Here is a 40,802-nt window from a genome sequence, read left to right on the forward strand (position 1 = left end):
CCGAGGACAGCGACGTCGTCCGGGTCAGCGGCCTCGTCGAGAAGCCCGACCCGGCCGACGCCCCGTCCAACTACGCCGTCATCGGCCGCTACGTCCTCGACCCGCACGTCTTCGACATACTGCGCCGGACCGAGCCCGGCCGCGGCGGCGAGATCCAGCTCACCGACGCCCTCCAGCAGCTCGCCGAGGACGAGAAGATCGGCGGCCCCGTGCACGGCGTCGTCTTCAAGGGCCGCCGCTATGACACCGGCGACCGCGGCGACTACCTGCGTGCCATTGTCCGACTCGCATGCGAACGTGAAGACCTGGGCCCGGACTTCCGGACCTGGCTTCGCAGTTACGTAGCCGAGGAGATGTAGCACGTTGAGCAGCGCCGCGCCCCACGTCACCGGCCAGGACCACTTCGGCCCCGACCACCTGTGGTCGGTGGACGAGCACCTGGAGGACATCCTCGCCACCGTCCGGCCCCTGGAACCCATCGAGCTGCATCTGCTCGACGCCCAGGGCTGCGTCCTCGTCGAGGACATCACGGTGCCGGTGTCCCTGCCGCCCTTCGACAACAGCTCGATGGACGGCTACGCGGTACGGGTCGCGGACGTCGCGGGCGCGAGCGAGGAGTTCCCGGCGGCCCTGGAGGTCGTCGGGGACGTCGCCGCGGGCCAGGCCGAACTGCTCCGCGTGGGCCCCGGCCAGGCCGCCCGCATCATGACCGGCGCCCCGCTGCCGCCCGGCGCCGAGACGGTCGTGCCCGTCGAGTGGACCGACGGCGGTCTCGGCGAGGGCCCGGTGCGCGGCATGCGCGCCCGCAGCCTCGGCCCCGAGGGCGCCACCGGGCACGTGCACGTGTACCGTCCGGCCGAGGCACGCGCGCACGTGCGCGCCAAGGGCAGCGACGTGAAGGCCGGCGACCGCGCCCTGGAGGCCGGCACCGTCCTCGGCCCGCCCCAGATCTCCCTGCTCGCCGCGATCGGCCGCGGCACCGTCCGGGTACGACCGCGCCCGCGCGTGGTGGTGCTCTCCACCGGCAGCGAACTCGTCCAGCCGGACACGGAACTGGGCACCGGTCAGATCTACGACTCCAACAGCTTCGCTCTCACCGCCGCCGCCCGCGACGCCGGCGCCATCGCCTACCGGGTGGGAGCCGTCGCCGACGACGCCGAGACCCTGCGCTCCACCATCGAGGACCAGCTGGTCCGCGCCGACCTGGTGGTGACCACCGGAGGTGTGAGTGTCGGCGCGTACGACGTGGTCAAGGAGGCCCTGTCCCACGTCGGCGACGAGGACGAGCCCGGCAGCGGCGTCGAGTTCCGCAAGCTCGCCATGCAGCCCGGCAAGCCCCAGGGCTTCGGCTCCATCGGCCCCGACCACACCCCGCTGCTGGCCCTGCCCGGCAACCCGGTGTCGTCGTACGTCTCCTTCGAACTGTTCGTCCGCCCCGCTATCCGCACCCTCATGGGGCTGAAGGACGTCCACCGTCCGACGACCCGGGCGACCCTGTCCGCCGGCAAGGCACTGACCTCCCCGAAGGGCCGCCGCCAGTTCCTGCGCGGCACGTACGCCGACGGCAAGGTCACGCCGGTCGGCGGCGCCGGGTCCCACCTGGTCGCGGCCCTCGCCCACGCGGACGCCCTGATCGCCGTCCCCGAGGACACCGTCTCGGTCGAACCCGGCACCGAGGTCGAGGTGGTCCTGCTCGGCCGATAGCCGCTGGTTGGGGGTACCGTGTCGCGCACAACAGGCCCGTGCGCCGCACCGCGACGGGCCCGGACCGGGAGCGCCACACAGCATGAGCACGCAGGACCCACCCCCGCAGGCCGGCCTCGGGCCGGACCGGCTGACGCACATCGACGAGGCGGGCGCCGCCCGCATGGTCGACGTGTCGGAGAAGGACGTGACCGCGCGCACCGCCCGCGCCAGCGGACGCGTCCTCGTCTCGCCCCGCGTGATCGAGCTGCTGCGCGGCGAGGGTGTCCCGAAGGGCGACGCCCTCGCGACCGCGCGGATCGCCGGGATCATGGGCGCCAAACGCACCCCCGACCTGATCCCGCTGTGTCACCCGTTGTCGGTGTCCGGTGTGAAACTGGACCTGTCGGTCGCGGACGACGCCGTGGAGATCCTCGCCACCGTGAAGACGACGGACCGCACGGGTGTCGAGATGGAGGCCCTCACCGCGGTCTCCGTCGCCGCGCTCACCGTGATCGACATGGTCAAGGCGGTCGACAAGGGAGCGGTCATCACGGACGTACGGGTGGAGGAGAAGACGGGCGGCAAGTCGGGCGACTGGAGCCGGTCATGACGTATCGCGCTCTCGTCGTCACGGCCTCGAACCGGGCCGCCGCCGGGATCTACGAGGACAAGGGCGGCCCGATGGTCGCCGACGGCCTGAAGGGCTTCGGCTTCGAGGTCGACGGCCCGCAGGTCGTCCCCGACGGCGACCCGGTGGAGGCCGCCCTGCGCGCCGGTGTCGACGCCGGCTACGACGTCATCGTCACCACCGGCGGCACGGGCATCTCGCCCACCGACCGCACGCCCGAGGCGACCCGCCGCGTGATCGACCACGAGGTGCCGGGCATCGCCGAGGCCATCCGGGCGTACGGCCGCCAGAAGGTGCCGACCGCGGCGCTCTCCCGGGGCCTGGCCGGAGTGGCCGGCGGCACGCTGATCGTCAATCTGCCCGGCTCCAGCGGCGGCGTGAAGGACGGCCTCGCCGTCCTGGAGCCGCTGCTCGTCCACGCCGTCGAGCAGCTCCGGGGCGGCGACCACCCCAGACCCGGCAGTGGGGGTGCGAGCTGAACAGCCCATCCTGGCCCGTGGAGCTGGTGGACGGCGACATCGTCCTCAGGCCGATAAAGCTGCGCGACCAGCGGGCATGGCGCGAGGTCAACCAGCGCAACCGCGACTGGCTGCGCCCCTGGGAGGCGACGATCCCGCCGCCCGCGCCGGGCGGGCCGATGGCGCACCGCCCCACCTTCCGCCAGATGGTCCGCCATCTGAGGTCGGAGGCGAACGCGGGCCGGATGCTGCCCTTCGTCATCGAGTACCAGGGGCGGCTCGTCGGGCAGTTGACCGTCGCCGGGATCACCTGGGGCTCGATGTGCTCGGGGCACGTCGGTTACTGGGTGGACGAGTCGGTGGCCGGCCGCGGGGTGATGCCGACGTCGGTGGCGCTCGTCGTTGACCACTGTTTCCGCAGCGTCGGACTGCACCGCATCGAAGTCTGCATTCGCCCGGAGAACGGGCCCAGCCGCCGGGTCGTGGAAAAACTCGGATTCCGCGAGGAGGGGCTGCGGCCGCGCTATCTCCACATCGACGGAGCATGGCGCGACCATCTCGTCTTCGCCCTCACGGTGGAGGAGGTGCCGGACGGCTTGCTGAAGCGCTGGCACCGGGCACGGTCGCAGAGCAACCCGGGAATGCGGCACCACCCCGGAAATTGAATAAGTGTTCGAAATTGATCGGTCGGTGACCGTCTCAGGGCAATGAATTCCCGGCCTGAGCGGTCTGCTGATCGCATCGGTCACAAAAAAAGTTCGAAATATCAGCCAGATCGTGCGACACACCGGCTCAATTGGCAGATGGCCTCACACAAACCCCTCTACGGTGTGAGACGTGAGCAGCAGCGGCCTCATCTACGCAGTCATTGTCGGGGCCTGGGCCGCCTACTTGGTGCCGATGTGGCTCCGTAGGCAGGACGAGCTGAACGAGGCCCGTCCGACGGAACGCTTCAGCACCGCCATCCGGCTGCTGTCCGGACGGGCGGGAATGGAGCGCCGGTACGCCAAGGACCTGCGGGCGCGCTCCACCGACGAGGGGGAGCAGGGCGCCGACGATCCGGACGCCGTCACCGACTCGGTGGACGTCCGGGCCTTCGCCGTGTCCAAGACGCGTCCGCAGACCCAGGCACCCGTCCCGTCGCCCGCCCCCGAGCAGCCGGCCCGCCCGGCGGCCCCCGAACCCCAGGCCCGGCAGTCGCCCGCACCGAACGCGGCACGCTCCGGGCGCCCCCGGGAGCGGGTGCCCGCCGCCCGGCGCAGCGCCTCGGCGCAGGCGAACCAGGCAGCCGCGGCACGAGCCCGGCGCTCGAAGGTCCTCGCGCGCCGCCGGCGCACCACCACCATGCTGTTCCTCGCCTTCACCCTCGGCGCGATCGTCGCCGCGGTCGGAGGACTCGCGTTCCTGTGGGCCCCCGGCGTGCCCGCGGTCATGCTCAGCGTCTACATCGCCTATCTGCGCTCCCAGGAACGCCGCCGCTTCGCCTACCAGATGGACCGCCGGATGGCCGAGGCCGCGGCCCAGCGCCTGCGGGAGCGGCAGCGTCAGCCCCGCCGGCGCGCCTTGGCCGACGAGGAGAGCGACGAACCGGAGGGGGGACCCGAGTCGGTGACCGACCCCGGCCTCTCGGCCCTCGCGGCGGACCGGCGCGCCCTCGTCGAGCAGACCGATCACGCGGAGTGGGTCGACCAGCAGCGCGAGCGCCGGCGGCGGCCCGGACAGGGCGGCGACAGCTGGGAGCCGGTGCCGGTCCCGCTGCCGACCTATGTGACGGCCCCGGTCGCCCCGCGGGCCACCAGCGAGGTGGACCTCGGCGCCCCCGACACGTGGAGTTCGGCCCGGTCGAGCACGGTGACCCCGGACGCGGACAACGACTCCGGCGCCGCCGACCACCCGGGCGAGCCGCACCCGCCCGCCCAGGACGCCGGCGACGGCGACGGACGCACCGACGCACTCCCCCACGCTCGAACGCGCTCGCGCGGGGAGACCCCCAGGGCGGCCTCCGCCAGGCGGGCCCGGGAGCGCGGCCGCACCCCGCTGTTCGACCAGTACGAGGACGGGGAGCGGCCCCGGGCCGCGAACGAGTAGCGCCGCGAAGCCGCAGGTGACCGCCCCTCGGGAACGGATTTCCAAGCAGGCCGATCGGGGTGCTAAAGTTTCACTCGTTGCAAGGGCCTGTGGCGCAGTCCGGTAGCGCACCTCGTTCGCATCGAGGGGGCCAGGGGTTCAAATCCCCTCAGGTCCACGCAGCTCAGAGCCCCGGTCGGGAAACCGACCGGGGCTCTGACGTGTGTTCAGTGCCACATCGTTGCCCAAGCTTGGCCCGGCCGTGGAGCTCCTTCGCGATCTCACCGCGGACACTGGGGCATCCAGCCCGCGCTCACCGCGGAGGTGCCGTGGCACACCTCGTTCCCGACGCAGTCGCCGCCGTCCTCGCGGGAGGGACGGACCTGTTCCTCGTCCGGGCGGCGTGGCTGCACTGGACCGGCTCCGACCGGGCGCCCGACATCTCGTACGGGTACTCGCTGAACCCGTCGGTCGTACGCGGGCACGAGCGCGGCATCGTCGCCCTCGCCGCCTGGGCGGTCTGTCTCACGGTCGGTGTCGCCGCCGGCACCGCTGCCGAGGGCGCAGCAGGGCTCGCACTGGTGCATGTCGCTGCGATCTTCACCCTAGGCTCACTCCCCTGGATGGCGCTGCATCTGACGATCGCCTGGTTCAACTGGCCGAAGGCGCTGGTGCCGCCGCACCGGCGGGGCGAGACCGGCTCGGTGACCGAATGGTGGCGGCAGCGCGCGACGCGTGACAAGGGCGCCGACGGGGGCGGCCTCTGAGCTCCCGTCAGCCGACGAGCCGCAGCCGCTTCGCGAAGCAGCGGCTCGCCTCGTGGTGGCGGTAATAGCCGAACTTGGAGCACGGCTCGTAGCCGCTGGACGTGTACAGGGCAATGGCCTCGGGCTGCTTGGTGCCGGTCTCCAGGACCATGCGGATGCGGCCGACCGCGCGGGCGTCCTCCTCCAGGGCGGCCAGGATGCGCCGGGCCAGGCCCCGGCCGCGCATGCCGTCGACCACGTACATGCGCTTGAGCTCGGCGTCGCCGTCGAGGTTGCCCTCGCCGTTGGTGTCCTGGGTGCGCCAGCCGCCCGAGGCGACGGGGGTGCCGTGCTCGTCGTACGCGATCAGGTAGACGCCGTTCGGCGGGTCGAAGTCCGCGGCGGCCATGGGTGTGGCATCGCCGTCGTCGCCGTAGCGGACGGCGTACTCGGCCTGGACCTGATCGTTCAGCTTCATGGCGTCGGGATGGTCGAAGGAGACCCGGCGTATGTGCATGGCCGCTACCGTATTCGATCCGGAACTGGACCTCGTCCAGCATGCCGGTATCGTGCCGGGGTGCTCACTGTGACCTCTGTGAATGTGAACGGGCTGCGTGCCGCCGCGAAGAAGGGCTTCGTGGAGTGGCTCGCCGGCACCGAAGCCGATGTGCTGTGCCTGCAGGAGGTGCGCGCCGAGCCGGAGCAGCTGCCCGGGCACGTCCGCGCGCCGGAGGGGTGGCATGTCGTGCACGCGCCGGCTGCCGCCAAGGGGCGGGCCGGGGTGTCCCTGTACAGCCGCCGCGAGCCCGACCGGGTCCAGGTCGGGTTCGGCTCGGAAGAGTTCGACGGCAGCGGGCGGTACGTGGAGATCGACCTGCCGGGGGTCACCGTCGCGTCCCTCTACCTGCCCTCCGGCGAGGTCGGCACCGAGCGGCAGGACGAGAAGGAACGCTTCATGGGCGAGTTCCTCGCCTACCTGAAGGGGCTGCGGGAGCGTGCCGCCGCCGACGGGCGCGAGGTGCTCGTCTGCGGCGACTGGAACATCGCTCATCAGCAGGCCGACCTGAAGAACTGGCGCGGCAACCAGAAGAGCTCCGGGTTCCTGCCGGAGGAGCGGGAGTGGCTGGGACGGGTCTTCGACGCGGCCGACGGCGGGTACGTCGACGTCGTACGCGCCCTGCACCCGGACGTCGATGGGCCGTACTCGTGGTGGTCGTACCGGGGGCGGGCCTTCGACAACGACACCGGATGGAGGATCGACTACCACGTGGCCACCACGGGGCTGGCCGAGCGGGCGGTCAAGGGGTTCGTGGAGCGGGCGGCCACGCACGCCGAGCGGTGGTCCGACCACGCGCCGGTGACCGTGGTCTACGACCGCTAGGGCTTTCGCATCCTCCGGTCCAGCGCCAGTGAAAGTTCCGCCTCCACCACGCTGCGGGCCAGGGGGCGCAGGCGGGGGAGGTCCTGGGCGGAGGTGTGGCGGAGGACCAGGTCGGTGAAGAGGTCGGCCAGGGCGTCGGCGTGGGTGCGGACCTGCTGGGCCGCGCGCAGGACCTCCGCGAGGGGGATGCCCTCGTGGACCAGGGCCGATGAGACGTCCAGCAGGCGGCGGCTGATGTGGACGATCTCCTCGCCGTCGGTGCCGAGGTAGCCGAGTTCCATCGCGGCGGCGAGGTTTTCCGGAGTGGCCTCGCCGGCGAAGTGGTCGGCCAGTTCCTCGGGGGTGAGGTGGACGGGCTCCTCCTCGGTGGGGCCGCCGACGCCGAGCAGGTCGCCGACGTCGCGGCCGTGGTCGAAGGCCTCCGCCAATTCCGCGATGCCGCTGAGGGTGTGGCCGCGCTCCAGCAAAGCCGTGATCGTGCGCAGCCGGGCCAGGTGCTGGTCGTCGTACCAGGCGATGCGGCCCTCGCGGCGGGGTGGCGGGATCAGTTTGCGTTCGCGGTAGAAGCGCAGGGTGCGCACCGTGATCCCGGCGAGGCGGGCCAGCTCTTCCATGCGGTATTCACGCTTCTCGGCCACCTGGGCACCTTAAGGCGTACTGCGGGTAACTTCCTTGCCCCGCCCCCTACCCATCAGTACGCCGCTGCCCTACGCTCCCACTGCGCCAGTGTTCACTGGCGTGGTTCTCGTGGTGTGTGGAGGTGTCGGCATGGGCGAGCGCGAGCATGTGCGGGTCGCGGTGGTCGGGTCCGGGTTCGGCGGGCTGGGGGCCGCCGTGCGGCTGCGCCGCGAGGGTGTCACCGACTTCGTCGTCCTGGAGCGGGCGAGCAGTGTCGGCGGCACCTGGCGGGACAACAGCTACCCGGGATGCCGGTGTGACGTGCCCTCGCACCTCTACTCGTTCTCCTTCGCACCCAATCCCGACTGGCCGCGCACCTTCTCGGGGCAGGAGCACATCCGCGCCTACCTGGAGCACGTGACGGACGTGTTCCGGCTGCGGCCGCACATCCGCTTCGACTCGGAGGTGAAGCGGATGACCTGGAGCGGCGAGCGGCTGTGCTGGGACATCGAGACCAGCAGCGGGAACCTCTCGGCGGACCTGGTCGTGTCGGCGACGGGGCCGCTGTCCGACCCGAAGGTGCCGGACATCCCCGGGCTGGAGTCCTTCCCGGGCCAGGTGTTCCACTCGGCCCGCTGGGACCACGACTACGACTTGCGCGGCAAGCGCGTCGCGATGGTGGGGACCGGTGCCTCGGCCGCCCAGATCGTGCCGTCGATCCAGCCCGATGTCTCGCGGCTCACCCTGTTCCAGCGCACGGCGCCCTGGGTGATGCCCCGCATGGACCGGACGATCAGCGACGCCGAGCGGTGGGTGCACCGGCGGTTGCCCTTCACCTCGCAGGTGCGGCGCGGACTGCTGTGGGGGATTCGCGAGTTGCAGGTCCAGGCGTTCACCAAGCATCCGAAGCAGCTCGGGCTCGTCGAGGACCTGGCCCGGCGGAACATGGCCCGGTCCATCAAGGATCCGGCCCTGCGGGCGAAGCTCACGCCGGACTACCGCATCGGCTGCAAGCGGATCCTGCTGTCCAGCGACTACTACCCGGCGCTCGCGCAGCCGAATGTGGACGTGATCGCGAGCGGGCTGAGCGAGGTCCGCGGCTCGACCCTCGTCGCCGCCGACGGCAGCGAGGCCGAGGTGGACGCGATCGTCTTCGGCACCGGCTTCCACGTCACCGACATGCCGATCGCCGACCGGGTCGTGGGCGCCGACGGGCGGACCCTCGCCGAGACCTGGAAGGGCGGCATGGAGGCCCTGCGCGGCGCCTCGGCGGCCGGTTTCCCCAACTGGATGACGGTCATCGGGCCCAACACGGGCCTCGGGAACAACTCGATGATCCTCATGATCGAGTCCCAGCTGAACTACCTCGCCGACTACGTCCGCCAGCTCGACGTGCTGGGCGGCCGGGTCGCCCTCGACGCCCGCCCGGACGCCGTGCGCACCTGGAACGACCGGGTGCAGGAGCGCATGAAGCGCACCGTGTGGAACACCGGCGGCTGCACCAGCTGGTACCTCGACGCGAGCGGCCGCAACACCACCATCTGGCCCGGCACCACCGGGGAGTTCCGGCGGGCGACGCGGCGGGTGGACCTCGCGGAGTACGAGGTGCTGCGGGCACCCGTGACCGGCAGGCCCGCCGCGCGGACGGCCGAGGTGGACGCGTGAGCCGCCTCCTGCACGTCGACTCCGGCCCCTACGCCCCGCCCGCCCCGGCGCGCGAGCTGACCGCCGTCTCCGCCGACGGGGCCCGGCTGCACGTCGAGATCCACGGGCCCGAGGGTGCCCCCGCCGTCGTCCTCGCCCACGGCTGGACCTGCTCCACAGCCTTCTGGGCGGCGCAGCTGCGTGATCTGGCCGCCGACCACCGGGTCATCGCCTACGACCAGCGCGGCCACGGCCGCAGCCCCGCGAGCCCCGCGTGCAGTTCCGACGCGCTCGCCGACGACCTGGAAGCGGTCCTCGAGGCCACCCTCGCGCCCGGCGAACAGGCCGTGATCGCGGGGCACTCCATGGGCGGGATGACCGTGATGGCGGCCTCCGGGAGAGCAGCCTTCCGGGCGCACGCGGCCGCTGTCCTGCTGTGCAGTACGGGCAGTTCGCAGCTGGTCGCGGCCTCCACCGTCGTCCCCCTGCGACCGGGGCGGGTGCGGACGTGGCTGACCCGGCGGATCCTCGGCTCCCGTGCCCCGCTCGGGCCGGTCACGCCGTTGGCCCGCCGGATCCTCAAGTACGGGACGATGGGCCCCGGTTCGGCCCCGCACATGATCGAGGCGTGTGCCCGGATCGTGCACGCCTGCCCCCGCACGGTCCGCCACTCCTGGTCGCAGGTGCTGGATCTGCTCGACCTCGACCACGGTGTGCGCGAGCTGGACGTGCCCACGGCCGTGCTCGTCGGTACGGCGGACCGGCTGACGCCGCCGGTGCAGGCCCGGGCCCTGGCCGCCGCGCTGCCGCACTGCACCGGGACCGTCGAACTGCCCGGCATCGGCCACATGACGCCCATCGAGGCGCCCGATCTGGTCAGCGGCACCATCCGGGAACTCGTCCGCGCACACGTCGAGGTCCACGCACACATCCAGGTCGTAACCGAGGAGAGCGCATGAGCAGGGTGAGCCTTGAGGGCAAGGTCGCCGTGGTGACCGGGGCGGCGCGCGGCGTCGGGGAGTTGCTGGCCCGCAAACTGTCGGCGCGTGGTGTGAAGGTGGCGCTGGTCGGCCTGGAGCCGGACGAGCTCAAGCAGGTCTCCGGCCGGCTGCACGGCGACAGTGACCACTGGCACGCCGACGTCACCGACCACGAGGCGATGGCCCGCGTGGCGAGCGAGGTCGAGGAGCGCTTCGGCCGGGTCGACATCGTCGTCGCCAACGCCGGTGTCGCCACCGGCGGGCCGTTCGCGGACTCCGACCCGGAGTCCTGGCGGCGGGTGATCGAGGTGAACCTGATCGGTTCGGCGGTGACCGCCCGGGCCTTCCTGCCGCTGCTGACGCGGAGCCGGGGCTATCTGCTGCAGATCGCCTCCCTCGCGGCGATCACCCCGGCGCCGATGATGACCGCGTACTGCGCGTCCAAGTCGGGCGTGGAGGCGTACGCGCACAGCCTGCGGGCCGAGGTCGGGCACCGGGGCGTGAAGGTGGGTGTCGGCTATCTGTCGTGGACCGACACCGACATGGTGCGCGGGGCCGATCAGGACGACGTCATGCGGGAGTTGAGGCAGCGGCTGCCGTGGCCGTCCAACAAGACCTACCCGCTGGGGCCGGCCGTGGACCGGCTCGTGGAGGGGATCGAGCGCAGGTCGAGCCATGTGTACGGGCAGTGGTGGCTGCGGGGGATGCAGGGCGTGCGCGGCTACCTGCCCGCGGTCATCGGGACGGTGGGCCAGCGCGAGATGCGACGGTTCGCGGACCGGCTGACGGGCATGCGCACGGGCCTTGTCGGGGCCGGTGGAGCGGCCGATGAACAGCAGCGGACTACGCTCCGTAAGTGATCGACATGCGCAGGGTCACGACCCGTGTGAATCTGATCGAGCCAGATCCCCTCACCCCCAACGGGAGTGAACCCACATGGGTATGAAGGACCAGTTCCAGGAGAAGTCCGAGCAGTGGCAGAACCAGGCTCGCCAGAAGGCGGACCAGGCTCGCGAGCAGGTGCAGGGCCGCGGTCGCCGGCGCGACGAGGACATGGACCCCTCGCGGCCGCAGCGCGACCGTGAGCGCTCGGAGCCGCAGCGCGACCGTGAGCGTGAGCGTGACCAGGAGGACCGCTTCGACCAGGACTACGACGCCTGACGTTGCGTGCCGCAGGAAAGGGGCGCCCCTGAGCGGGGTGTCCCTTTCCCCTTGCGGCGCCCGGGCGTTCACGCCCTGGGCGGTAGCTTCGGACGGGAGCGGTCCGGTACGTCACTGTAGGTCGGCGGTGTCGCCGGCGGGTCGGTCTCCAGCAGTCCGAGCGCCAGCTCCACCGCGTCGGCCAGCTGGGCGTGCCGTCCCTCGGCCCAGTCCAGCGGGGTGCGCAGGACGTCGATGTCTGGGGCGACGCCCTTGTTCTCGATCGACCAGCCGTACGCGTCGAACCAGGCCGCGTTCATCGGCACCGTGATCACCGTGCCGTCACCCAGTTCGTGACGGCCGGTCATGCCGACCACACCGCCCCAGGTGCGCTGTCCCACGACCGGGCCGAGCTTCAGCAGCTTGAACGCGGCGGTGATCATGTCGCCGTCGGAGGAGGTCGCCTCGTCCGCCAGGGCCACCACCGGGCCCCGCGGCGCGTTCGAGGTGTACGACACCGGCTGGGCGTCGCGGGTCAGGTCCCAGCCCACGATGGTCCGGCTCAGCGTCTCGATGACGAGTTCGCTGATGTGACCGCCCGCGTTGCCGCGCACGTCCACGATCAGCGCGGGGCGGGACACCTCCATGCGCAGGTCGCGGTTGAACTGCGCCCAGCCCGAACCGCCCATGTCCGGGATGTGCAGATAGCCGCAGCGTCCGCCGCTCAACTCGCGCACCACCGCCCGGCGTTTGGCCACCCAGTCCTGGTAGCGCAGCGGGCGCTCGTCGACCAGCGGGACGACGGCGACCCTGCGGGGCGGGGCCCCACTGTGCACCGGGACTGCCACCGAGTCCGCCGCCGGGCCGTCGGCCGGGACTGCCGCCGGGCTCTGTGCCGAGTCCGCCGCCGGGCCGTCGGCCGGGACTGCCGCCGAGTCTTGCGCCGAGCCCCCCGCCGAGTTCTCCGCCGGGTCGAAGGTCAGCTCCACCGTCGTACCGCCCGCGCCGGCCAGCAGGGGATACGGGCCCGTGTCCGGGTCCACCGGGCGGCCGTCCACGTGGGTGAGGACCGCGCCCTCCCGGATGCCCGTGCCGGCCAGCGGGGAGCGGGCCTTGGAGTCGGAGGAGTCGCCGAGCAGGATCCGCTTGACCGTCCAGCCGCCGTCCCTGCGTACGAAGTTGGCGCCCAGCAGGCCCTGCCGGCGCTGGTAGTGGGGCGGGCCCTCGTTGCGCCGGGCGGCGGTGACATAGGCGTGGGACGTACCCAGTTCGCCGAGGGCCTCGCGCAGCAGGTCGGCGAACTCGTCGGGGGAGGCGACCCGTTCGACCAGCGGACGGTACTGGTCCAGCACCCCGTCCCAGTCGATGCCGCACATGCCCGGTTCCCAGAAGTACGCCCGGATCAGCCGGCCGGCCTCCTCGTAGGCCTGCCGCCACTCCGCCGCCGGGTCGACGGTGTGCAGGATGCGCCGCGCGTCGATCCACACCGTCGAGTCGGAGTCGCCCGGTTCGTTGGCCGGGACCGCGCGCAGCTCGCCCTCGTCGACGATCACCAGCCGGCCGCCGTCGCCGCTGACCGCGAACCAGTCGAGGTGCTGGGCGAGTTCTGACTTCCTGGCCTTGGTGATGCCGAAGTGCTCCAGGGTCGGGCGGCCGCTGGTGTCGTCCGGGTTGGCGAACGTCTCGCCGAGGGCGCCGGAGATCGGCCAGCGCAGCCACACCAGCCCGCCGCCCGCGACCGGGCGCAGCGCCGAGTACTTGGAGGCGGCCACCGGGAACGGCGTGACGCGGCTCTCCAGCCCCTCGGCCTCGACGGTCACGGCGGCTCCGTGGTCGCCGTCGCCGTCGTCCTCGACCGGATCCAGGCCACCGGCGGCCGGGCGGCCCTCGGGGTTCACCGCGAACGGGGAGGGCGTCGCCGAGGACAGCGGCACGAGGTACGGGCGGCAGCCCAGCGGGAAGGACAGGTCGCCGGTGTGCACGTCGTAGACGGGATCGAAGCCGCGCCAGGACAGGAAGGCGAGGTAACGGCCGTCGCTGGTGAAGACCGGGTTCTCGTCCTCGAAGCGGCCGCCCGTGACGTCGACGATCAGCCGCTCCCCGTCCGCCGGCCCGGTGAGCCGGGCCATCTTGATCTGCCGCAGGGACCGCCCGATGCCCGGGTGCGACCAGGTGAGCCACGCTCCGTCCGGGGAGAACGCGAGGTCGCGCACGGGCCCGTTGACCGACCGGATCAGCTCGGTGACCTCGCCGCCGGAGTCCTCCGTGACGTCCACGAGGAGGAGCCGGCCGTCGTGCGAGGCGACCGCCAGCCGCTCGCCCTCCGGGTCCGACACCAGCTCGTGCACGCGGCCCAGCCGGCCCGGGGCCAGCCGCCGGGGCGCCCGGTCGCCGCTGACCCGGGGCAGGGAGGCGATCTCGATCGCGTCCTCGCCCTCGGCGTCCGTCACGTACGCCACCCGCCCGCTGCCGCCGAGCATCTCCGGCAGCCGCACCCGGACGCCGGGCGTGTCGGTGAGGGTGCGGGCGGGGCCGTCCCGGTGGGTCAGCCAATACAGGCTGCCGCGCACGACGACGGCACTGGCCCGCCCGGTCTCGTCGACGGAGAGCCCGTCGAGATGCCGGGACGCCGGCACCTGGTAGGGGCGCCGCCCGGCCCGCGGCCCGCTCAGCCGTACGTCCAGCCGGCGCGGCTCGGAGTCCGGGGACAGGTCGTCGACCAGCCACAGGTCGCCCCCGCACTGGTACACCACCCGGGTGCCGTCGCTGGCGGCGTGCCGGGCGTAGAAGGCGTCGTGGTCGGTGTGCCGGCGCAGCCCGGAGCCGTCGTAGGCGCAGGAGTAGAGGTTGGCGACGCCCTCGTGGTCGGAGAGGAACGCGATGCGGCCGCCGACGAACATGGGGGAGTGCAGGTGGCCCCCGATGCCTTCGAGCAGCCGTTCGCCGTGCAGCCAGAGCCGGCCCGTCGCCCCGCCGCGGTAGCGCTTCCAGGAGGCCGGTTCGTGTGGCGGGGTGCCGGTTAGGAGGAGGGACTTGCGCTCCCCGTCCACGTCGGCGACCTGGATGTCGGAGACCGGCCCCCAGGGCAGTTTGCGGCCCGGGTCGCCGCCCGGGGTGACTTTGTAGGCCCAGGTGAAGTAGGAGAAGGGCTCGCCGTGCGAGGCCACGGCCAGGATCTCGCCGTCCGGGGTCCAGCCGCAGACCCGGGTGTCGGCGCTGCCCCAGTGGCTCACCTGGCGGCCCGGCCCGCCGTCCACCGGGACGACGTGGACCTCGGGCACCAGGCTGCGCCAGCTCGTGTACGCGAGATGGCGGCCGTCGGGCGAGAAACGCGGATGACCCGCCTTGGTGCGGTCGACGGTGAGCCGCCAGGCCCGGCCGGGGGTGTCGAGCGGGGCGAGCCAGAGGTCGTCCTCGGCCACGAAGCACAGCAGGTCGTCATGGAGGTGCGGCAGACGCAGATAGGTCACGTCCTCATGCTTTGCCCGGGGGCATACCCGGGCAACTCAGGGCAGAAGCGGGGTGGTGACCCTTGCATGTACGAAACCGTTTCGTTTCTATAAGAAGTGCGCTACATTCGGGACGTACGAAACCGTGTCGTTCGGAGCAGGAGGGCAAGAGGGATGGCCGAGGTCGCCGCCGCGCGTCGCAGCCGGATCACCCCCGAGCGTGAGGCCGAGCTCTACACGGCCGTGCTCGACCTGCTCCGCGAGGTCGGCTACGACGCCCTCACCATGGACGCAGTGGCCGCGCGCACCCGGTCCAGCAAGGCCACCCTCTACCGCCAGTGGGGCGGCAAGGCCCAGCTGGTCGTCAAGGCGCTCCGCCACAACAAGCCGGTGAAGAACCTCGACGAGGTCGACACCGGTTCACTGCGCGGCGACTTCCACGCGATCATGGCGCGCGCGGACGACGCCGAGATGGAGCAGAACGGCGCACTGATGCGCGGCCTGGCCACGGCGATGCACGCCAATCCCGATCTCCACAGCGAGTTCCGGAGCCAGATCATCGAGCCGGAGATCGCGGACTCGCGCCGCGTGCTCCAGCGGGCCGTCGACCGGGGCGAGGTCCGCGCGGACTGCCCCGCGCTGGAGTTCGTGGTGCACATGATGCTCGGCGCCTTCGTCACCTGCGCGATCGTCGACGACCGGCCCCCGACGGCGGCCTTCCTCACCTCGTACATCGACGCCGTGGTCCTCCCCGCCCTCGGCGTACCCGCCGAGTAGTCCCCCTCGGCCGGCAGCGAGCCGCGCCCCCGCGCTCCGGACCACTCGCGTGCGCCCTACACCGACTATTACGGTGCTCCCCATGACGACGACAGCCGCCACGGACGCCGGGAGCTCCGGAGCTCATCCCCGTTTCGCCGAAGCCCTGCGGGAGCTCGGGCTCGGGGACCTCGTGAGCCAGGTCCGCCGCTTCCCCGACGCCACCCGTACCGCCGCCGAGGCCGCCGCCGCGGTCGGGTGCGAGCTGAGCCAGATCTGCAAGTCGCTGATCTTCGCGGCATGGGGGTCCCCCCTGCTCGAGCGAAGCCGAGAGCTTGGGGGAGGTGTGCCCGTGCTCGTGCTCATGGACGGGGCCTCCCGGGTCGACCTCGAACTCGTCCGCAAGGAGCTCGGCGCCGCCAAGGTCACCCGGGCCAAGGTGGACGTCGTACGGGAGACCACCGGGTACGCCATCGGTGGCGTACCGCCCTTCGGGCACCGGACCAGGACCCGGGTGCTCGCCGACCGGTCCCTGCTGGAGCACGACGTCGTCTGGGCCGCGGCCGGGACGCCGTACACCGTGTTCCCGATGGCTCCCGAGGACCTCGTGACGTACGCCGACGGCACCCTGGTGGACGTGCGCGAGCCCTCCTCGTGACCCCTCTGGTCACCGCCGCCGTCCTGCTCGCCGCGGTCACCCATGCCAGCTGGAACGCCATCGCCCACAAGATCACCGACAAGCTCGTCGGCTTCGCGCTGATCTCGGGCGGCGGGATGGTCATCGGGCTGGCCCTGGCACCCTTCGTGGCGTTCCCGGCGGCCGGGGCCTGGCCGTATCTGCTCGGCTCCGCCGCCGTTCACATCGCCTACTACGCCCTGCTGATGACGTCCTTCCGGCTGGGGGACTTCGGGCAGGCCTATCCCATCGCCCGGGGCACCGCGCCCCTCGTCGTGACCCTGCTCGCCGCCCTCTTCGCGCACGAGGTGCCCGACGGGTGGGCCGCCGCCGGGATCGCCCTGTCCTGCGCGGGGCTGACCGGCGTCGCCCTGTGGGGACTGCGCGGGCGGCGGCCCGACTGGGCGGCGATCGGGGCGGCCCTGGCGACCGGGCTGACCATAGCCGTGTACACCGTCGTCGACGGGCTGGGCGTGCGGGCCTCCGGGTCCTCCCTCGGCTACATCGCCTGGCTGATGGCGGTCCAGGGGGTGGTCATCCCGGCGTACGCCGCGTGGCGCTGGCGTGGGGAGACCGTCGCCCTGCTGCGGCCCTTCGCCGGGGTCGGGCTGATCGGTGCCGCGCTGTCCGTCGCCGCGTACGCCCTAGTCCTGTGGGCCCAGACCAGGGCCGAACTCGCACCCATCGCGGCCCTGCGCGAGTCGTCCATCATCGTGGGCGCGGCGATCGGGGCCGTGTTCTTCAAGGAGCGGTTCGGGGTGCCGAGAATCGCGGCGGCCGGGCTGCTGGTCGTCGGGATCGGGCTGATGCTGCACGCCGGATGAGAGCCTGTCGGGCGGGGGGCATGCCGGACAGGGGTCTGTCAGGCGGGTGCGTGCGGCCGGTGCGAGGAGCACCCTGGAACTAAGCGTTCCGGAGGTGATCGTCATGATGCACACCACCGTGGGGTGGCACGTCGAGATGGAGTTCACGGAGGACGACCAGCACACGCGGGCGGCCGCGATGGTCCGTCTGCCCGACGGCACCGAGGTACGGGCGCACGGCCACGCGAGCCGGCACCGGACCGACGCCAATCAGCCGAGGGTCGGGGAGGAGATCGCCGGAGCGAGGGCACTCAACGAACTCGCCATGCAGTTGCTGACCAAAGCGCACGAGGAGATCGACCAGGCCTCCGGGCGGACCTCGCACCCCATCCACGTCTGAAGGGTGCGCTCGGACGCTCTCGCGTCGGGCTGAGTACCAAGGTGTGCCCGGGCGGGCTCGTGGCTGCGGGGGGCGTGGTCCGGCAGGAGCAGCCCTTCACTCTCCTGGAGCGCCCCGCTGAGCGGTGAGCGCGACCCGGGCCAGGAGGTCTCGAAACTGGACCCGATCCTCTTCGCTCAACTCCGCGAGCAGCTGTGATTCAGTGGCCGTGACATCAGTTCGCACGCGCTGCAGCTGCGCTCGGCCTTCGTCCGTCAGGATCACGTGGCGAGCTCGCCGGTCCCGCGGATTCGGGCGTCGCGACAGCAGACCCAGCCCTTCCAGGTCGTCGAGAAGGTAGGTCATCACCGTTCGGTCGAGGCCGACCCGGCCGGCCAGTTCGAGCTGCGTGGGGGGCTTTTCCTCGGCAGCGGCCAACGCCATGAGCACCAAGTAGGCGCGTGATCCTCCGGGCAGCGCCTCCGCGGCCTCGGCCGCAGCACGCCGAAGCGCCCCCGAAATGATGCGAATGGCCCACACCAGGTCGTTGTCCAGGTCTGGACACTCAGCGCTGCTGCTCGCTCGGCCGCGGGGTTCAGAGGACATCCCGTCACCGTAGCAGCATTCGGCATGCCGACAGACAGTCTTGCCAGGAGATGTTCTGCTGGACATACTATCTGTGTCACAGCAGAACTCTGTGGAGGTACCGCACCGTGAACCTGTTCCGTCTCGACGCGAGCATCCGTACCGAAGGATCGGCGAGCCGCGCCCTCGCCGACACCGCCGAGCAGGCGTGGCTCGCCCAGCACCCCGGCGGGGTCGTGACCCGGCGCGACCTCGGCGTCCAGCCTCTGCCCGGGGATGCGTGGACCGCGCTCGCCGGCGCCGTCGTCAACCCCTCCGTACCGGCCCCGGACGAGGCGCGCGAGCTCCTCGACCGTCTCGGCGCGGAACTCCTCGACGCCGACGCGTTCCTGTTCGCGGTGCCGATGTACAACTGGAATGTCCCGGCGCAGGTCAAGACTTGGCTCGACCTGATCCTGAATCACCCCCGGCTGGGCGTGCACGGTGACTGGCCGCTCAAGGGCAAGCCGGCGATCCTGACGTTGAGCCGGGGCGGCGGCTACGGGCCAGGCAGCCCGAAGGAAGGCTGGGACCACGCCACGCCCTACCTGCGCAGGATCCTGGCCGACGTCTTCGGCCTCGACCTGCACATAGCCGAGGCGGAGCTGACCCACGCGTTCTGGGAACATGGAGTCGCTGCGAGGGCTGGCCGAAGAGTCGATGAAGACGGGGCACGAGCAGGCCGCCGAGCACGGCCTGCGGGTCGCCCGGCTGATCACGGCCTGACGCCCCGGGGTCTGTCTCGGACGAGCTGGGCGCGGAGGGCTAGACCCCCAGCACGCCCCGTACCGCCCGCACCAGCCCCTGCGCCCGCGGGTCCGCCGTCACCGTCTTGCGGAAGCCGTTGGTGACGTAGCCGAAGGCGATCCCCGTCTCCGGGTCGGCGAAGCCGAGGGCACCGCCGCGCCCCGGGTGGCCGAAGGAGCCCGGGGTGAGGAACGGCGAGGCGCTGCCGTGCAGCATGTAGCCGAGGCCGAAGCGGGTGCCGACCACCAGGACCCGGTCCGGGCCCGCCGACTCCTCGGCCCGGGCCAGTTCCACGGTCTCCGGGGTGAAGAGGCGCCCGGCGCCGGCCGTGTCGCCGATCAGGGTCGCGTAGAAGCGGGCCAGCCCGTCCGCCGTCGCCATGGCGTTGGTGGCGGGGAGGGCGCTCGCGCGGTAGGCGGGGTCGTTCTGGTCCGGGAAGGGGGAGATCGCGGCGAACGCCCTGCGTGTGAGGGAGGCCGGGTCCTCGTAGGCCTCGGTGACCGAGCGCTTGGGGCGGGCCCGCAGACCACCGGTCGGCTCGGCTCCCTCGACACGGCCCACCCGTCCGACCCGGCCGGCCTCCGACTCCGGCAGACCGAGCCAGAGGTCCAGCCCCAGCGGGCCGGTGATCTGCGACGCCAGCCACTGCCCGGCGCCCTGACCGGTCACGCGCCGCACCAGCTCGTCGACCAGCCAGCCGTAGGTGAGCGCGTGATAGCCGTGGTCGGTACCGGGCTCCCAGACGGGGGCCTGCGCGGCGAGCGCCTCCGGGCCCCGCAGCGGGTCGAGCGCCTCCCGCGGGGTGAGCGGCCGGTCGAGGACCGGCAGCCCGGCGCGGTGGTTCAGCACGTGCCGGACCAGCACCCGCTCCTTGCCCCGGGCCTTGAACTCGGGCCAGTAGTGCCCCACCGGCGCGTCCAGGTCCAGCTGCCCGCGCTGGTGCAGCAGCAGGAGCACGGCGGCGGCGACCCCCTTCGTCGCCGAGCGCACGACCTGGGCCGTGCCGCGCTCCCAGGGAGCCGTGCCGTCGACGTCCTTGGTGCCGCCCCACAGGTCGACGACCTTCTGCCCGTCCCGGTGGACGGCGACCGCCGCGCCCCGGTCCCCGAGCGTTTCGAAGTTCCGTACGAACGCGTCCCTCACCGGCTCGAAGCCCTCGGCCACTGTGCCGTGCACGTCCACGCCCGTACTCCTCGTCTCGCCGCCGCGCCGCTGGTTGCCCCTCTAGCCAAGCAGGATGGTCACGTCGATGTTCCCGCGGGTCGCGTTCGAGTACGGGCAGATCTCGTGGGCCGCGTCCACCAGCCTGGTCGCGAGGTCGGCGTCGACGACCGGCAGCGAGACGCTGAGGGCGACCGCGAGGCCGTAGCCGCGCTGCTGGTTGGGGCCGATGCCGACCTTCGCGGCGACCGTGGAGCCGGTCAGGTCGTAGCCCTCGCGATTGCCGACGAGGATCAGGGCGTTGTGGAAGCAGGCGCTGTAGCCGGCCGCGAAGAGCTGTTCCGGGTTGGTGCCGTTGCCGTCGCCGCCGAGCTGCGGGGGCATCGCGACCCTGAGGTCGAGCTGACCGTCCTGGCTGGTCACATAGCCCTCGCGGCCGCCGTGGGCGGTGGCCTCCGCCACGTACATGATCTTCGTCGGGCGGGTGTCGACGGCGGGGCCGTCAGTCATGCTGTCCTCCCCCGGAACCAAGTGCGCACAAACACATCGTGCACAAGGTACTGGTCGGTAACCGGCCTGGCGCGCCCAGGGGGTGGGCAACCGGGGGTAACCCTCAGCGGGACCGGTCCGCCGCCGACTCCGCCCGCTCGGCCAGCCGGACCAGCTCCGCACGCAGCCGCCCGGCCTCCGCCGCGTCGAGCCCGGTCGCCGTGAGCAGCGCACCGGGCACCCGGCCCGCCCGCTCCCGGAGTTCCTGCCCGCGCCCCGTCACGGCCACCAGCACCGACCGCTCGTCCCGCGCCGACCGCTCACGCCGTACCAGACCGGCCGCCTCCAGCCGCTTCAGCAGCGGCGAGACCGTGCCGTAGTCGAGGCGCAGCGCCGCGGCCAAGTCCTTGACGGTGGTCTCGCCGCGCTCCCAGAGGACCAGCAGCACCAGGTACTGGGGGTAGGTGAGGCTCAGCTCTTCGAGGAGCGGGCGGTACGCCGCCGTCACCGCGCGCTGCGCGGCGTACAGGGCGAAGCACAGCTGCTCGTCCAGCAGCAGCGATCCGTCGCTCTCCTCGTTCGTCACGCGCCCATTGTCACGGACGGGTGTCACGGACGGGCCGGTGCCACCGGGACGGAACGCGGATCGAAGCCGAACGGCAGCTCCAGACGGTGGGCCCGCATCAGCTCCTCGTCCGAGAGCAGCTCGCCGGTCGGCCCGTCGGCCGCGATCACCCCGTCGCTGAGGACCAGGGAGCGCGGGCACAGCTCCAGGGCGTACGGAAGATCATGGGTGACCATCAGCACGGTCACGTCCAGGGAGCGCAGGATGTCCGCCAGTTCGCGGCGGGAGGCCGGGTCGAGGTTGGAGGAGGGCTCGTCCAGCACGAGGATCTCCGGCTCCATCGCCAGCACGGTCGCGACGGCCACCCGGCGGCGCTGGCCGAAGGAGAGATGGTGCGGCGGGCGGTCCTTGAACTCAGCCATGCCGACCCGCTCCAGCGCCCGCTCGACACGCGCCTCCAGCTCGGGCCCCTTCAGCCCGGCCGCCGCGGGCCCGAACGCCACGTCCTCCCGGACCGTCGGCATGAACAGCTGGTCGTCCGGGTCCTGGAAGACGATGCCGACCCGGCGCCGGACCTCGGCCATGTTCCGCTTGTCCACGGGCAGCCCGGCCACCGTCACCGTGCCGGCGCCGCCGGTCAGGATGCCGTTGAGGTGCAGCACGAGGGTCGTCTTGCCGGCGCCGTTCGGACCGAGCAGCGCGACCCGCTCACCGCGCGCGACCGAGAAGTCGACGCCGAAGAGGGCCTGGTGCCCGTCGGGGTAGGCGAAGGCGAGGCCGGAGACCTCGAGAGAAGCAGTCACAGGGTCCATCCCAGCAGACAGACGAGCAGAGCGGCGCAGGGGAGGGCGAGGGCGTACGACCACTGCGCCCGGGACGCGGTCACCTCGTCGATGACGGGCATGGAGCCGGCATATCCGCGGCTGACCATGGCCAGGTGCACGCGCTCGCCGCGCTCGTAGGAGCGGATGAACAGCGCGCCCGCCGACTTGGCGAGCACGCCCCAGTGCTTGACGCCCCTGGCCTCGAAGCCCCGTGACTCCCGGGCGATGCGCATGCGCCGCATCTCCTCGGTGATGACATCGCCGTAGCGGATCATGAAGGACGCGATCTGCACGAGCAGCGGCGGGAGCTTGAGGCGCTGCAGGCCCAGCAGCAGTTCGCGCAGCTCGGTCGTGGCGGCCAGCAGCACCGAGGCCGCGACGCCGAGCGTGCCCTTGGCGAGCACGTTCCAGGCGCCCCACAGGCCGTTCACGCTCAGGGACAGGCCGAGGACCTCCACCCGCTCGCCCTCCGCCACGAACGGCATGAGCACCGCGAACGCGACGAACGGCACCTCGATCAGCAGCCGCCTGAGCAGGAACGCGGCGGGCACCCGCGCGACGCAGGCGACGGCCCCGAGCAGCACGGCGTACAGCCCGAACGCCCACATCGCCTCGCGTGGGGTCGACACCACGACCACCACGAAGGCGAACACGGCCGCGAGTTTGGTGTGCGGCGGCAGGCCGTGCACGGGCGAGTGCCCGTGCCGGTACAGCTTGTGCGCGTGCCCTGCTCCCATGATCAGATGCTCGACACGCTCGTCGTGTCCGACGGGGAGGTGTCGTTCGTGCGGCGGCGGCGCACGGCCCAGAACACCCCGGTGCCCGCGACCACCGTCACGCCCACGCCGATCACCCCCGCCAGCCCGCCGGACAGGCGGGCGTCGTCGACGTCCTCGACGCCGTAGTCGGCGAGCGGGGAGCCGGCCGTGGAGTGCTCCTCGGCCTTCTTGTCGATGCCGTGGTCGGCGGCGACCTTCTCCAGGCCGTCGGGGTTCGCCGAGGCGTAGAAGCTGACGAAACCGGCCAGCACGAGGGAGGCGACCAGGCCCGCCGCCCACACCTTGCGGTGCGAGGTCCGGGCGGCCACGGGGGCGGGCTCGGCATCGGGCGCGTCGACCAGTTCGCCGTTCACCCGCAGCTTGAGCTTCTGCGTCAGACCGCGTGCCCCGTACACCAGGTCAGGGCGTACGGCGATGACCGCGCCGACGGTGAGCGCGGTGATCACGGCCTCGCCGATGCCGATCAGGACGTGCACGCCGACCATGGCGGTGGCGACCTTGCCGATCGAGACGTCGGTGGTGCCGCCGATCGCGTACATCAGCGTGAAGGCCAGCGCGGCGGCCGGGACGGAGACCAGGGCGGCGACGAAGGAGGCCGCGGTGACCGACCGGCGGGTGCGGGGCAGCACCTTCACCAGGCCGCGGAAGAGCGCGTAGGCGACGACCGTCGTGACGATCGCCATGTTGGTGATGTTCACGCCGAGCGCGGTCAGACCGCCGTCCGCGAAGAGGATGCCCTGCATCAGCAGGACGACGGAGACGCACAGGACCCCGGTGTAGGGGCCGACGAGTATCGCCGCCAGCGCACCGCCGAGCAGATGGCCGCTGGTGCCCGCCGCCACGGGGAAGTTCAGCATCTGCACGGCGAAGATGAACGCCGCGACGAGTCCGGCCAGCGGCGCCGTGCGCTCGTCGAGTTCGCGGCGTGCGCCGCGCAGGCTCACGGCGACGGCGCCCGCGGCGATCACACCGGTGGCGGCGGAGGTGGGCGCGTTGATGAATCCGTCAGGTACATGCACCGTTCGATGATGTGGCTTGATGCGAATGGTTTGCAAGAGCGTGACGCTCGTTTTATCTCACCCGTGATATGTCCGGCTCCACGGGCGCAATCCGGAAAATATGCGACATTGGAGAAGGAGTGGACGCACGGTTTCCACTCGGATTGCGCACGGTGAAGGGGCCGTCCGATGTCCGTAGTCGAGCAGTACGCGCGAGCCCACATCGTCTCGGACGCTGCCGTCCCGCTCGTCGACGAGCTGGAGGCGGTTCCGGTCAGGCTGCGGTACGACCCCGACCACGACCCCCGGAAGGTGCGCATGGCGCTGCCCGGGGCCGGGGGCGGCGAATGGACCTTCGCCCGCGAGCTGCTGGAGGAGGGGCTGCGCGCCCCCGCCGGAAGCGGCGAGGTACGGGTGTGGCCCTGCGGCCGGGTGCAGGTCGTCGTGGAGTTCCACACCGCGCAGGGCGTGTCGGTGGTGCAGTTCGAGCGGCAGGCGTTGCTGCGGTTCCTGCGGCGGACCTACATGGCCGCCGCGGAACCCGTCACCCATTGAGCCCCGCGCTCAGCCGCCCAGCTTCAGCAGCGCCGCCACGATCGGACCCGCCGTCGAGCCGCCGTGCCCGCCCTGCTGGACCACGCCCGCGGCGGCCAGGTCACCCCGGTAGGCCGTGAACCAGCCGTTCGGCTTCTTCTGCCCGTCGACCTCGGCGGACCCGGTCTTCGCGCCGACGTCGCCGCCGACCCCGGCCATCGCCTCCGCGGCCGTGCCGTACGCGGCCGTGTACGACATCAGCTCCCGCAGCTGGGACAGGGTGCTCGCGGGCAGGGTGCGGGAGGCCTTCGCCAGCTTGCGGCCGTCCACGTCCGGGGAGACCAGGTAGGGCTGGTGGAAGGTGCCGGCCTTGACCGTTGCCGAGACCGACGCCATGTTCAGCGGGTTCATGCGGACCCCGCCCTGCCCGATCAGCGAGGCGCCCATCTGGGCCGCCGACTGCACCGGCACCGCGCCGTCGAAGGACGGCACACCGATGGCCCAGTTGTTCAGCCCCAGGCCGAAGACCTGCTGGGCCTCCTTGGTGAGGTCGTCGTCCTTCAGCTTCGGGGCCTGGCTGATGAAGGCCGTGTTGCAGGACCGGGCGAAGCTCGCCTTGAAGGTGCCGTTCTTGATCTCGAACTTGTCGTCGTTCTGGAACTTCCAGTGGCCGTACGTGAAGTACTTCGGGCACGGGTGCTTCTTGTCCGCCGAGGCCAGGCCCTTCTCCAGCAGCAGCGACGAGGTGATGACCTTCATCGTGGAGCCGGGGGCCAGGGAGCCCTGGAAGGCGGTGTTGAAGCCGCGGGAGGCGTTGGCCGCGGCCAGGATTTCGCCGGTCGACACCCGCAGCAGGACCACGGACGACTTGGCCTTCTTGCCGACCTGCTTCTCGGCGGCCGCCTGGAGGGCCGGGTCCAGCGTGGTCTTCACCGTGCCCGGCGTGCCCTCGCTCAGCTCCAGCAGGGTCTTGTCGGAGAGGTCCTTCGCCTTGGCGGCCTTGCCGCGCACGACCCGCAGCTCGATACCGGCCTTGCCGCCGGCCTCCTTGCCGTACTTCTCGCGCAGTCCGTCCAGGATCGGGCCGAGGGAGGCGTACTTCTTCGTGGTCAGCTCCCCGCCGTCCCGGTCGAGGGCCTTGACCGGGGGCGTGCCCGCCTCACCGGTCACCAGCGTGTCACCGTCCTTCAGGTCGGGGTGGACGACCGCGGAGTGCCAGTCGACCAGGGGCTTTCCATCGGTGGTGCGGCGCGTCACGGTCAGGGTGCTGTCGTACGTCAGCGGCTTGTCGGTTCCCTTGTAGGACACCGTGCCCTTGACGGAGAACGGCACTTTGTCGTCGGCGGGCTTGCCCGGGGTGAGGGTGACGTCCTCGATGTGGGCGTCCTTGGTGTAGCCGGTGAGCAGCGGCCGGGCCGCGGAGGGGTCGTCGGTGGTGGCGGCGGCCTGCGTGATCTTTCCGGACTGCCAGGCGGTGAGGAAGGCGCGGGCGGTGGTGGTGACCTCGGCCGGCGACAGCGGGCCGGTCTTGACCTCGGCCTTCTGGTCCGCTGCCCGCGACCCGTCGTCGGCGGCGGCACCGCCGCCGAACAGCGCGTAGGCACCGGCCCCGCCGCCCGCGACGACCACGGCGATCATCCCGCCGATCACGGCGGGTCTCGTCTTCCGTCGCTCGGCGACGCGCCTTCTGTTGCCCACTGCTGTTCTTTCCTCCGCGAATCCCCAGGGTCCCCGTCGCCCTCAGCTGTCCCAACTCTCAACGACGGCCACCACCCTAGAGTCCCGTTCCTCGAAGGTGAGATCAGCCACCTGTTCGTAGCACGGCTGCGACAATCGGCCCGGCCGCGTCGCCGCCGTGGCCGCCCTCCTCGGTCATGGCCGCCGCCGCGATGTCGTCGCGGAATCCGGTGAACCAGCTGTTGGACTTGGCGTTGCCGTCGACCTCGGCGGAACCCGTCTTGGCGCCGATGTCACCGCCGAGTCCGGCCATGGCCCGGGCCGCGGTGCCCTGTGTGGCGGTGAGCCGCATCATCTGCTTGAGCTGGCTCGCGGTGCTCGACCGCAGACCCTCGGCCTGTGCCAGTTCCCGGCCGTCCAGCTTCGGCGAGACCAGATAGGGCTGGCGGAACGCCCCGGTGATCGCGGTCGCGGTGACCGAGGCCATGTTCAGCGGGCTCATCTGGACCTGCCCCTGTCCGATGGCGCCCGCCGCCCGGTCCGGCCCGTCGACCGCGGGCACGCTGCCGTCGAAGGAGACGATGCCGGTCTTCCAGTTGTCCTGTCCCAGCCCGAAGCGGTTCTCGGCCTCCTGGGTCAGCGAGGCGTCCGTGAGCGGCTTCTCGTCGATGAGCTTGATGAAGGCGGTGTTGCAGGACCGCAGGAAGCTGTTGGCCAGCGTGGCGTTCTCATCGGGCTTCATACCGGTCAGATTCTTGAACGTCTGGCTCTGCCACACGGCGGTGTCGGGGCAGGGCGCCGGGCCGTTCATCGAGGTCACGCCGTTGTCGATGAGCATCGCGGCGGTGATGATCTTCATGGTGGAGCCGGGTGCCGACTGGCCCTCGAAGGCCGCGTTGAAGCCGTCCGTGCGGTTGTTGGCCACGGCCAGCACCTCGCCGGTGCTGGGCTTGACGGCGACCACCGACGACTGGGTGAACCGCTTGACCGCCTTCTCGGCGGCCGCCTGCGCGCTCGGGCTGATCGTGGTGGTGAGCTTGCCCGGCTTGCCCTTGGCGAGGGCGAGCAGCGGGGTGTCGGGAGCGCCGTCGCCGTTGTGCCGGACGACCAGCTCGATGCCGGGGGTGCCGCCGGCCTGCTCGCCGTACTTGTCGCGCAGGGCGTCCAGGACCGGGCCGAGGGAGGGGTACTTCTCCTTGGTCAGCTCCGTGCCGTCGCGGCCGACGGCCTCGATGGGCGGGGTGGCCGACTTCTCGGTGACGAGGGTGTCGTCCTTCTTCAGCTCGGGGTGGACGACGGACGGCTGCCAGTCGACGAGCGCCCGCCCCGTGGTGAGCCCGCGCACGACGTTGAGCTCGCTCCGGTAGCTCAGCGGCTTGGACTTCCCGTCGTAGGCCACCTTCGCCTTCACCGTGTACGGCACGGTGGTGCCCCGGGCCGCGTCCGGCGTGATCTTCACGTCGGTGATGTGCGCGTCGTCGGCGAAGGCGCTGAGCAGCTGCTCGGCGGCCGCGTCGTTGTTGGTGTACGACGCCGCCTTCGCCGACGCTCCCGTCTGCCAGGCCTTGAAGAACGCGGCCGTGGTCTCCTTGACCTCGTCCTTGCCGGGAGGCCCCGTCCGCTTCTCCGCCGCGACCCCGCCCGCGCCGCCCCCGTCACCGCTCAGGGCGCTCACGATGTTGTAGGCGCCGTACCCGGCCCCACCCACCATCACCGCGAACACCCCGCCTATGACGGCGGCTCTGACCCCCTTGCTCATCGGGTGGTCCCCTCCCCGTTGAGCCTTCCGCGCCCCCTTGAACGCGTTCAGAAAGCTCGAATCCCGGGAGCACTCTATGCGTAAGCGGTTACTAACGGGACAGGCGTTTCGATTTTTGACCGAACGTAGATCAGACCCACGTATCCAGCCACATCCGCGACCGCCAGTCGTCGATCGGGATGGCCTGGCCCGTGTACAGCGGCCAGAAATAGATGAAGTTCCAGGTGATCAGGAGGACCAGGACGCCCGCTGCCGTGGCGCCCGCGACGCGGCGGGTGTCGGAGGAGCGGGGCGGGCCGATGATCGCGCCGAGCAGCATCGCCACCGCCAGGCACAGGAACGGCAGGAACACGATGGCGTAGAAGAAGAAGATCGTGCGCTCCTGGTACATGAACCAGGGCAGGTAGCCGGCCGCGATGCCGCAGGCGATGGCGCCCGCGCGCCAGTCGCGGCGGAAGAACCAGCGCCACAGGACGTACAGGACGGCGAAGCAGGCGACCCACCACAGCAGCGGCGTGCCGAGCGCGAGCACCTCGCGGGCGCACTTCTCGCCCGCGTCGGCGGGGCAGCCGTCCTTGCCGGGGGCCGGGGACTCGTAGAAGTACGACACCGGCCGGCCGAGGACGAGCCAGCTCCACGGGTTGGACTGGTACGTGTGCGGCGACGACAGGCCGACGTGGAACTCGTAGACCTGGTGCTCGTAGTGCCACAGGCTGCGCAGCCAGTCGGGCAGGAAGGTCCAGCTCCCGCCCTTGCCGCTGGTCGCGGCCCAGTTGCGGAAGTAGCCGCCGGAGCCGTTCGTGGCGGAGAGGATCCAGCCGGTCCAGGACAGCAGGTAGGTGACCAGGGCGACCGGGACCGTGGCGAGGAACGCGAGGCCCGTGTCGCGCTTGAGGACCGTCGAGTACGGGTGACGGGCACCGGCGACCCGCCGCGAGCCGACATCCCACAACACCGCCATCAGGCAGAACGCCGCCAGGATGTAGAGGCCGTTCCACTTCGTGCCGATGGCCAGGCCCAGCATCAGACCCGCGGCCCAGCGCCAGGGGCGCCATCCCAGGCGGGCCGTCTCGGCCGTGTGCCGGTCGGGCCGCGCCCGGCCGTCCTCGTCCAGTGGCAGCGCGGCGGCGAGCCTCGCGCGGGCCTTGTCCCGGTCGACGAGCAGACAGCCGAACGCCGCCAGCACGAAGAACATCAGCACGCCGTCGAGCAGTGCCGTGCGGCTCATCACGAAGTGCAGGCCGTCCACCGCCATCAGCGCGCCCGCGAGACACCCCAGGAAGGTGGAGCGGAACAGGCGGCGGCCGATCCGGCACAGCAGCAGCACGGACAGCGTGCCGAGCAGCGCGGTCATGAACCGCCAGCCGAAGGGGTCGAAGCCGAACATCAGCTCGCCGAGCCCGATGACGTACTTGCCGACCGGCGGGTGCACGACGTACGCCGCGTCCGCCGGGAGCGTGACGTGGCCGCCCGACGACAGGACCAGGTCGTTGGCGTTCTTGTCCCAGTTGAGCTCGAACCCGCGGTGGACCAGCGCCCACGCGTCCTTGGCGTAGTACGTCTCGTCGAATATCACCGCCCTGGGGCTGCCCAGATTCCAGAACCGCAGCACCCCCGCCAGCAGCGTGACGAGCAGCGGGCCGATCCAGCCCGACCAGCGCACCAGCCGGCCCGCGAGCGTGTGCGGGACGCCGAGCGCGGCCCACAGACGCGGGGAGGGCTCGGTGTACGGCGGCACCAGGCGGTCACGGACGTCGCGGGCGTCGCTGCCGGGCTGCCCCTGGTAGCCGAAGCGGCGCAGCCGCTGCTGCCAGGACGGCCGCTGGTCGAGCGGCGCCTGGCCCTGACGGGTGTCCGTGGAGGACGCGGTACTGGTCACCGCGCCATCGTAGGGAACCGTTCTGTGTGAGTCCCGTGCATGGCCGTATGCGTCCGCATCCTCCGCCCCTGGGAGGAGTGCCCGCCCGCCGCCCCTGGGAGGATGGGACCGTGATCGGAACCCTCGTACTCGCAGGCACCCCCATCGGCGACATCGCGGACGCCCCGCCCCGGCTCGCCGAGGAACTGGCCGGAGCCGACGTCGTCGCCGCCGAGGACACGCGGCGGCTGCGCCGGCTGACCCAGGCGCTCGGCGTCACCCCCAAGGGCCGGGTGGTGTCGTACTTCGAGGGCAACGAGTCCGCCCGGACGCCGGAACTGGTCGAAGAGCTGGTGGGCGGGGCGCGGGTGCTGCTCGTCACGGACGCGGGGATGCCCTCGGTGTCCGACCCGGGCTACCGGCTGGTCGCGGCAGCGGTCGAGAGGGACGTGCGGGTCACCGCCGTGCCCGGGCCGTCCGCGGTGCTCACCGCGCTCGCGCTGTCCGGGCTGCCCGTCGACCGGTTCTGCTTCGAGGGGTTCCTGCCGCGCAAGGCGGGGGAGCGGCTGGGGCGGCTGCGGGAGGTCGCCGACGAGCGGCGGACGCTCGTCTACTTCGAGGCTCCCCACCGGCTCGACGACACGCTGTCGGCGATGGCCGAGGTGTTCGGGGCCGAGCGGCGGGCCGCGGTGTGCCGGGAGCTGACCAAGACGTACGAGGAGGTCCGGCGGGGCGGGCTGGGGGAGCTGGCCGCGTGGGCCGCGGAGGGCGTGCGCGGGGAGATCACCGTCGTCGTGGAGGGGGCGCCGGAGAAGGGGCCCGAGGAGGTCGGGCCCGAGGAGCTGGTGCGGCGGGTCCGGGTGCGGGAGGAAGCGGGGGAGCGGCGCAAGGAGGCGATCGCCGCGGTGGCGGTCGAGGCGGGGGTGCCCAAGAGGCTCGTTTTCGATGCCGTGGTCGCTGCGAAGAACGCGGCGGGGTGACCGGGCTCGGGGTGGGGTTCCGTGTGCTTTGCGGGGCGCGGGTTGTGTGGGGCTGATCGCGCAGTTCCCCGCGCCCCTGACGGGGCGTTCCTCAATGGGGCGCTGAACACCCTCTGAGCAGGGCGCATGTCGTTTGAGCGCGCGCCCCATGGGTGGGCAAAGCGCAAAGGGCGCAGGGGCAAGGGACGCCCAAATCGGGGCCAATAGACGACAGGTCTGCTGCCATCGGTCCGGCCGAGGAGTCCACTGGGTCGCGGGGACGGAATCGTCCTCACGCCACAGCGGACCAACAGGAGCTGGCATGAGTGAGATCGCAGGGCAGACCGGGCTCCGCGCCGGTGCGACCGCAGTCGTCAACGAGTCCTACTCCTTCGCCTGCATGCGGTGCGGGCACGGCTGGGAGCAGTCGTACGAGATAGAGCACCACACGGACGCCGCGGGCCACGAGTTCGTCCTCTACGTGACCGACGGCAAGGTGGTGCCCTCCCCGTTGAGCAAGCCCGAGTGCCACAACTGCGACAGTCACATCGTGCGGATCATGCGGCCCGGGCGGGTCGCGTCGGCGCGTGACGCGGCTCACCGGCCCCACCGCGTGGCGCCCCCCGCCGGGCCCGTGGAGGGGCCCACCGCGGACGCCGAGGCCGGGGCGACGGCCGGCCAGGAGCAGCGCGAAAACCACCACTGGCACCTGTCCGACCTGCTGCACCCCTTCCAGCGCAAGGCGAGCTGACCCGTCCGGCTGCCTTGTTCCGACGCCCTCCCCGGTCCTCCCCCACCGGGGAGGGCGTACCCCTTTCGTAGGATCGGTGCATGCCTTCGAACGATGCCGGCCGCCCGGACAAGAACGCGGCCCCGCCCCTCCCGGAGCCCCTCCGGGTGCCGGTCGCCGACTCCCACACCCACCTGGACATGCAGTCCGGCACGGTCGAGGAGGCGCTGGCGAAGGCGGCGTCGGTCGGAGTGACGACGGTCGTGCAGGTCGGCTGCGACCTCAAGGGCTCCCGCTGGGCGGCCGAGACGGCGGCGGCCCACGACGCCGTCCATGCGACGGTCGCCCTGCACCCGAACGAGGCGCCCCGGATCGTGCACGGCGACCCCGACGGGTGGTCGCGGCAGGGCGCCCGCGAACCCGGCGGTCAGGCCGCCCTGGACGACGCCCTCGCCGAGATCGACCGGCTGGCCGCGCTGGAGCAGGTCAAGGGCGTCGGCGAGACCGGCCTCGACTACTTCCGCACCGGGCCCGACGGCAAGGAGGCGCAGGAGCGCTCCTTCCGCGCCCACATCGAGATCGCCAAGCGGCACGGCAAGGCCCTGGTCATCCACGACCGCGAGGCCCACGCCGACGTCCTGCGCGTGCTGAAGGAGGAGGGCGCTCCTGAGCGGACCGTCTTCCACTGCTACTCCGGCGACGCCGAGATGGCCGGGATCTGCGCGAGCGCGGGCTACTTCATGTCGTTCGCCGGCAACGTCACCTTCAAGAACGCCCAGAACCTGCGGGACGCGGTGGCGGTTGCCCCGCTGGAGCTCCTCCTCGTGGAGACCGACGCGCCCTTCCTCACCCCGGCGCCCTACCGCGGGCGGCCCAACGCTCCCTACCTCGTGCCGATCACCGTGCGGGCCATGGCCGAGGTGCGCGGCATCGACGAGGACACGCTGGCCACGGCCCTCGGCGCGAACACGGCACGCGCGTTCGGCTACTGACCCGGCCGCTCACCTCACCGTACGACTGTGCGTAGTCGCGTCGCTTTGGAGAGTGACGATCGCTCCGCTAGGTTCTGGGGGCCCTATCCGGACCCCTCTGGACCCCCTCCGGCCCCTGGAGCGTGTCGGCGTGAGCAACGCGCGGTACGAGACGTACAAGGCGTACGAGACGTATGGCCCCGCCTACGCCGACCCGGTGTGCGGCGGGTTCGACGTGTCGCCGGCCGATCTGCACAGCGCCGAGACCCTCGTCCACGGGACGCCGGCGCCACCCGGCGCGTACGCGGACACCTACCGGCCCGCCTACGAGCCGACCCTGCCCGTGCTGCCCCGGCAGGGCGCTCCGGACGACGAGCCCGCGCCCGGGCCCGTAGGCCACCCCGAGCCGGGCCTGGGAGCACGCGCCGGGTCGCGTGCCGCGGCGCGCACCGGCGGCTCGCACCGCAGGTCCGCGCGCCGGCGCAAGACGCGCTACGCCGAGCGCCCGGACAGCCCCATGCGGCGGCTGCTCCCGCAGGCCCTCGTCGTCGCCTTCCTGGCGGGCGGCACCACGGCGTTCGTCGCCAAGGACAAGGCGATCGAGCTGAACGTCGACGGCAAGGCCCGCACGCTGCACACGTTCGCCGACGACGTCACCGAGCTGCTGGCGGACGAGGGTGTCGGGGTCGGCGCCCACGACGTGGTGGCGCCCGGGCCCGGCACGAGGATCAGCAGCGGCGACGAGGTCGCCGTGCACTTCGCCCGTCCCGTGCGGCTCACCCTCGACGGACACCGGCGCGAGGTGTGGACGACCGCCCACACGGTGGAGGGGGCGCTGCGGGAGCTCGGTGTGCGGCACGAAGGCGCGTACGTGTCCGCGCCGCGCTCCCGGCGCATCGGACGCGGGGGACTCGCCCTGGACGTGCGGACCGAGCGCACGGTCACGATCATGGCGGACGGCCGCGCCCGCACGGTGCGCACCAACGCGGCGACCGTCCGGGAGGTCGTCGAGGAGGCCGGGATCACCCTGCACGGCCAGGACACCACCTCGGTCCCGCAGGGCGGCTTCCCACGCGACGGGCAGACCGTGACGGTGCTGCGGATCACCGGCGGCAGAGAGGTCCGCGAGGAGCCCATCCCCTTCCAGGTGCGGCGGACGGAGGACCCGGCCCTGTTCCGGGGCACGGAGGTCGTGGAGCGGGCGGGCGAGCCGGGGCTGCGCCGGGTCACCTTCGTCCTGCGCACGGTCAACGGAGTCCCGCAGAAACCGCGCCGGATCAGGTCCGAGGTGGTGCGCGAGCCGCGCCCGCAGCTGGTCAAGGTCGGCACCAAGCAGCGCCCGGCGTCCGTGCAGGGCGCGGACCACCTCGACTGGCAGGGCCTCGCGGCCTGCGAGTCCGGCGGCCGGCCCGACGCGGTCGACTCCTCGGGCACCTACGGCGGCCTCTACCAGTTCGACACCCGGACCTGGCAGGCCCTCGGCGGCAACGGCCGCCCCCAGGACGCCCCGGCGGCGGAACAGACGTACCGGGCGAAGAAGCTCTATGTGCGGCGAGGAACGAGCCCCTGGCCGCACTGCGGGGGACGGCTGCACGGCTGAAGGGTGTTGCAGAAGGCTCCGGTCGTCGGCCCTGGTGCCGCGGCAGAGGACGTTCGGCCCGTCGCGACGCCCGGCATGCCGGGAGCACGCACCGGACGCCGCTCCTTCACGGGCGCACGTTGCCTGCCGCGGCACCAGGCGTCCACACAACCCCCCGTACCCTTGTCCCGTGACCAGCAGCCCCACCCCCGACGCCCTCCTGGGCCCCGCCGACATCCGCGAGCTCGCGGCCGCCCTCGGCGTACGCCCGACCAAGCAACGCGGACAGAACTTCGTGATCGACGCGAACACCGTCCGCCGGATCGTCCGCACCGCACAGGTCCGCCCCGACGACGTGGTCGTCGAGGTCGGCCCGGGGCTCGGGTCGCTCACCCTCGCGCTGCTGGAGGCCGCCGACCGGGTCACGGCGGTGGAGATCGACGACGTGCTCGCCGGGGCGCTGCCCGCGACCATCACGGCCCGCATGCCCGAACGCGCCGACCGGTTCGCGCTGGTCCACTCGGACGCCATGCACGTCACCGAGCTGCCCGGGCCCGCCCCGACCGCGCTGGTGGCCAACCTCCCCTACAACGTGGCCGTCCCCGTTCTGCTGCACATGCTCGACACCTTCCCGACCATCGAACGCACCCTCGTCATGGTCCAGGCGGAGGTCGCCGACCGGCTCGCCGCCCCGCCCGGCTCGAAGGTCTACGGCGTCCCCTCGGTCAAGGCCAACTGGTACGCCGAGGTCAAGCGCGCCGGTGCCATCGGGCGGAACGTGTTCTGGCCGGCGCCCAACGTCGACAGCGGCCTGGTCTCCCTGGTCCGCCGCACCGAGCCGCTGAAGACGACGGCCGCCAAGCGCGAGGTGTTCGCCGTCGTCGACGCGGCGTTCGCCCAGCGCCGCAAGACGCTGCGGGCCGCGCTCTCCGGCTGGGCCGGATCGGCCGCCGCCGCCGAGGAGGCCCTGGTCGCCGCCGGGGTATCGCCGCAGGCCCGGGGCGAGTCGCTGACCGTGGAAGAGTTCGCGCGTATCGCCGAGCACAAGGCGAACCGGCAGCAGGAGAAGGAGCCCGCGTGAGCGTCACGGTCCGCGTCCCGGCCAAGGTCAACGTCCAGCTGGGGGTCGGCGCCGCCCGCCCCGACGGCTACCACGACCTCGCCAACGTCTTCCTCGCGGTCGGCCTCTACGACGAGATCACCGTCACCCCGGCCGACGAGCTCCGCGTCACCTGCGAGGGCCCGGACGCCGACCAGGTCCCCCTGGACCGCACGAACCTGGCGGCGCGGGCCGCCGAGGCGCTCGCCGGGCGGTACGGCCGCAGCCCCGGCGTCCACATCCACATCGCCAAGGACATCCCCGTCGCCGGCGGCATGGCGGGCGGCAGCGCGGACGGCGCCGGCGCCCTGGTGGCCTGCGACACCCTGTGGCAGACCGGCGCCTCCCGCGAGGAACTGCTCGACATCTGCGCCGAGCTGGGCAGCGACGTGCCGTTCAGCCTGGTCGGCGGGGCGGCCCTCGGCATCGGGCGGGGCGAGCAGCTGACGCCCCTGGAGGTCGGCGGCACCTTCCACTGGGTGTTCGCGATGGCCGGGCGAGGCCTGTCCACCCCCGCGGTGTTCCGCGAGTTCGACCGGCTCGGCGAGGGCACGGACATCCCCGAGCCCGTCGCCTCCCAGGAACTCATCGCCGCGCTCGCCAAGGGCGACCCGGACGCGCTCGCCGCCGCCGTCTCCAACGACCTCCAGCCCGCGGCCCTCTCCCTCTTCCCGGAACTCGCCGGCACCCTGGCCGCGGGCCGGGCCGCCGGTGCCCTCACCGCGCTCGTCTCGGGCTCCGGACCGACCACCGCCTTCCTGGTCCGTGGCCCGGAGTCGGCGGCCGCGGTGGCGCAGGCCCTGCTGGCGTCGGGAACGTGCCGAACGGTGCGTACGGCCTCTGGCCCCGCCCCCGGGGCGACGATCGCCGGGCGTTGATCATGTGCCCCGGCCGCGGCCGGGCGCCTAGGCTCCCCCAGTTGTTTCACGACGGGGGGGACAGGCGTGCGGGAACTGGTCGAGGCGGTACGGCGCGGAGCGGTGGACGAGGTCACGGCACTGCTGGAGGCAGGGGCCGACCCCGACACCCTCCACGACGGCCTCCCGGTCCTGTGCCTCGCCGTGGCGGCGTACGACCGGCCCGTCGCCGAGGCGCTGCTCCAGGCCGGAGCCGACCCCCTGCGCCCGCTGCCGGACGGGAGCACCCCGCTGCTGCGGGCGGTGGACGGCGGGTCGCACCTCATGACCTCCGCGCTCGCCACCAGCCGGATCCCGCTCCCGGCACCGGCGCGCGCCGAACTGCTGGACCGGGCCAGGCGCTGGTCGGAGGCGGGCGCCGAGGCCGTACTGCGCCGCCTCACCGGCCTCACCGGGCCCGTCGAGCGGATCCGGGTCGAGGACGACGAGGTCGGCTGGTGGTCCGAGCAGCTCACGCTCGGCGGGACGACCGTGCGTGACGAGCACCGGGCGGTGCTCACCTCCATGGAAGAGCGCTACGGGACCCGCACGCCCTTCGACGAGCTGGTCGCCCGGGCCCTCGCCCACCCCGACCGGGACCACGTCGTGTGGTGCGACGTCGTGTTCACGCTCGGCCGGCGGACCGACGAGGAGACCTGGCTGTGGAGCCGGGACCTGCTCAACCACCCCGACCGGACGCACCGCCTGCTCGCGGCCGACCTCCTGCTGTCCCTGATCCTCGGAGACATCGTCAAGGGAAGCCAGCCGTTCTGGGAACGGGGGCGCGAGCTCGTGCCGTGGGCGGAACAGGAGGAGGACGCGCAGGTGCTGGCGGTTCTCCTGCATGCGATGACCCACGACAGCGCCCCGGAGGTCGAGGCCGTCGGGCTGTCGTACCTCACCCACCCGGACCCGAGCGTGCGCGCACTGGTGCCGCAGACCGTGCACCGCCCCGAGAGCCTCACCACCGTGCTCACCCTGGCCCGTGACGAGGACCCCGGCGTACGCGAGGCGGTGTGCCACTGGCTCGCCCACCACCGGGGGAGCGAGCCCGAGGTGGGGGACGCGCTGGTCACGCTCACCCATGACGAACGGCAGGTGATCCGCATCGGCGCGGTGTCCGGCCTGGCCGTGCGCGACGACCCGCGCTGCGTGGAGGCCGAGCACCGGATCGGCCCCGTCGACCCGGAGCAGCCGTTCGACGAGCGGCTGATGGACGTGTGGCGCTACCAGCGCCGCCGGGAAGCCGCGGACGGCGGCTGACCGCCCGGCCGGAGCACCCCCGCGCGCGACTACCCTGGAGGGTCGATCCATCCCCCTTGGCAGGAGAGTAATGGCCGTCAACCTGGTCAATGTCGAGAACGTCAGCAAGGTGTACGGCACCCGTGCCCTGCTCGACGGCGTCTCCCTCGGCGTCTCCGAAGGGGACCGCGTCGGTGTCGTGGGCCGCAACGGCGACGGCAAGACCACGCTCATCCGCATGCTCGCCAAGCAGGAGAGCGCCGACACCGGGCGGGTCACGCACTCCGGCGGGCTCCGCCTCGGCGTGCTCACCCAGCACGACTCCCTCGACCCCGAGGCCACCGTCCGCCACGAGGTCATCGGCGACATGGCCGACCACGAGTGGGCGGGCGACGCCAAGGTCAGGGACGTGCTCACCGGCCTGTTCGGCGGGCTCGACCTGCCCGGGTTCCCCAAGGGACTGGACACCGTCATCGGCCCGCTCTCCGGCGGTGAGCGGCGCCGGATCGCACTGGCCAAGCTGCTCATCGAGGAGCAGGACCTGCTCGTCCTGGACGAGCCCACCAACCACCTCGACGTCGAGGGCATCGCCTGGCTGGCCCGCCATCTGCAGAAGCGCCGGTCGGCCCTCGTCTGCGTCACCCACGACCGCTGGTTCCTCGACCAGGTGTGCACGCGCATGTGGGACGTCCAGCGCGGCGCGGTCTACGAGTACGAGGGCGGCTACTCCGACTACGTCTTCGCCCGGGCCGAGCGCGAGCGCATCGCCGCCACCGAGGAGGCCAAGCGGCAGAACCTCGTCCGCAAGGAGCTGGCCTGGCTGCGCCGCGGGGCGCCCGCCCGTACGTCCAAGCCGCGCTTCCGCGTCGAGGCCGCCAACGAGCTCATCGCCGACGTACCGCCGCCCCGGGACAGCAGCGAGCTGATGAAGTTCGCCTCCACCCGGCTGGGCAAGACGGTGTTCGACCTGGAGGACATCACCGTCCAGGCGGGCCCCAAGGTCCTCCTCAAGCACGTCACCTGGCAGCTCGGACCCGGCGACCGGATCGGCCTCGTCGGTGTCAACGGCGCCGGCAAGACATCGCTGCTGAGGGCCATGGCCCAGGCGGCCCGGACCGACGGCGAGACCCAGCCCGTGGGCGGGCGCGTGCGCGTCGGCAAGACGGTGAAGCTGGCCTACCTCTCCCAGGAGGTCGCCGAACTCGACCCCGCCACACGCGTGCTGGAGGCCGTGCAGCAGGTGCGCGAGCGAGTCGACCTCGGCAAGGGACGCGAGATGACCGCCGGGCAGCTGTGCGAGACGTTCGGCTTCGGCAAGGAGAAGCAGTGGACGCCCGTCGGCGACCTGTCCGGTGGTGAGCGCCGCCGGCTCCAGCTGCTGCGCCTGCTCATGGACGAGCCCAACGTCCTCTTCCTCGACGAGCCCACCAACGACCTCGACATCGAGACGCTGACGCAGCTGGAGGACGTCCTCGACGGCTGGCCCGGCTCGATGATCGTCATCTCCCACGACCGGTTCTTCATCGAGCGCACCACCGACCGCGTCTTCGCGCTGCTCGGCGACGGCGCCCTGCGCATGCTGCCGCGCGGCATCGACGAGTACCTGGAGCGGCGGCAGCGCATGGAGGAGGCCGCGGCCGCCTCGGCCCCCGCCGCCGCGCAGCAGCAGTCCGCCGCCCCGGAGAAGAGCGCGGCCGACCAGCGCGCAGCCAAGAAGGAACTCCAGAAGATCGAGCGGCAGCTCGACAAGGTCTCCGAGAAGGAGACCAAGCTCCACGCGCAAATCGCCGAGAACGCCACGGACTTCGCGAAGGTTGCCGAACTGGACGCCGAGCTGCGGGAGTTGGCCGGTCAGCGCGAGGAGCTGGAGATGCGCTGGCTGGAACTGGCCGAGGACGCGTGAAGGGTGCGTGAAGGCGCATAACGGCGGCATCACGGGCCGGTCCTCCCTTGGGAACAGGGGGTGATCGGCCCGCTGTGCTGTCGGAACGGAGTGATAGAAAGAGCCGTCTTAGAACTTTATGAAGCATCTCTGAGCCCCTTGGGCATCTCAGGGTGTGGCTAAAAATCAGTGATCGAACGGGGGAGCCGCTGATGACTCAGCCGCCCAGTCAGCCGCCGCACGGTGGCTTCGGAGCACCGCAGAACCAGCCGCCGCAGGGCGGTGGCCACGGGGCACCACAGACCCCGCCACCGCCCCAGGGCCCGCCCCAGACGCCACCCCCGCAGGGCCCGCCGCAGCCGGGGTACGGCTACCCGCAGCAGCCTCCGCAGCAGCCCGGTCCGTACGGGCAGCCGGGACAGCCGGGGCCGTACAACCCCGGCCCCTACGGCCAGCCGCAGCAGCCCGGCCCGTACGGCCAGCCGCAGCAGCCCGGCCCCTACGGTCAGCCGCAGCAGCCGGGCCCGTACGGCCAGCCCGGCTACGGCTACCCGCAGCAGCCGCAGTACCCCGGTGCGCCCGGCACTCCGCCCGGGGGCGGCTCGACCAGCCCCTTCAAGGGCAAGCCCGCCCTGATCATCGGCGCCGCCGTCGCCGCGCTGCTCGTGGTCGGCGGAACCGTGTGGGCCGTCACCGGCGGGGACGACGGAAAGGGCAAGAAGAAGCCCGTCGCCCAGAAGTCCGACGACGCCAAGGCCGGTTCCTCCGCGCCGGTCAACCCCGGTGACGGCAGCGGCGACGGCGGCGAGGACCCGGAGGACCTCAACGCGGGCCGCCAGGCCGGCGAGGCCAAGGTCCTCTGGTACAAGGAGGCGCCCGACGCGCCCGGTTCCGGCGCCGACGCCGACGGCATGTGGATCACCGGCAAGACCGCCGTGAAGGCCGCCTACAAGCAGCTGTCCGCTTACAACGTCGGGGACGGCAAGCCGTCCTGGGACGCGATCACCTTCCCGCAGAAGATCTGCGCGACGACTCCGCAGAAGACGTCCGACGACAAGATCGTCGTCGCGTACATGAGCGGCGCGAGCGACCGCGCCAAGTGCAACCAGCTGCAGGAGATCGACCTGGTCACCGGCGAGAAGGGCTGGAAGGAACAGGTCGCCGACGGCGCCCTGTTCGACTCCACGCTCTCCGTCGAACTGTCCATCACCGGCAAGACGCTGATGGTGGGCCGCTCCCAGTCCGGCACGGCCTACGACGTCACCAACGGCGACAAGCTCTACGACAAGAAGAAGTACGGCAACGCCTGCTTCCCCGCCGCGTTCGCCGGTGGCGAGAAGCTGATCGCCGTCTCCTCCTGCGGCGCCGGCACCGACAAGGAGCACGACGAGGTCCAGGAGCTCGACCCCAAGACCGGCAAGGCCAAGTGGACCCAGCCGTTCGACAAGGGCTGGCGGGTCGCGCGCACCTACTCGGTCAGCCCGCTGGTCGTCTACAGCACCAACGAGGACAAGAAGGCCTGGAACATCTCCACCTTCACCTCCGGCGGCAAGTTCCGCTCCCAGGTCGGCTTCGACGAGGACTTCGCCCCCGAGTGCGGCTGGGCCATCCTCGAGCGCGACCTCACGGGCTGCGAGGGCGTCGCCGTCGACGACACCACGCTGTACCTGCCGACCGAGGCCACCTCCGGCGCCAACGAGATCGTCGCGGTCAACCTCGCCAACGGCAAGGAGAAGTGGCGCGTGAAGTCGCCCTCCGACGAGTCGATGCTGCCGGTGAAGACCGAGGGCGGCAAGCTCATCGCCTATGTGGAGCCGTCGTACGACGCGGGCGGGCAGATCGTGTCCATCCCGACCGGCGGCAGCAGCCACAAGCCGTCCAAGCTGCTGCAGAACCCCGAGGGTGCCGCGGACATCGAGAACAGCTTCTTCTCCAAGGAGATCGACTGGGTCGACGGGCGCTTCTACATCTCGACGACCCGGCTGAGCGGGAACGACGACACGAAGGAGAAGTTGATG

At 72.1% G+C, this 40,802-nt stretch carries 40 protein-coding genes and 1 tRNA gene; 28 read left to right on the forward strand and 13 right to left on the reverse strand.

What is annotated here, in order from left to right; all coding sequences use genetic code 11:
• The 8 genes from ABT116_RS13340 to ABT116_RS13375 all read left to right on the forward strand — a co-directional run.
• Positions 1 to 359 (forward strand): sugar phosphate nucleotidyltransferase (locus ABT116_RS13340; protein WP_351631941.1); only part of this gene is annotated, 359 nt, incomplete at its 5' end.
• A 4-nt stretch (positions 360 to 363) separates the two neighbouring features.
• Positions 364 to 1,704, forward strand: a complete 1,341-nt coding sequence (gene glp, locus ABT116_RS13345) for a molybdotransferase-like divisome protein Glp (protein ID WP_351631943.1) — start codon at positions 364 to 366, stop codon at positions 1,702 to 1,704.
• A gap of 82 nt (positions 1,705 to 1,786) precedes the next feature.
• Complete coding sequence (gene moaC / locus ABT116_RS13350; RefSeq protein ID WP_351631946.1) at positions 1,787 to 2,296, forward strand: cyclic pyranopterin monophosphate synthase MoaC; 510 nt, start codon at positions 1,787 to 1,789, stop codon at positions 2,294 to 2,296.
• On the forward strand, positions 2,293 to 2,793 hold the full coding sequence (locus tag ABT116_RS13355; protein ID WP_351631948.1) for a MogA/MoaB family molybdenum cofactor biosynthesis protein: 501 nt from the start codon (positions 2,293 to 2,295) through the stop codon (positions 2,791 to 2,793). Before moaC ends, ABT116_RS13355 begins: the two co-directional genes overlap by 4 nt.
• A gap of 26 nt (positions 2,794 to 2,819) precedes the next feature.
• On the forward strand, positions 2,820 to 3,437 hold the full coding sequence (locus ABT116_RS13360; protein ID WP_351632030.1) for a GNAT family N-acetyltransferase: 618 nt from the start codon (positions 2,820 to 2,822) through the stop codon (positions 3,435 to 3,437).
• A gap of 172 nt (positions 3,438 to 3,609) precedes the next feature.
• Positions 3,610 to 4,860: a divisome protein SepX/GlpR gene (gene sepX, locus ABT116_RS13365; RefSeq protein WP_351631950.1), complete on the forward strand. Its 1,251-nt coding sequence runs from the start codon at positions 3,610 to 3,612 to the stop codon at positions 4,858 to 4,860.
• Positions 4,861 to 4,943: 83 nt separating this feature from the next.
• Positions 4,944 to 5,017 (forward strand) — tRNA-Ala (locus ABT116_RS13370).
• 151 nt (positions 5,018 to 5,168) lie between these two features.
• Complete coding sequence (locus ABT116_RS13375) at positions 5,169 to 5,606, forward strand: hypothetical protein (protein ID WP_351631953.1); 438 nt, start codon at positions 5,169 to 5,171, stop codon at positions 5,604 to 5,606.
• A 7-nt stretch (positions 5,607 to 5,613) separates the two neighbouring features.
• Here the strand turns inward: ABT116_RS13375 and ABT116_RS13380 are convergent, their stop codons facing one another.
• The gene (locus tag ABT116_RS13380; protein WP_351631955.1) at positions 5,614 to 6,102 is read right to left on the reverse strand and encodes a GNAT family N-acetyltransferase; all 489 of its coding nucleotides are present in this window, start codon (positions 6,100 to 6,102) and stop codon (positions 5,614 to 5,616) included.
• 60 nt (positions 6,103 to 6,162) lie between these two features.
• Between ABT116_RS13380 and ABT116_RS13385 the strand changes: the two genes are divergently transcribed.
• Positions 6,163 to 6,966 carry an exodeoxyribonuclease III gene (locus ABT116_RS13385; protein ID WP_351631957.1) on the forward strand — a complete coding sequence of 268 codons (804 nt, stop codon included), beginning with the start codon at positions 6,163 to 6,165 and terminating at the stop codon, positions 6,964 to 6,966.
• On the opposite strand, the gene ABT116_RS13390 is transcribed toward ABT116_RS13385, so the two are convergent.
• Entirely contained in the window at positions 6,963 to 7,604 is a 642-nt protein-coding gene (locus ABT116_RS13390) for a MerR family transcriptional regulator (protein WP_351631960.1), read from the reverse strand. The two genes, ABT116_RS13385 and ABT116_RS13390, sit on opposite strands and share 4 nt — an antisense overlap.
• A gap of 130 nt (positions 7,605 to 7,734) precedes the next feature.
• On the opposite strand from ABT116_RS13390, the gene ABT116_RS13395 reads away from it, so the two are divergent.
• From ABT116_RS13395 to ABT116_RS13410, 4 genes are all read left to right on the forward strand, one after another.
• Positions 7,735 to 9,249, forward strand: a complete 1,515-nt coding sequence (locus ABT116_RS13395) for a flavin-containing monooxygenase (protein WP_351631962.1) — start codon at positions 7,735 to 7,737, stop codon at positions 9,247 to 9,249.
• The gene (locus ABT116_RS13400) at positions 9,246 to 10,187 is read left to right on the forward strand and encodes an alpha/beta fold hydrolase (RefSeq protein WP_351631965.1); all 942 of its coding nucleotides are present in this window, start codon (positions 9,246 to 9,248) and stop codon (positions 10,185 to 10,187) included. The genes ABT116_RS13395 and ABT116_RS13400 overlap by 4 nt, the downstream gene beginning before the upstream one ends.
• Complete coding sequence (locus ABT116_RS13405) at positions 10,184 to 11,068, forward strand: SDR family oxidoreductase (protein WP_351631967.1); 885 nt, start codon at positions 10,184 to 10,186, stop codon at positions 11,066 to 11,068. Before ABT116_RS13400 ends, ABT116_RS13405 begins: the two co-directional genes overlap by 4 nt.
• A 76-nt stretch (positions 11,069 to 11,144) precedes the next feature.
• Positions 11,145 to 11,369 carry a hypothetical protein gene (locus ABT116_RS13410; protein WP_351631970.1) on the forward strand — a complete coding sequence of 75 codons (225 nt, stop codon included), beginning with the start codon at positions 11,145 to 11,147 and terminating at the stop codon, positions 11,367 to 11,369.
• 68 nt (positions 11,370 to 11,437) lie between these two features.
• On the opposite strand, the gene ABT116_RS13415 is transcribed toward ABT116_RS13410, so the two are convergent.
• Entirely contained in the window at positions 11,438 to 14,818 is a 3,381-nt protein-coding gene (locus ABT116_RS13415) for a S41 family peptidase (protein WP_351631972.1), read from the reverse strand.
• A 153-nt stretch (positions 14,819 to 14,971) separates the two neighbouring features.
• Between ABT116_RS13415 and ABT116_RS13420 the strand changes: the two genes are divergently transcribed.
• From ABT116_RS13420 to ABT116_RS13435, 4 genes are all read left to right on the forward strand, one after another.
• Complete coding sequence (locus tag ABT116_RS13420; protein WP_351631974.1) at positions 14,972 to 15,574, forward strand: TetR/AcrR family transcriptional regulator; 603 nt, start codon at positions 14,972 to 14,974, stop codon at positions 15,572 to 15,574.
• An 82-nt stretch (positions 15,575 to 15,656) separates the two neighbouring features.
• On the forward strand, positions 15,657 to 16,211 hold the full coding sequence (locus tag ABT116_RS13425; protein ID WP_351631976.1) for a YbaK/EbsC family protein: 555 nt from the start codon (positions 15,657 to 15,659) through the stop codon (positions 16,209 to 16,211).
• Positions 16,208 to 17,053: a DMT family transporter gene (locus ABT116_RS13430; RefSeq protein ID WP_351631979.1), complete on the forward strand. Its 846-nt coding sequence runs from the start codon at positions 16,208 to 16,210 to the stop codon at positions 17,051 to 17,053. Before ABT116_RS13425 ends, ABT116_RS13430 begins: the two co-directional genes overlap by 4 nt.
• 103 nt (positions 17,054 to 17,156) lie before the next feature.
• Complete coding sequence (locus tag ABT116_RS13435; RefSeq protein ID WP_033312149.1) at positions 17,157 to 17,432, forward strand: DUF1876 domain-containing protein; 276 nt, start codon at positions 17,157 to 17,159, stop codon at positions 17,430 to 17,432.
• A 96-nt stretch (positions 17,433 to 17,528) separates the two neighbouring features.
• On the opposite strand, the gene ABT116_RS13440 is transcribed toward ABT116_RS13435, so the two are convergent.
• Positions 17,529 to 17,861 carry a MarR family winged helix-turn-helix transcriptional regulator gene (locus ABT116_RS13440; RefSeq protein WP_351632032.1) on the reverse strand — a complete coding sequence of 111 codons (333 nt, stop codon included), beginning with the start codon at positions 17,859 to 17,861 and terminating at the stop codon, positions 17,529 to 17,531.
• A gap of 263 nt (positions 17,862 to 18,124) precedes the next feature.
• Between ABT116_RS13440 and ABT116_RS13445 the strand changes: the two genes are divergently transcribed.
• Positions 18,125 to 18,886, forward strand: coding sequence for an FMN-dependent NADH-azoreductase (locus ABT116_RS13445; protein ID WP_351631981.1), 762 nt, complete (start codon positions 18,125 to 18,127; stop codon positions 18,884 to 18,886).
• Here ABT116_RS13445 and ABT116_RS13450 read toward each other — a convergent pair.
• The 6 genes from ABT116_RS13450 to ABT116_RS13475 all read right to left on the reverse strand — a co-directional run bounded on the left by ABT116_RS13450 (position 18,801) and on the right by ABT116_RS13475 (position 23,619).
• Complete coding sequence (locus tag ABT116_RS13450; protein ID WP_351631984.1) at positions 18,801 to 19,964, reverse strand: serine hydrolase domain-containing protein; 1,164 nt, start codon at positions 19,962 to 19,964, stop codon at positions 18,801 to 18,803. The two genes, ABT116_RS13445 and ABT116_RS13450, sit on opposite strands and share 86 nt — an antisense overlap.
• Before the next feature lie 42 nt (positions 19,965 to 20,006).
• Positions 20,007 to 20,453: an organic hydroperoxide resistance protein gene (locus tag ABT116_RS13455; RefSeq protein ID WP_351631986.1), complete on the reverse strand. Its 447-nt coding sequence runs from the start codon at positions 20,451 to 20,453 to the stop codon at positions 20,007 to 20,009.
• Between the two features lie 103 nt (positions 20,454 to 20,556).
• A complete protein-coding gene (locus ABT116_RS13460) occupies positions 20,557 to 21,018 on the reverse strand; it encodes a MarR family winged helix-turn-helix transcriptional regulator (protein ID WP_351631989.1) in 462 nt (153 codons plus the stop codon).
• A 23-nt stretch (positions 21,019 to 21,041) separates the two neighbouring features.
• The gene (locus tag ABT116_RS13465; protein WP_351631991.1) at positions 21,042 to 21,809 is read right to left on the reverse strand and encodes an energy-coupling factor ABC transporter ATP-binding protein; all 768 of its coding nucleotides are present in this window, start codon (positions 21,807 to 21,809) and stop codon (positions 21,042 to 21,044) included.
• The gene (cbiQ, locus tag ABT116_RS13470) at positions 21,797 to 22,558 is read right to left on the reverse strand and encodes a cobalt ECF transporter T component CbiQ (RefSeq protein ID WP_351631993.1); all 762 of its coding nucleotides are present in this window, start codon (positions 22,556 to 22,558) and stop codon (positions 21,797 to 21,799) included. Before cbiQ ends, ABT116_RS13465 begins: the two co-directional genes overlap by 13 nt.
• 2 nt (positions 22,559 to 22,560) lie before the next feature.
• Positions 22,561 to 23,619: an energy-coupling factor ABC transporter permease gene (locus ABT116_RS13475; RefSeq protein ID WP_351631995.1), complete on the reverse strand. Its 1,059-nt coding sequence runs from the start codon at positions 23,617 to 23,619 to the stop codon at positions 22,561 to 22,563.
• A gap of 168 nt (positions 23,620 to 23,787) precedes the next feature.
• On the opposite strand from ABT116_RS13475, the gene ABT116_RS13480 reads away from it, so the two are divergent.
• Positions 23,788 to 24,153, forward strand: coding sequence for an SsgA family sporulation/cell division regulator (locus ABT116_RS13480; RefSeq protein ID WP_351631997.1), 366 nt, complete (start codon positions 23,788 to 23,790; stop codon positions 24,151 to 24,153).
• Positions 24,154 to 24,162: 9 nt separating this feature from the next.
• Here ABT116_RS13480 and ABT116_RS13485 read toward each other — a convergent pair whose 3' ends face one another.
• The 3 genes from ABT116_RS13485 to ABT116_RS13495 all read right to left on the reverse strand — a co-directional run bounded on the left by ABT116_RS13485 (position 24,163) and on the right by ABT116_RS13495 (position 29,447).
• Entirely contained in the window at positions 24,163 to 25,830 is a 1,668-nt protein-coding gene (locus ABT116_RS13485) for a penicillin-binding transpeptidase domain-containing protein (RefSeq protein WP_351632000.1), read from the reverse strand.
• A gap of 103 nt (positions 25,831 to 25,933) precedes the next feature.
• Positions 25,934 to 27,568 (reverse strand): penicillin-binding transpeptidase domain-containing protein, encoded by a 1,635-nt coding sequence (locus ABT116_RS13490; protein ID WP_351632002.1) that lies wholly within the window; start codon positions 27,566 to 27,568, stop codon positions 25,934 to 25,936.
• A gap of 130 nt (positions 27,569 to 27,698) precedes the next feature.
• Positions 27,699 to 29,447 carry a dolichyl-phosphate-mannose--protein mannosyltransferase gene (locus tag ABT116_RS13495; protein ID WP_351632005.1) on the reverse strand — a complete coding sequence of 583 codons (1,749 nt, stop codon included), beginning with the start codon at positions 29,445 to 29,447 and terminating at the stop codon, positions 27,699 to 27,701.
• Between the two features lie 110 nt (positions 29,448 to 29,557).
• Between ABT116_RS13495 and rsmI the strand changes: the two genes are divergently transcribed.
• From rsmI to ABT116_RS13540, 9 genes are all read left to right on the forward strand, one after another.
• Complete coding sequence (gene rsmI / locus ABT116_RS13500; RefSeq protein WP_351632007.1) at positions 29,558 to 30,406, forward strand: 16S rRNA (cytidine(1402)-2'-O)-methyltransferase; 849 nt, start codon at positions 29,558 to 29,560, stop codon at positions 30,404 to 30,406.
• Between the two features lie 301 nt (positions 30,407 to 30,707).
• Positions 30,708 to 31,136 (forward strand): hypothetical protein, encoded by a 429-nt coding sequence (locus ABT116_RS13505; protein WP_351632010.1) that lies wholly within the window; start codon positions 30,708 to 30,710, stop codon positions 31,134 to 31,136.
• An 80-nt stretch (positions 31,137 to 31,216) separates the two neighbouring features.
• Positions 31,217 to 32,107, forward strand: a complete 891-nt coding sequence (locus ABT116_RS13510) for a TatD family hydrolase (RefSeq protein ID WP_351632012.1) — start codon at positions 31,217 to 31,219, stop codon at positions 32,105 to 32,107.
• A 130-nt stretch (positions 32,108 to 32,237) separates the two neighbouring features.
• A complete protein-coding gene (locus ABT116_RS13515) occupies positions 32,238 to 33,686 on the forward strand; it encodes a resuscitation-promoting factor (RefSeq protein ID WP_351632014.1) in 1,449 nt (482 codons plus the stop codon).
• Positions 33,687 to 33,855: 169 nt separating this feature from the next.
• Positions 33,856 to 34,746, forward strand: coding sequence for a 16S rRNA (adenine(1518)-N(6)/adenine(1519)-N(6))-dimethyltransferase RsmA (gene rsmA / locus ABT116_RS13520; protein WP_351632017.1), 891 nt, complete (start codon positions 33,856 to 33,858; stop codon positions 34,744 to 34,746).
• Entirely contained in the window at positions 34,743 to 35,642 is a 900-nt protein-coding gene (locus tag ABT116_RS13525; protein ID WP_351632019.1) for a 4-(cytidine 5'-diphospho)-2-C-methyl-D-erythritol kinase, read from the forward strand. The genes rsmA and ABT116_RS13525 overlap by 4 nt, the downstream gene beginning before the upstream one ends.
• Positions 35,643 to 35,708: 66 nt before the next feature.
• Entirely contained in the window at positions 35,709 to 36,923 is a 1,215-nt protein-coding gene (locus ABT116_RS13530) for an ankyrin repeat domain-containing protein (protein WP_351632022.1), read from the forward strand.
• A 70-nt stretch (positions 36,924 to 36,993) separates the two neighbouring features.
• Positions 36,994 to 38,805, forward strand: coding sequence for an ABC-F family ATP-binding cassette domain-containing protein (locus ABT116_RS13535; RefSeq protein WP_351632025.1), 1,812 nt, complete (start codon positions 36,994 to 36,996; stop codon positions 38,803 to 38,805).
• A 191-nt stretch (positions 38,806 to 38,996) separates the two neighbouring features.
• A partial coding sequence (locus tag ABT116_RS13540; protein ID WP_351632028.1) for an outer membrane protein assembly factor BamB family protein occupies positions 38,997 to 40,802 on the forward strand: 1,806 nt, incomplete at its 3' end.

The sequence above is a fragment of the Streptomyces sp. NPDC002130 genome (assembly GCF_040296465.1).
Lineage (GTDB): Bacteria > Actinomycetota > Actinomycetes > Streptomycetales > Streptomycetaceae > Streptomyces.

Bases quoted from the DNA above. Each gene is read 5' to 3' on its own strand.
- moaC (WP_351631946.1), top strand. From the start codon at position 1,787: ATGAGCACGCAGGACCCACCCCCGCAGGCCGGCCTCGGGCCGGACCGG.
- ABT116_RS13355 (WP_351631948.1), top strand. From the start codon at position 2,293: ATGACGTATCGCGCTCTCGTCGTCACGGCCTCGAACCGGGCCGCCGCC.
- ABT116_RS13380 (WP_351631955.1), bottom strand. From the start codon at position 6,102: ATGCACATACGCCGGGTCTCCTTCGACCATCCCGACGCCATGAAGCTG.
- ABT116_RS13395 (WP_351631962.1), top strand. From the start codon at position 7,735: ATGGGCGAGCGCGAGCATGTGCGGGTCGCGGTGGTCGGGTCCGGGTTC.
- ABT116_RS13405 (WP_351631967.1), top strand. From the start codon at position 10,184: ATGAGCAGGGTGAGCCTTGAGGGCAAGGTCGCCGTGGTGACCGGGGCG.
- ABT116_RS13410 (WP_351631970.1), top strand. From the start codon at position 11,145: ATGGGTATGAAGGACCAGTTCCAGGAGAAGTCCGAGCAGTGGCAGAAC.
- ABT116_RS13420 (WP_351631974.1), top strand. From the start codon at position 14,972: ATGGCCGAGGTCGCCGCCGCGCGTCGCAGCCGGATCACCCCCGAGCGT.
- ABT116_RS13425 (WP_351631976.1), top strand. From the start codon at position 15,657: ATGACGACGACAGCCGCCACGGACGCCGGGAGCTCCGGAGCTCATCCC.
- ABT116_RS13435 (WP_033312149.1), top strand. From the start codon at position 17,157: ATGATGCACACCACCGTGGGGTGGCACGTCGAGATGGAGTTCACGGAG.
- ABT116_RS13455 (WP_351631986.1), bottom strand. From the start codon at position 20,453: ATGACTGACGGCCCCGCCGTCGACACCCGCCCGACGAAGATCATGTAC.
- ABT116_RS13465 (WP_351631991.1), bottom strand. From the start codon at position 21,809: ATGGACCCTGTGACTGCTTCTCTCGAGGTCTCCGGCCTCGCCTTCGCC.
- cbiQ (WP_351631993.1), bottom strand. From the start codon at position 22,558: ATGGGAGCAGGGCACGCGCACAAGCTGTACCGGCACGGGCACTCGCCC.
- ABT116_RS13480 (WP_351631997.1), top strand. From the start codon at position 23,788: ATGTCCGTAGTCGAGCAGTACGCGCGAGCCCACATCGTCTCGGACGCT.
- ABT116_RS13490 (WP_351632002.1), bottom strand. From the start codon at position 27,568: ATGAGCAAGGGGGTCAGAGCCGCCGTCATAGGCGGGGTGTTCGCGGTG.
- ABT116_RS13505 (WP_351632010.1), top strand. From the start codon at position 30,708: ATGAGTGAGATCGCAGGGCAGACCGGGCTCCGCGCCGGTGCGACCGCA.
- ABT116_RS13510 (WP_351632012.1), top strand. From the start codon at position 31,217: ATGCCTTCGAACGATGCCGGCCGCCCGGACAAGAACGCGGCCCCGCCC.
- ABT116_RS13535 (WP_351632025.1), top strand. From the start codon at position 36,994: ATGGCCGTCAACCTGGTCAATGTCGAGAACGTCAGCAAGGTGTACGGC.